This is a genomic window from Streptomyces sp. NPDC055955, from assembly GCF_042270245.1.
Taxonomy (GTDB): domain Bacteria; phylum Actinomycetota; class Actinomycetes; order Streptomycetales; family Streptomycetaceae; genus Streptomyces.
In genome coordinates, this window is the sequence record NZ_JBHJYS010000003.1 from 463445 (window position 1) to 517553 (window position 54109).

At 71.2% G+C, this 54109-nt stretch carries 61 protein-coding genes (2 of these 61 cut by a window edge); 20 read left to right on the top strand and 41 right to left on the bottom strand.

The features are described 5' to 3' along the window. Window positions 1-980: the 5' portion of an aldehyde dehydrogenase gene (locus ACFC96_RS08170; RefSeq protein WP_376260596.1), read on the bottom strand. 484 nt of this gene lie to the left of the window's left edge; 980 of the gene's 1464 nt are visible here — the first part of the coding sequence; the start codon lies at window positions 978-980; the stop codon falls past the left edge of the window. A 115-nt stretch (window positions 981-1095) separates the two neighbouring features. Here ACFC96_RS08170 and ACFC96_RS08175 point away from each other — a divergent pair, with 115 nt between their 5' ends. Next, a complete protein-coding gene (locus ACFC96_RS08175; RefSeq protein ID WP_376260597.1) occupies window positions 1096-1710 on the top strand; it encodes a TetR/AcrR family transcriptional regulator in 615 nt (204 codons plus the stop codon). Here the strand turns inward: ACFC96_RS08175 and ACFC96_RS08180 are convergent. The 6 genes from ACFC96_RS08180 to ACFC96_RS08205 all read right to left on the bottom strand — a co-directional run bounded on the left by ACFC96_RS08180 (window position 1688) and on the right by ACFC96_RS08205 (window position 6986). Beyond that, complete coding sequence (locus tag ACFC96_RS08180) at window positions 1688-2845, bottom strand: M20 family metallopeptidase (RefSeq protein WP_376610875.1); 1158 nt, start codon at window positions 2843-2845, stop codon at window positions 1688-1690. The two genes, ACFC96_RS08175 and ACFC96_RS08180, sit on opposite strands and share 23 nt — an antisense overlap. Continuing rightward, complete coding sequence (locus ACFC96_RS08185; protein ID WP_376610877.1) at window positions 2842-3519, bottom strand: DUF1028 domain-containing protein; 678 nt, start codon at window positions 3517-3519, stop codon at window positions 2842-2844. The genes ACFC96_RS08180 and ACFC96_RS08185 overlap by 4 nt, the downstream gene beginning before the upstream one ends. Then, window positions 3516-3938: a RidA family protein gene (locus tag ACFC96_RS08190; RefSeq protein WP_376260601.1), complete on the bottom strand. Its 423-nt coding sequence runs from the start codon at window positions 3936-3938 to the stop codon at window positions 3516-3518. The genes ACFC96_RS08185 and ACFC96_RS08190 overlap by 4 nt, the downstream gene beginning before the upstream one ends. After that, window positions 3935-5407: a 4-hydroxyphenylacetate 3-hydroxylase family protein gene (locus tag ACFC96_RS08195; RefSeq protein WP_376610879.1), complete on the bottom strand. Its 1473-nt coding sequence runs from the start codon at window positions 5405-5407 to the stop codon at window positions 3935-3937. Before ACFC96_RS08195 ends, ACFC96_RS08190 begins: the two co-directional genes overlap by 4 nt. Next, complete coding sequence (locus tag ACFC96_RS08200; RefSeq protein WP_376260605.1) at window positions 5404-5940, bottom strand: flavin reductase family protein; 537 nt, start codon at window positions 5938-5940, stop codon at window positions 5404-5406. Before ACFC96_RS08200 ends, ACFC96_RS08195 begins: the two co-directional genes overlap by 4 nt. Window positions 5941-6077: 137 nt before the next feature. Further along, the gene (locus ACFC96_RS08205) at window positions 6078-6986 is read right to left on the bottom strand and encodes a LysR family transcriptional regulator (protein ID WP_376260607.1); all 909 of its coding nucleotides are present in this window, start codon (window positions 6984-6986) and stop codon (window positions 6078-6080) included. 168 nt (window positions 6987-7154) lie between these two features. On the opposite strand from ACFC96_RS08205, the gene ACFC96_RS08210 reads away from it, so the two are divergent. The 3 genes from ACFC96_RS08210 (at window position 7155) to ACFC96_RS08220 (ending at window position 10677) form a co-directional block, all read left to right on the top strand. Next, window positions 7155-8588: a purine-cytosine permease family protein gene (locus ACFC96_RS08210; protein ID WP_376610881.1), complete on the top strand. Its 1434-nt coding sequence runs from the start codon at window positions 7155-7157 to the stop codon at window positions 8586-8588. 104 nt (window positions 8589-8692) lie between these two features. Continuing rightward, window positions 8693-9181 (top strand): hypothetical protein, encoded by a 489-nt coding sequence (locus ACFC96_RS08215; RefSeq protein WP_376610883.1) that lies wholly within the window; start codon window positions 8693-8695, stop codon window positions 9179-9181. A 218-nt stretch (window positions 9182-9399) separates the two neighbouring features. After that, window positions 9400-10677, top strand: coding sequence for a serine hydrolase domain-containing protein (locus ACFC96_RS08220; protein ID WP_376610885.1), 1278 nt, complete (start codon window positions 9400-9402; stop codon window positions 10675-10677). A 224-nt stretch (window positions 10678-10901) separates the two neighbouring features. Here the strand turns inward: ACFC96_RS08220 and ACFC96_RS08225 are convergent, their stop codons facing one another. Beyond that, complete coding sequence (locus tag ACFC96_RS08225; protein WP_376610887.1) at window positions 10902-11876, bottom strand: CorA family divalent cation transporter; 975 nt, start codon at window positions 11874-11876, stop codon at window positions 10902-10904. Between the two features lie 303 nt (window positions 11877-12179). Beyond that, on the bottom strand, window positions 12180-12941 hold the full coding sequence (locus tag ACFC96_RS08230; protein ID WP_266562789.1) for a phosphoglyceromutase: 762 nt from the start codon (window positions 12939-12941) through the stop codon (window positions 12180-12182). Window positions 12942-13152: 211 nt separating this feature from the next. On the opposite strand from ACFC96_RS08230, the gene ACFC96_RS08235 reads away from it, so the two are divergent. Continuing rightward, complete coding sequence (locus ACFC96_RS08235; protein WP_376610889.1) at window positions 13153-14427, top strand: MDR family MFS transporter; 1275 nt, start codon at window positions 13153-13155, stop codon at window positions 14425-14427. A gap of 3 nt (window positions 14428-14430) precedes the next feature. Here ACFC96_RS08235 and ACFC96_RS08240 read toward each other — a convergent pair whose 3' ends face one another. From ACFC96_RS08240 to mshA, 3 genes are all read right to left on the bottom strand, one after another. Then, complete coding sequence (locus ACFC96_RS08240; protein ID WP_376260618.1) at window positions 14431-16104, bottom strand: glycoside hydrolase family 55 protein; 1674 nt, start codon at window positions 16102-16104, stop codon at window positions 14431-14433. A 140-nt stretch (window positions 16105-16244) separates the two neighbouring features. Further along, complete coding sequence (locus ACFC96_RS08245; protein ID WP_266569343.1) at window positions 16245-16739, bottom strand: YbjN domain-containing protein; 495 nt, start codon at window positions 16737-16739, stop codon at window positions 16245-16247. Between the two features lie 7 nt (window positions 16740-16746). After that, entirely contained in the window at window positions 16747-18096 is a 1350-nt protein-coding gene (mshA, locus tag ACFC96_RS08250) for a D-inositol-3-phosphate glycosyltransferase (protein WP_376260620.1), read from the bottom strand. A 186-nt stretch (window positions 18097-18282) separates the two neighbouring features. On the opposite strand from mshA, the gene ACFC96_RS08255 reads away from it, so the two are divergent. The 3 genes from ACFC96_RS08255 (at window position 18283) to ACFC96_RS08265 (ending at window position 21976) form a co-directional block, all read left to right on the top strand. Beyond that, window positions 18283-19077, top strand: a complete 795-nt coding sequence (locus tag ACFC96_RS08255) for a class I SAM-dependent methyltransferase (protein ID WP_376610891.1) — start codon at window positions 18283-18285, stop codon at window positions 19075-19077. A gap of 224 nt (window positions 19078-19301) precedes the next feature. Further along, window positions 19302-20363: an NlpC/P60 family protein gene (locus ACFC96_RS08260; RefSeq protein ID WP_376260623.1), complete on the top strand. Its 1062-nt coding sequence runs from the start codon at window positions 19302-19304 to the stop codon at window positions 20361-20363. A 275-nt stretch (window positions 20364-20638) separates the two neighbouring features. Further along, window positions 20639-21976, top strand: a complete 1338-nt coding sequence (locus ACFC96_RS08265) for a SpoIIE family protein phosphatase (protein WP_376610893.1) — start codon at window positions 20639-20641, stop codon at window positions 21974-21976. Window positions 21977-22029: 53 nt separating this feature from the next. On the opposite strand, the gene ACFC96_RS08270 is transcribed toward ACFC96_RS08265, so the two are convergent. The 5 genes from ACFC96_RS08270 to ACFC96_RS08290 form a co-directional block, all read right to left on the bottom strand. After that, window positions 22030-22371 carry a DUF2516 family protein gene (locus ACFC96_RS08270; protein WP_116512297.1) on the bottom strand — a complete coding sequence of 114 codons (342 nt, stop codon included), beginning with the start codon at window positions 22369-22371 and terminating at the stop codon, window positions 22030-22032. A 128-nt stretch (window positions 22372-22499) separates the two neighbouring features. Then, window positions 22500-23096, bottom strand: a complete 597-nt coding sequence (locus tag ACFC96_RS08275; RefSeq protein ID WP_376260626.1) for a hypothetical protein — start codon at window positions 23094-23096, stop codon at window positions 22500-22502. A gap of 28 nt (window positions 23097-23124) precedes the next feature. Further along, complete coding sequence (locus tag ACFC96_RS08280) at window positions 23125-23553, bottom strand: helix-turn-helix domain-containing protein (protein ID WP_376260628.1); 429 nt, start codon at window positions 23551-23553, stop codon at window positions 23125-23127. A gap of 85 nt (window positions 23554-23638) precedes the next feature. Next, window positions 23639-24103, bottom strand: a complete 465-nt coding sequence (locus ACFC96_RS08285; RefSeq protein ID WP_376260630.1) for a helix-turn-helix transcriptional regulator — start codon at window positions 24101-24103, stop codon at window positions 23639-23641. 83 nt (window positions 24104-24186) lie between these two features. Then, window positions 24187-25146 (bottom strand): sigma-70 family RNA polymerase sigma factor, encoded by a 960-nt coding sequence (locus tag ACFC96_RS08290; RefSeq protein WP_376610895.1) that lies wholly within the window; start codon window positions 25144-25146, stop codon window positions 24187-24189. A gap of 104 nt (window positions 25147-25250) precedes the next feature. Between ACFC96_RS08290 and ACFC96_RS08295 the strand changes: the two genes are divergently transcribed. From ACFC96_RS08295 to ACFC96_RS08310, 4 genes are all read left to right on the top strand, one after another. Next, window positions 25251-26021: an SDR family oxidoreductase gene (locus tag ACFC96_RS08295; protein ID WP_376260634.1), complete on the top strand. Its 771-nt coding sequence runs from the start codon at window positions 25251-25253 to the stop codon at window positions 26019-26021. 81 nt (window positions 26022-26102) lie between these two features. After that, entirely contained in the window at window positions 26103-26588 is a 486-nt protein-coding gene (locus ACFC96_RS08300) for a MarR family winged helix-turn-helix transcriptional regulator (protein ID WP_376260636.1), read from the top strand. A gap of 122 nt (window positions 26589-26710) precedes the next feature. Beyond that, window positions 26711-28156, top strand: a complete 1446-nt coding sequence (locus ACFC96_RS08305) for an MFS transporter (protein WP_376610897.1) — start codon at window positions 26711-26713, stop codon at window positions 28154-28156. Window positions 28157-28194: 38 nt separating this feature from the next. Then, complete coding sequence (locus ACFC96_RS08310) at window positions 28195-28659, top strand: pyridoxamine 5'-phosphate oxidase family protein (RefSeq protein WP_376260640.1); 465 nt, start codon at window positions 28195-28197, stop codon at window positions 28657-28659. Between the two features lie 9 nt (window positions 28660-28668). Here the strand turns inward: ACFC96_RS08310 and ACFC96_RS08315 are convergent, their stop codons facing one another. From ACFC96_RS08315 to ACFC96_RS08330, 4 genes are all read right to left on the bottom strand, one after another. Next, window positions 28669-30753: a HelD family protein gene (locus ACFC96_RS08315; protein WP_376610899.1), complete on the bottom strand. Its 2085-nt coding sequence runs from the start codon at window positions 30751-30753 to the stop codon at window positions 28669-28671. Between the two features lie 32 nt (window positions 30754-30785). Continuing rightward, a complete protein-coding gene (locus ACFC96_RS08320; protein ID WP_376260644.1) occupies window positions 30786-31427 on the bottom strand; it encodes a TetR family transcriptional regulator in 642 nt (213 codons plus the stop codon). Between the two features lie 49 nt (window positions 31428-31476). Then, window positions 31477-31677 (bottom strand): hypothetical protein, encoded by a 201-nt coding sequence (locus tag ACFC96_RS08325; RefSeq protein WP_376610900.1) that lies wholly within the window; start codon window positions 31675-31677, stop codon window positions 31477-31479. Window positions 31678-31747: 70 nt separating this feature from the next. Then, window positions 31748-32824 (bottom strand): phosphotransferase, encoded by a 1077-nt coding sequence (locus ACFC96_RS08330; protein ID WP_376260647.1) that lies wholly within the window; start codon window positions 32822-32824, stop codon window positions 31748-31750. A 137-nt stretch (window positions 32825-32961) separates the two neighbouring features. On the opposite strand from ACFC96_RS08330, the gene ACFC96_RS08335 reads away from it, so the two are divergent. Continuing rightward, window positions 32962-33405 (top strand): hypothetical protein, encoded by a 444-nt coding sequence (locus ACFC96_RS08335; protein WP_376610902.1) that lies wholly within the window; start codon window positions 32962-32964, stop codon window positions 33403-33405. 15 nt (window positions 33406-33420) lie between these two features. Here ACFC96_RS08335 and ACFC96_RS08340 read toward each other — a convergent pair whose 3' ends face one another. Together ACFC96_RS08340 and ACFC96_RS08345 are read right to left on the bottom strand one after the other, a co-directional pair. Continuing rightward, the gene (locus ACFC96_RS08340; RefSeq protein WP_376260651.1) at window positions 33421-34161 is read right to left on the bottom strand and encodes an HAD family hydrolase; all 741 of its coding nucleotides are present in this window, start codon (window positions 34159-34161) and stop codon (window positions 33421-33423) included. Further along, on the bottom strand, window positions 34161-35039 hold the full coding sequence (locus tag ACFC96_RS08345; RefSeq protein WP_376610904.1) for a GntR family transcriptional regulator: 879 nt from the start codon (window positions 35037-35039) through the stop codon (window positions 34161-34163). Before ACFC96_RS08345 ends, ACFC96_RS08340 begins: the two co-directional genes overlap by 1 nt. A 126-nt stretch (window positions 35040-35165) precedes the next feature. Between ACFC96_RS08345 and ACFC96_RS08350 the strand changes: the two genes are divergently transcribed. After that, on the top strand, window positions 35166-35354 hold the full coding sequence (locus tag ACFC96_RS08350; protein WP_116512283.1) for a hypothetical protein: 189 nt from the start codon (window positions 35166-35168) through the stop codon (window positions 35352-35354). A 315-nt stretch (window positions 35355-35669) separates the two neighbouring features. Then, window positions 35670-35855: a hypothetical protein gene (locus tag ACFC96_RS08355; protein WP_376260657.1), complete on the top strand. Its 186-nt coding sequence runs from the start codon at window positions 35670-35672 to the stop codon at window positions 35853-35855. 164 nt (window positions 35856-36019) lie between these two features. On the opposite strand, the gene ACFC96_RS08360 is transcribed toward ACFC96_RS08355, so the two are convergent. From ACFC96_RS08360 to ACFC96_RS08370, 3 genes are all read right to left on the bottom strand, one after another. Further along, window positions 36020-37273: a GNAT family N-acetyltransferase gene (locus ACFC96_RS08360; RefSeq protein ID WP_376610906.1), complete on the bottom strand. Its 1254-nt coding sequence runs from the start codon at window positions 37271-37273 to the stop codon at window positions 36020-36022. A 108-nt stretch (window positions 37274-37381) separates the two neighbouring features. After that, entirely contained in the window at window positions 37382-38344 is a 963-nt protein-coding gene (locus ACFC96_RS08365) for an asparaginase (protein ID WP_376610908.1), read from the bottom strand. An 84-nt stretch (window positions 38345-38428) separates the two neighbouring features. After that, window positions 38429-39049 carry an ABC transporter substrate-binding protein gene (locus tag ACFC96_RS08370; RefSeq protein ID WP_376260663.1) on the bottom strand — a complete coding sequence of 207 codons (621 nt, stop codon included), beginning with the start codon at window positions 39047-39049 and terminating at the stop codon, window positions 38429-38431. A 140-nt stretch (window positions 39050-39189) separates the two neighbouring features. Here ACFC96_RS08370 and dtd point away from each other — a divergent pair, with 140 nt between their 5' ends. Then, entirely contained in the window at window positions 39190-39615 is a 426-nt protein-coding gene (gene dtd, locus ACFC96_RS08375; RefSeq protein WP_376260665.1) for a D-aminoacyl-tRNA deacylase, read from the top strand. Window positions 39616-39626: 11 nt separating this feature from the next. On the opposite strand, the gene ACFC96_RS08380 is transcribed toward dtd, so the two are convergent. The 6 genes from ACFC96_RS08380 to ACFC96_RS08405 form a co-directional block, all read right to left on the bottom strand. Continuing rightward, entirely contained in the window at window positions 39627-40592 is a 966-nt protein-coding gene (locus ACFC96_RS08380; protein ID WP_376260666.1) for a YgfZ/GcvT domain-containing protein, read from the bottom strand. 34 nt (window positions 40593-40626) lie between these two features. Then, window positions 40627-41103, bottom strand: coding sequence for a Fur family transcriptional regulator (locus ACFC96_RS08385; RefSeq protein WP_376260668.1), 477 nt, complete (start codon window positions 41101-41103; stop codon window positions 40627-40629). Window positions 41104-41198: 95 nt separating this feature from the next. Beyond that, entirely contained in the window at window positions 41199-41771 is a 573-nt protein-coding gene (locus ACFC96_RS08390) for an FABP family protein (protein ID WP_266671960.1), read from the bottom strand. Between the two features lie 233 nt (window positions 41772-42004). Then, the gene (locus ACFC96_RS08395; protein WP_376610910.1) at window positions 42005-42976 is read right to left on the bottom strand and encodes a hypothetical protein; all 972 of its coding nucleotides are present in this window, start codon (window positions 42974-42976) and stop codon (window positions 42005-42007) included. Further along, the gene (locus tag ACFC96_RS08400; RefSeq protein WP_376610912.1) at window positions 42973-43812 is read right to left on the bottom strand and encodes a hypothetical protein; all 840 of its coding nucleotides are present in this window, start codon (window positions 43810-43812) and stop codon (window positions 42973-42975) included. Before ACFC96_RS08400 ends, ACFC96_RS08395 begins: the two co-directional genes overlap by 4 nt. Next, the gene (locus ACFC96_RS08405) at window positions 43809-44555 is read right to left on the bottom strand and encodes a hypothetical protein (RefSeq protein ID WP_376610914.1); all 747 of its coding nucleotides are present in this window, start codon (window positions 44553-44555) and stop codon (window positions 43809-43811) included. Before ACFC96_RS08405 ends, ACFC96_RS08400 begins: the two co-directional genes overlap by 4 nt. A 101-nt stretch (window positions 44556-44656) precedes the next feature. On the opposite strand from ACFC96_RS08405, the gene ACFC96_RS08410 reads away from it, so the two are divergent. Further along, window positions 44657-45019 carry a DsrE family protein gene (locus ACFC96_RS08410; protein WP_100595624.1) on the top strand — a complete coding sequence of 121 codons (363 nt, stop codon included), beginning with the start codon at window positions 44657-44659 and terminating at the stop codon, window positions 45017-45019. 25 nt (window positions 45020-45044) lie between these two features. Beyond that, on the top strand, window positions 45045-45320 hold the full coding sequence (locus ACFC96_RS08415) for a DUF3099 domain-containing protein (protein ID WP_326712311.1): 276 nt from the start codon (window positions 45045-45047) through the stop codon (window positions 45318-45320). Between the two features lie 317 nt (window positions 45321-45637). Here ACFC96_RS08415 and ACFC96_RS08420 read toward each other — a convergent pair whose 3' ends face one another. The 8 genes from ACFC96_RS08420 to ACFC96_RS08455 form a co-directional block, all read right to left on the bottom strand. Next, window positions 45638-45859, bottom strand: a complete 222-nt coding sequence (locus tag ACFC96_RS08420) for a hypothetical protein (RefSeq protein ID WP_376610916.1) — start codon at window positions 45857-45859, stop codon at window positions 45638-45640. Between the two features lie 107 nt (window positions 45860-45966). Beyond that, window positions 45967-46254 (bottom strand): DUF1416 domain-containing protein, encoded by a 288-nt coding sequence (locus ACFC96_RS08425; protein ID WP_100595620.1) that lies wholly within the window; start codon window positions 46252-46254, stop codon window positions 45967-45969. 49 nt (window positions 46255-46303) lie between these two features. Continuing rightward, window positions 46304-47143, bottom strand: a complete 840-nt coding sequence (locus ACFC96_RS08430; RefSeq protein ID WP_376260676.1) for a sulfurtransferase — start codon at window positions 47141-47143, stop codon at window positions 46304-46306. Window positions 47144-47287: 144 nt separating this feature from the next. Continuing rightward, entirely contained in the window at window positions 47288-47368 is an 81-nt protein-coding gene (locus ACFC96_RS08435) for a putative leader peptide (RefSeq protein WP_351257108.1), read from the bottom strand. Window positions 47369-47559: 191 nt separating this feature from the next. Further along, a complete protein-coding gene (locus ACFC96_RS08440) occupies window positions 47560-48288 on the bottom strand; it encodes a DUF2993 domain-containing protein (protein WP_376260678.1) in 729 nt (242 codons plus the stop codon). A 125-nt stretch (window positions 48289-48413) separates the two neighbouring features. Beyond that, a complete protein-coding gene (locus ACFC96_RS08445; RefSeq protein ID WP_376610917.1) occupies window positions 48414-49631 on the bottom strand; it encodes a hypothetical protein in 1218 nt (405 codons plus the stop codon). A 5-nt stretch (window positions 49632-49636) separates the two neighbouring features. After that, the gene (locus ACFC96_RS08450) at window positions 49637-49891 is read right to left on the bottom strand and encodes a MoaD/ThiS family protein (protein WP_116512270.1); all 255 of its coding nucleotides are present in this window, start codon (window positions 49889-49891) and stop codon (window positions 49637-49639) included. Window positions 49892-49926: 35 nt separating this feature from the next. Then, the gene (locus ACFC96_RS08455; protein WP_376610919.1) at window positions 49927-50760 is read right to left on the bottom strand and encodes an alpha/beta hydrolase; all 834 of its coding nucleotides are present in this window, start codon (window positions 50758-50760) and stop codon (window positions 49927-49929) included. A 244-nt stretch (window positions 50761-51004) separates the two neighbouring features. On the opposite strand from ACFC96_RS08455, the gene ACFC96_RS08460 reads away from it, so the two are divergent. Then, window positions 51005-51877, top strand: a complete 873-nt coding sequence (locus tag ACFC96_RS08460; RefSeq protein WP_376260684.1) for a winged-helix domain-containing protein — start codon at window positions 51005-51007, stop codon at window positions 51875-51877. Window positions 51878-51900: 23 nt separating this feature from the next. After that, window positions 51901-52923, top strand: a complete 1023-nt coding sequence (locus tag ACFC96_RS08465; protein ID WP_376260686.1) for a LacI family DNA-binding transcriptional regulator — start codon at window positions 51901-51903, stop codon at window positions 52921-52923. A 63-nt stretch (window positions 52924-52986) separates the two neighbouring features. Here the strand turns inward: ACFC96_RS08465 and ACFC96_RS08470 are convergent, their stop codons facing one another. After that, window positions 52987-54109, bottom strand: partial view of a trypsin-like serine protease gene (locus ACFC96_RS08470; protein WP_376260688.1) — the 3' portion only. The gene runs 632 nt beyond the window's last position; only the last 1123 of its 1755 coding nucleotides appear in the window; the start codon falls outside the window, past its right edge; the stop codon is at window positions 52987-52989.

Consider the following 54109-nt stretch of genomic DNA (forward strand, 5'->3'; position numbering starts at 1 on the left):
ACGAAGCGTGCCGCGTGGTCCGCGACGCGGGCCGTGAACTCCTCGGCGATCGAACCCTCCACCAGGAGGCGGGTGTTGGCCGAGCAGACCTGGCCGGCGTTGTACGCGAATCCCCAGGCCGCGCGCTCTGCCGCCGCGTCCAGGTCCGCGTCGGCGAAGACCACGTTCGGGCTCTTGCCGCCCGCCTCCGGCCAGACCTGCTTCATGTTCGACTCGGCGGCGTAGGACAGGAAGAGGCGGGCGACCTTCGTCGAGCCCGTGAAGACCAGGGTGTCGACGTCCTTGTGCAGGCCGAGGGCCCGGCCCGCCGTGTCCCCCATGCCGGGGACGACGTTCAGGACGCCGTCGGGCAGGCCCGCCTGCGCCGCCAGTTCGGCCAGGCGCAGGGCCGACAGCGGGGACTGTTCCGCCGGTTTGAGTACGACGCTGTTGCCCGCCGCGAGGGCCGGCGCCAGCTTCCAGCTCGCCAGGTCGAGGGGGAAGTTCCACGGGACCACGGCGCCCACCACACCCAGCGGCGTGCGGCGGACCGTCGCCAGATGGCCCGGGGGCGTCGGCGCGATCTCGTCGTACAGCTTGTCAGCGGCCTCCGCGTACCAGGCGAAGACGCCGGCCGCGCCGGGCACGTCCGTGCCGTACGACTCGGCGATCGGCTTGCCCATGTCGAGGGTGTCGAGGAGGGCCAGCTCCTGCGCGTCGGCGGCGATCAGCTCGGCGAGCCTGAGCAGGACGCGCTTGCGGGCCGCGGGGTCGGCGCGGGACCAGCGGCCGTCGTCGAAGGACGTGCGGGCCGCGCGGACGGCCGCGTCGATCTCGGGCGCTTCGCCCCGGGCGACGTGTGCCGTGACCTCGCCGGTGGCCGGGTTGACGGTGGGGAAGGTGGCCCGGGACCGGGCCTCGGTCCATGCGCCGTCGATGAACGCCCCGGTGCGTGGCGTCAGTTCGGCTGCTCGGCGCTGCCAGTCTGCGTAGGTGTTCATGCGGCGGCTCCCTCTACTTCTTTGAGATCGGATTCAAACAATGGGGTGCCGGGTCGTCAATGCCCTGGACGCAAGGAACTTGATTTATTTGAACCGAGTAACAGAGAATTAACCCATGGGGAACAAGCCTGGGAGACCGAAGAACCAGACGGCGCGCCGCGAGGCCCTCGTCGACGCGGCGGGACGCGCCATCGCCGAACGGGGCCTGGAGGGGCTGCGCATCAAGGACATCGCCGCCGAGGCGGGCATGTCCGCGGGGTCGGTTCTGTACTACTACCCGGAGATGGACGAGCTGGTCCTCGAAGTGCACCGGGGCGCCGTGGAGCGCTATCTGGCCGCGCGGCAGGGGGCCGCGGACGGCGCGACCGGGGCCGCCGCACGACTGCGGGCCCTCGTCGGAAGCGGACTGCCGGGCGGCTCGGGGGACGCCGTCCACGGACTGCTCTTCGAGCTGCACCGGCGCGCCGACCGCAGCTCCGGGCACGCGACGCTGATGGCGTCACTCTTCGCGCGCGAGGTCGCCCTGTACGCGACGGTGCTCGAAGTCGGCGCGGCCGTAGGGGATTTCACCCTCACCGAGCCCGTCGCCGACCTCGCGCGCAACCTCGTCGCGCTGGAGGACGGCTACGGACTGCACATCGTCAGCCGCAACGCCGAGCTGACGCCGGACGTCGCCCGTCGCCTGCTCCTCGGCTACGCGCGGACGGTCACCGGCTGCCCGGAGCTGTGAGCCGGGCCCGCTCCCGGTCGTCGCCCGCGAGGGCCACCGCGGTGAGCGCCATGCCCAGCGCGCCGTCGAGGACCGCCCGGTCCGCGTCCGGGGTGACGCACGCCGCCGCGAACTCCTTCTGGTGGTTGACCGCGGGCAGCGAGCCGATGCCCAGGTAGGGGTGGATGGCGGGCAGGACGCGGGAGACGTTGCCCATGTCCGTGGAGGCGCGGTTCATCCGGGCCGCCGGGGATCCGGGGCTGTCGAAGGTGCGGCCGAGGGATGCGGCCGCCCGCCGGTAGGCGGCCAGCATCGCGGCGTCGTTGCGGAACTCCGAGTACGGGCGGGACTCCGGCTTGATCTCGAGGTCGCAGGCCGAGGCCAGGGCGCCGGCCTCGAAGCACTTCTCGACGCGGGGCTGGAGCGCGGACAGCTCCTCGAGACTGCCCGCGCGCACGTACCAGCGGCCCTCGGTCAGCTCCGGGATCGCGTTCGGCGCCTCCCCGCCGCGCGTCACCATGCCGTGCACGCGCGTGGTGGACGGGAGCTGCTGGCGCAGGAGTCCGATGGCGACCTGGGCGACCGTGAAGGCGTCCGCCGCGTTGCGGCCCTGCTCCGGGTAGGCCGCCGCGTGCGCCGCCTTGCCGTGGTAGCGGACCTTGAGGTGCGCGACCGCGTACGGGTCGGCCTCGGCGACGTCCGCGGGGCCGGGGTGCACCATCATCGCCGCGTGCACCCCGTCGAAGGCACCGCGCTCCAGCATGAGGATCTTGCCGCCACCGCCCTCCTCGGCCGGGGTGCCGAACACGGTGACCTTGAGGCCCAGTGCGTCCGCCACCGGAGCCAGTCCGGCCGCGGCGCCCACCGCGGCCGCCGCGATGACGTTGTGCCCGCAGGCGTGGCCGAGGCCGGGCAGCGCGTCGTACTCGGCGCAGATCGCGAGATGGAGCGGGCCGCCGCCGATGGTGGCCGTGAAGGCGGTGGGCAGGCCCGCGGTGCCGGTCACGACGTCGTAGCCGAGGTCGTTGAGGGCGTACGCGGTCCAGCGCGCCGCCTTCTCCTCCTCCCACGCCACCTCGGGGTTCGCGTGGATGCGACGGCTCAGGGCGAGGAGTTCGGGCGCCGCCTTCGCGACCGCCTCGCGCACGGGCCTCACTCGTCCCCCGGCACGCCGTAGTTCGGCGCCGCGTCCGGGGCGAGGGCCCGCTGCACGTACGCCTCCTCCTGGGGCTCCCACCGTTTCCACAGGTCCGCGAGCTCCGTGATCGGATCGCCCTCGGTCCAGTCCACGCGCAGGTCCGTCACCGGCCACTGCTGTGCGTCGACGACGAGGAGCCCGGCCGAGTGGACGGGGCCCGCCTCGCCGCCCGCCGCCGCGCCCGCGGTCAGCGCGTCGACGAGGCGGCGGGCGAGCGGGGCCCGAGGGTCCGCGCCCGTGAACGCGTCGAGTACCGCCCGGGGGACCCCGGGGCCCGACAGGAGGTTCCCCGCGGCCACGGCGTCGGGGCCGACCGCCTCCGCGTACGTGCCGAGGGTCCGGGCTCCCGAGAAGACCGCGCCGGGACCGGAGGCGCCGATGGCCGTCAACTGCCGCCATTCGGCGTGGGGCCGGGTGGACACTTCGCTTACGGCCGCTTCCGCGGGCACTCCGGATTCCAGGAGGTCGAGCAGGCGGGCGCCCAGGCGCGGGTCGGTGACGTTCTGGGAGCAGACCGCGCCCACTCCGGGCCGTACGTGCGCGCAGCGCGCGGCGACGGCCGGCGAGGACGAGGTGACGGCCACCCCGAACCGGCCCGTGCGCGGACACCGCGCGGCGATCGAGAACGTCATCGGCGCTCCTTCGGGATGACGGCCGTCGCGTCGATCTCGACGAGCCACTCCGGGCGGGCCAGCGCCGAGACGACCAGGCCCGTGGAGACGTAGTGGACACCCTTGAGCCAGCGGCCCATGACGCGGTAGACGGGCTCGCGGAAGCGGATGTCCGTCAGATAGACGGTGATCTTGACGATGTCGTCGAGGCGGCTGCCGGACTCCTCCAGCAGCATCGCGATGTTCGCCATGGCCTTCTCGGCCTGGGCGCCGACGTCCCCGACGCCGACGTTCTCGCGGGTGTCGAGATCCTGGCCGATCTGGCCGCGCAGATAGACCGTGCCGTCGGCGACGACCGCCTGCGCGAGGTCGTTGGACAGGTCCTGCTCGGGATAGGTGTCCGCCGTGTTGAAGGGGCGGATGCGCCGGTGGGTCGTCACTTGGCCTTCCTCCCGAGGGTGCCGAGGACGTTGTCGCTGAGGCCGGCCGCGTCCTTGACCAGGTCGAGCGGGCCCTCCCAGTCGAAGTTGCGGTACACCGCGCCGAGGTGCGCGAACGGCGGGGACTGCGCGAAGAGCTGGAAGGTCAGCCGGTGGCCCGCGTAGTCCGAGTTGAGCAGGTCACGGGCGTACGCGAGGAGCTTGCGGCGGTCCTCGGCGACCCAGTGCTCGTTGATCGAGTAGAACTTGTCGAGCCACGGCTTGGTGTCCGGGTGGTCGAAGGAGGCCTTGTCGGGGGTGATGCAGATCTGCCCGCCGCACAGCTCGCGCGCGATGTGCATCATCTCGTGCAGCTGCGAACAGGCCAGGACGCGGCCGGTGTACAGCAGCGACTGGTTCGGCATGAGGAGCCCGCCGGGGCTGGGCTCGGCCATCGCGATCGACGCGGTCAGGTGCGCGTTGATGCCCTCGCGGTAGCAGGCCAGCGTCGCGAGCTTCTCCTGTACGGCCTGCTGCTTCTCCAGGCCCGTCTGCTTCACGTTCCACAGCGCGGCGCCGATCATCAGGTCCGCGAGCCGCAGGTTGCGCTGCGTGAACGCGAAGGCGCTGTAGCGGTGGAGCGTGGCGCGGATGAAGGTCGCGGCCTTGGTGTCCCGGTAGAAGAGGACGTTCTCCCAGGGGATCTCGACGTCGTCGAAGACCACCAGGGTGTCGACCTCGTCGAAGCGGCTGGAGACCGGGTAGTCGGCGGGCGGCTTGGTGCCGGCGAAGCCCGTACGGCAGATGTACTTCAGGCCCGGCGAGCCCATGTCGGCGATGAAACCGAGGGCGTAGTCGGAGAGTTCGGAGTCGCCCCAGTTCGCGATCGTCGGCTTCGTGAACGCCTGGTTCGAGTAGGCGGCGGCCGTCTCGTACTTGGCGCCGCGCACGACGATGCCGCTGTCCGTCTCCCGCACGACGTGCAGGAGCATGTCCGGGTCCTGGTCCTGGGGGCGCTTGGAGCGGTCACCCTTCGGGTCGGTGTTCGCCGAGACGTGGAAGGGGTCGGCGTACAGCGCGTGGTCGATGTGCCGCTTGACGTTCTCCGCGTACGCCGGGTTGATCGCGTTGAGGACGTCCTGGCCGTCGATGAGCGACCAGACCTCACCGATCGTCTCGTCCCCGACGCGCGTGACGACACCGCCGACGTCGCTCAGCACGGCGTCCGTCGCCGCCCGCTTCGCGTCCCAGTCCTCACGGGTGCGCGGCGGCTTCTGCTGGATCGCGTTGACCTCGCCGGTCGACGCGTCCTTGTACGTCATCGAGTCCCGCGTCGCCGGGTCGTGCGCCATGTCGTAGATCCGGGCGCGTATGTCGACCAGCGGCTTGAACGCGGGGTGCGTGGTCACGTCGGTGACCTTCTCGCCGTTCATCCATACGTCGCGGCCGTCGCGGATCGACTCGCGGTACTGGTCTCCGGTGCGGATCATGCGCCGTGCTCCTTAAGGGAGTTGAGGGGGCTCGGGGTGGCGTACGTACGGGCGTGGTGGACGAGAGGGTGGGCGCCGGACACCGCGGAGGCGACGACGGCGCCGAACAGGACCTGGTGGGTGCCCCGCGTGACGGAGTCGGCGAGCCGGCAGTCGAAGGCGGCGGCCGCGCCGCGCAGGACGGGCGCGCCGGTGGCGAGTACGTCCCACTCGGCGCAGTCGAAGTCGTACGGGCCGCTGCCGTGGGCGGGGCGGCCCGCGAACACGTCCGAGACGTGGGCCTGGCCGGCGGCGAGGACGCTCACGGCGATGACGCCGTTGCGCACGGCGGCCGCGGCGAGAGGGCTCCGCTCGTTCACACAGACCAGCAGCGAGGGCGGGTCGGCGGAGACGGAGCACATGGCGGAGACGGTCTGGGCGAAGCGACCGGCCGGTCCTTCGGTGGAGACAACGGTCACGCCCGTCGCGGCGTTCCCCATCGCGGCCACGAAGTCCTGGCGGGATGTGAGGAGTTGATCCGGAGCAATGGTCATGAGCGGCCTCCCTCTCAGCGAGTGGGCTGTGGTGCGACCACTATGCGAGAGGGAGCCTGCATCCGTACAACAGATCTTTTCGTGCCATTGGATCTGTTTTGCAGATGCCTTCGCATCTGCCGCCCTGAGCTGGGCCCTCAGGACCTGAGCGCCTCCCGGCACGCCGTCGCGAACGCCTGCGCGCGGCCCGTCAGCCGGACCCCGCGCAGCTTCGCCAGGACGACGGGGAGCGCGGGCAACGGGTCGGCGAGCGGCAGGGCGACGACGCTCGAACCGTCGTACGTGCGGTCGTGCGCGGGACGCTGGTTGAGCAGAGACCAGCCGTATCCGGCGGCGACCAGGGCGCGCACGGTCTCGTAGCTGCGCGTGCGGTGGCTGACGCGCGGCTCGACGCCGGCCTTGGCGGCGACGGAGCGGAAGTAGTCGCGGCTGGCGGGCAGGTCGAGCAGGATCATCGGTTCGTCCGCGAGGTCCGCGAGGCGGGCCCGGCCGCCGCCCGCGAGCCGGTGCCCTTCGGGGACCAGCGCGTAGGGCGGGGCCATCGCGAGGACCTCGCACTCGATGTCGGCGTCGAGATCCATGTCGTAGAGCAGCGCCAGTTCGCAGGCGCCCGTGCGCAGGCTCTCCTGCACGGCCGGGATGTCGCCCTCGACGACCTCCACGCGCACGGCGGGCTGGCGCGCGCCGAACTCCCGCAGCAGGCGCGGCAGATAGAACGGGGCGAGCGTCTGGAAACAGCCCACGGCCAGCTCGCCCACGAGGTCGGCGCCCAGGCTCCTGGCCGATTCGGCGAGTTCGTCGGCGTGGGTGAGGAAGCCGCGCAGCTCGTGCAGGAACCGCTCCCCCGCGGCCGTCAGCTCCAGGCCCTTCGCGTGCCGGCGGATCAGGAGCTGTACGCCGAGCTCGCGCTCCAGGTGGTGCACGGCGGTGGAGACCGCGGACTGCGAGACGTTGATGCGGTGCGCGGCGGCGGTCATGCTGCCGAGCTCGGCGGCGGCGAGGAAGTACCTCAGCTGCACGAGGGTGAAGTTCGCGTCCTTGGCCATGGCGGGATTGTGCCCCGGTCGCCCGTGAGCTGTCTGCATCTCGAAAACAGATGTAACTCCCGGGAAATCGATGTTTGACCCGGGATTGCGAGGGTGGCGAGACTCCCCAACCGACCCGCACGCCCGAACACCCCGCCCGCCCCCTCGTTTTCCGGACAGGGAGTCCGTATGCCCGCCACACCCGAGGCGGCCCCGGCCGTCGAGCAGCACACCATCGACCACGTCCCCGAGAACGAGCGCCACGGCCGCGTCCGTGACCTGTTCACCATGTGGTTCGGCACGAACATCGCGCCGCTGCCACTGGTCACCGGCGCCATGGGCGTCCAGGTCTTCCACCAGTCGTTCTGGTCGAGCGTCGCGGCGATCCTGGTGGGTCAGCTCGTCGGCGCCGTCTTCATGGCGCTGCACTCGGCGCAGGGCCCGCAGCTCGGCGTCCCGCAGATGATCCAGAGCCGGGCGCAGTTCGGCAGCGTGGGCGCGCTGCTCATCGTGGTCGTGGCGGCCGCGATGTACATAGGCTTCTTCGCCTCGAACATCATCCTGGCGGGCAAGTCGCTGCACGGCCTCGCGCCCGCCGTACCGGTCGACGCGGGCATCGTGCTGGGTGCGCTCGGCTCGGCGCTGATCTGCTGGGTCGGCTACCGCCTCATCCACACCCTCAACAAGATCGCGACCTGGGTGCTCGGGGCGGGCATCCTGGTCGGCCTCGCCGTGGTGGTCGCGCGCGGCCTGCCCGAGGGCTTCTTCTCCGCGGGCTCCTTCACGTTCGCGGGCTGGCTCGCGACGGTGTCACTGAGCGCCCTGTGGCAACTGGCCTTCGCCCCGTACGTCTCCGACTACTCGCGCTACCTGCCGCGCACCGTCCGTACGGCGTCGACCTTCTGGGCCACGTACTGGGGTTCGTGTCTCGGCTCGACGCTGCCGTTCCTCGCGGGCACGGTGATCGGCCTCGCGTCTCCCGGCACGGACGACACGGTGGCGGGCTTCGACAGCGCGGCGGGCGGCTTCGGCCCGGTCGTGCTGCTCCTCTTCCTCTTCTCGGTCATCAACCACAACGCGCTCAACCTCTACGGCGCGGTGCTGTCCCTGATCACCATCTGCCAGACGTTCCGCCCCGCGTGGACCCCGCGCCAGAGGGCCCGCGGCGTCGTCTCCGCGGCGGTCCTCGTGGGCGCGCTGCTCATCGCCACGGCGCTGTCCAGCGACTTCGTCTCCAGTTTCGTGAACCTCGTACTGGTCCTGCTCGTCGTCCTCGTCCCCTGGACGGCGATCAACCTCATCGACTTCTACCTCGTCCACCGCGGGCGCTACGCGCTCGGCGACCTCTTCGCGCCCGACGGCGGGCGCTACGGCCGCTTCAACCCGGTGGCCCTGACCTCGTACGCGATCGGCATCGCGGTCCAACTCCCCTTCGTCGCCACGTCTCTGTACACGGGCCCACTGGTCGCTCCGCTCGGCGGCGCGGACCTGTCATGGCTCGTGGGCCTGATGGTGACGGCCCCCGTGTACTACGTGTGGGCGCGCCGGGCGGCGACGCGGGGCGGGACCGCGGTGACGGAGCCCGACACGACAGCGACGGAGGCCGCTTCCGCGACCGCGTGACAGCTGCGCGCCGAGCCGCGCGCCGGAGTCTGAGAGGCTGAGCCACACATCTGGCCGACGCGGCACGGGGAAAGGCGGGTTCATCGATGTTCCCCATGCGCGGCGTGTCCGCCGGTGCACTGGGCCTCGCGGTCTTCGCCGCGCTCACCGCCTGTTCGGGCGGCACCGCACGTGATGCGGATGCCCGTACGCGAGTCCCCTCCTGGAAGTCGGGCGTGACCCCCTCCGAGGTCGGTGAGTTGATGCATGTATCGATTCCTGACGAGGCCACCGATCGGCGGGCTGCCCACCAGAACGGCTTCCAGGACGACGGGCTTCTGCTGGCCTTCACGGTGCCGACCGCGCGGGTGGGCGCGTTCTTGACGCGGCTCGCCCCCGAGCAGCCGCTCACCCACCGCGCCGAGGCCCTGACCCGGTCGGTGAAGCCCATGACGCCGTTCGCGCGCCTCGGGCTGAAGGAGCCGGAGACCCTTGCGGACGTGCGTGGGGGACCGGTGTGCGCGCCCTGTGCCGGCGAGTTGAACTCCCTTGAGGTGGCCGTGCATCCGGTCGACGCGCGGCGCAGCCGGGTCTATCTGCGTGGGGTCGACTGACCCGACCGGGTCGACCGGCCGGTGGACTCCGGGGGGTGGGCCTCAGGTGACGGAAGCCGGGTGGTGGCGGTGAACGGGGCTGCCGGAGAGGCGGCGAGCGCACCGGCCCCAGTGACTGCAGGGGCTGTGGTGGCTGGAGAGGCGGGGTGTGGGGCCCCGCCCTACGATAGGTCTGGGTTCTTCCTGTGGGTTCTTCCTCACATGGTTGGAGTCAGCACATGACGCATTCGACCCGGGGATTGCGCAGGGGGGCTGTGACCGCCGTAGCGGTGGCAACGCTCGCGGTGCCGATGGCGGGTGGGTCCGCGTTCGCCACGCCGGCCTCCGTCTCCGCCGGCCCCGCCTCCGCCTTCCGCACCACCGACCCGCCCTCGCCGTCCGCTTCCGGGTCGGCGACCCCCGGCCAGGTCCAGAAGCTCACCCCCGCCGTGGAGAAGGAGCTCGACGCCACCGTGCAGAAGGTCATGGCCGAGGCGAACGTTCCGGGTGTGACCGTCGGTGTGTGGACGCCGGACAAGGGCGAGTACGTGAAGTCCTTCGGCGTCGCCGACAAGAGCACCGGCCAGAAGATGTCGCCCGACCTGCACATGCGTATCGGCAGCGAGACCAAGACCTTCACCGTGACGTCGATACTGCAACTGGTCGACGACAAGAAGGTCGGGCTCGACGATCCGATCGGCAAGTACATCGACGGCGTCCCCAACGGGGACAAGATCACGATCCGTCAGCTCGCCGAGATGCGCAGCGGACTCTTCAACTACTCGGCGGACGACGACTTCTACAAGGCGCTGACGTCGGACCCGGAGCGGCCGTTCACCCCGCAGCAGCTCCTCGACTACTCGTTCAAGCACCCCGTGCTGTTCGAGCCGGGCAAGCAGTTCTACTACTCCAACACCAACCTCATCCTGCTCGGCCTCGTGGTCGAGAAGGAGAGCGGTCAGGCGCTGCACGACTACATCCAGGACAACATCCTCACCCCGGCCGGCATGAAGCAGACGCTGTTCCCGACCGGCAACGAGTTCCCGCGGCCGCACTCGCAGGGCTACACGAACCAGACCGCGAACGGGAAGGTCGAGGACACGGTCGACTGGAACCCGTCCTGGGGCTGGGCGGCGGGCGCGATGATCTCCACGCTGAACGACCTGCGCATCTGGGCGCCCACGGTCGCCACGGGCACGTTCCCCAACGGTGACGCGATGATCAGCCCCGCCGCACAGAAGCAGCGTCTCATCACCCCGAAGACCACGATCCCGGGCGCGGGCTACGGCCTCGGCATCTTCAACGTCCAGGGCTGGATAGGCCACAACGGCTCCCTGCCGGGCTACGAGTCCCTGACGATCTACCTGCCGTCGGCCAAGGCGACGCTCGTGGTGCTCCTGAACACGGACATCAACCACGACAACTCGGAGCCGAGCACCCTCTTCGGCCAGGCGATCACCAAGATCATCTCCCCGGACAACGTCTTCGACCTGCCGGCCCAGCCGGCGGCGAGGTGACGCGAACCGGCGACCTCCGGCCCCCGGCCCCCTGACCTCTGGCCCTCGGCCCAGCTCACGATCCCGCCTCCCGTCCGCGCCGTCCGCGCAGGCGGGAAGTGGGAAGTGGGAGGCGTGATCGTGAAGGCTGCTCCGTCACGCCCCGGGTTTCGACCGCCCGCGTTCCGGGCCCGATCAGACGGACGGTCCCCGTCCCCGTGTCCCACCCTCGCCCCGTCCCCGTCCTAATCCTCGTCCCGCAGCCGCCGCCAGATGCGGGTGCGGTGCAGTACGTAGAACGCCACGAACAGGACGGCCACCTGAAGTCCCACGGCGAGCAGCCAGAAGACCACCTTGCTCTCCAGCTCGTCGGTCAGGTAGGTGAAGTTCATGCCGAAGAATCCGCTGAGGAACGTCAGCGGCAGGAAGATCGTCGACACGATGGCCAGCCGGTTGATCACTCCGTTCTGCTCGCCCGCGGCGAGGGAGGAGTAGCTGGCGAAAGCACGACGGGAGGCGTCCTGGAGGGACTCGATGTCCGTCAGGACCAGCCTCGCCGCGTGCTGGAACTCCTGGGCGAGCCGTTGCCGCTCCGCCGGGAAGTTGGGGTTCAGCATCCGGCGGGTGAAGACCTCGTCCACCACCTGAAGGTAGGGAAGCAGCGAGTGGTGCAGCAGGGCGGAGCGCCGTCGCAGCTTCGACAGGCGGTAGACCTGCTCGGGGCGCCGTTGCTGGAACATGTCGTCCTCGAGTTCCTCCGTCAGCAGCAGGTCCTGCACGGCGGCCCTGCGGAAGGTCGCCAGTGCCTCCTGGAGCAGCAGGAAGAGCACGGCCACGACGTCGGGGGGCCTCTCGTGCCGGAGCTGCGCGGAGATGTTCGACGCCATGCCCGCCCAGCCACGGTGAACGGTGACCAGGAACTGCTCGGTCACGAGCGCGTGGATGTAGGCGATCTGGTCGTCGTGGACCACGGGCACGACGAAGCCGGCCTTCTCCCCCAGGAAGTCGGCCCGCGCGGGCTCGTCCTTCCTGCCGAACCAGGCCAGGTCCTGAGCCTCCAGGCCGAGCTGACGGGCCACGCCCCCGCCATCCGCCGGCGCATCCTCCGGCAGCTCGACGTCGACGATCAGAAAGCGGGCCGCGGCGAGTCGCTCACGTGCCTCGGACAGGTTCGTACGGGTCACGGTCGCGTCCGGCATCGACACCATCGTTACGATCATGGCCCTCACCGTTGGTTACGACTCCGACGGTCCCAGCGTGCGTGCGGTCCGGTGTCTGCGCACTCGGGCACCGTCATGTGCGGCACCGTGCGGACCGGACGGGTGACGAGACCACGCGCAGGAGGGCCGGCAGGGCACCTCGGCCCGAAGGCCCCAGGGTCCCAAGGCCCCAAGACCCCAAGACCCCCAAGACCCCCAAGACCCCCAAGACCCCCCAAGGGATCAGGTTCCCGGGAGGTCCCAGGGCATGAAAATGCCTCCCATCCGCGCGGTCCGCGCAGGTGGGAGGCATGATCACGAAAGCTACTTCTTCTTGCCCTGGTTCTTGACCGCCTCGATCGCCGCCGCGGCCGCGTCCGGGTCCAGGTACGTGCCGCCCGGGTTCAGGGGCTTGAAGTCCGCGTCGAGCTCGTACGACAGCGGGATGCCCGTCGGGATGTTCAGGCCCGCGATGTCGGCGTCGGAGATGCCGTCGAGGTGCTTGACCAGAGCGCGCAGGCTGTTGCCGTGGGCCGCGACCAGGACCGTCTTGCCGTCCAGGAGGTCCGGGACGATGCCGTCGAACCAGTACGGGAGCATGCGGACGACGACGTCCTTGAGGCACTCCGTCTGCGGGCGCAGCTCGGGCGGGAGGGTCGCGTAGCGCGCGTCGTCGAACTGCGAGTACTCCGCGTCGCGGGCCAGCGGCGGCGGCGGGGTGTCGTACGAGCGGCGCCAGAGCATGAACTGCTCCTCGCCGAACTCGGCCAGTGTCTGCGCCTTGTCCTTGCCCTGGAGCGCGCCGTAGTGCCGCTCGTTCAGGCGCCAGGAGCGGTGGACGGGGATCCAGTGGCGGTCCGCGGCCTCCAGCGACAGCTGGGCCGTGCGGATAGCGCGCTTCTGGAGCGAGGTGTGGACGACGTCGGGGAGCAGGCCTGCGTCCTTGAGCAGCTCACCGCCGCGGACTGCCTCCTTCTCGCCCTTCTCGTTGAGATTGACGTCCACCCAACCGGTGAACAGGTTCTTCGCGTTCCATTCGCTCTCGCCGTGGCGGAGGAGGATCAGCTTGTACGGTGCGTCGGCCATGGCTCCGAGCCTAATCCAAGCCTCCGGCGCCCCGCGCCCCCGGCCACGGGCCGGACGGTACGGAGGCGGCTCCCGCCGACGATTGACGACGACCGTCAATTGAGTGGCTGCGGCCACCCTCCCCCACGTAAGTTACGGACATGGCCGGCGCCGCTTACAGGCCCATCAGGCCGCACCCACGCCGCACGCGCCCCAGGGGGGATCCGTCCCGATGTCCGTCACCGCACTCAGACGGGCCGCACACGAGAGTGTGTCCGGTCTGCCACGCCAGTTCTGGTGGCTGTGGACCAGCACCCTGATCAACCGCCTGGGCGGCTTCGTCCTCACGTTCATGGCGCTGTACCTGACCACCGAGCGCCACTTCTCCGCGTCGTACGCGGGTCTGGTCGCCGCGCTCATCGGGCTCGGCGGCATGATCGCGTCGCTGCTCGGCGGGGTGCTCGCCGACCGGATCGGGCGGCGCCCCACCCTCCTCGCCGCGCAGCTCTCGACCGCGGCGACCGTCGCCGTCCTCGCCTTCGTGCGCGACCCCGCCGGGATCGCGCTGACCGGCTTCCTGCTCGGCGTCGCCTCGAACGCGTCGCGTCCCGCCGTACAGGCGATGATGGCCGACCTCGTCGCGCCGAAGGACCGCGTGCGGGCCTTCTCCCTCAACTACTGGGCCATCAACCTCGGCTTCGCCGTCTCCTCCGTCTACGCCGGTTTCCTCGTGGCCGCCAGCTACACCGCCGGCTTCCTCGTGGAGGCCGCGATGACGCTGGCCTGCGCGGTCCTGGTGTTCATGAAGGTGCCCGAGTCGCGGCCCGAGCGGGCCGAGCCGAAGCCCGACGCGGCACCCGTCGCCGACGTGACCATGCTGACCGTCCTGCGCGACGGCCGGTACATGCTGATGGTGGGGCTGTCGTTCCTCATCTCCGTCGTCTTCACACAGTCCTCGTCCGGGCTGCCCATCGTCATGGGGCAGGCGGGGCTGAGCAGTTCGGACGTCGGACTCGTCGCCGCCGTGAACGGCATCGTCATCGTGGCGCTGCAGATCCCGCTGACCCGTTTCATCGAGAAGCGCGACGCGGGCCGGCTCCTGACGGTCTCCTCCCTCCTCATCGGCTACGGCTTCGCGCTCACCGCGTTCGCCGGGTCCATGGCCGCGTACGCCCTGATCGTCGTCGTGTGGACGCTCGGCGAGATGGTCAACGCGCCCACACAGTCCGGCCTGGTGGCGCGGCTCGCCCCGACCCACGGGCGGGGCCGCTACCAGGGCATGTACTCCATGTCGTGGTCGGTGGCGGCCCTGGTCGCGCCGCTCGCGTCGGGCGTGACGATCGACCGGTTCGGCGCGGGGTGGCTGTGGGCCGGCTGCGCGGTGATCGGGACGGTCGCGGCGGCCGGGTACTGGATCCTGATGCGGGGACTGCCCGCGGACGACCAGACCCTCACTCCCGTTCCCACCCCCGAGAAGACCGGGGCCGAGCCCGAGCTCATCGCCTGACGTTCACCGCCCGACCGACGACCGCTGCGCGTCGTACAGGTTCCGCGGGCGGACCGTGTCCGACACTCCGTCGCCGTAGAGCTCCAGCCGCGCGTGCAGATCCCCGGCGAAGTCCGGGACGTCGGTCTGGTCGAACTCGCGGACCGTGTTGACGGCGACGGTCGCGCTGTACGGCGCGAGTCCGTCGAGGCGCATCAGACCGGCGCGCTGGTTCGTGACGCGGATGTTCCAGTGCGTGAAGCGCGCCCCGAAGAGCGGTCCCGCCGAGGCGTCCCCGCCGTGACGGCCGTTGTTGTTCACCGTGATGTCCGTGCGCACGTTCGCGAACGGCATGCCGCGGTGCGAGTCGAACGTGCCCATCTCCATCGCGCCGCGCGACCACACGTTGTACGACGACAGTCCCTCGACGTTGATGCCGTGCAGCTGCGTGCCCGCGGGGGCGGGGACGGTGCGCTGCTCGATGGTGAACGACTCGACGAGGTTGTCGTGGGAGCCCTCGCGGCAGAAGTAGGGGTGGTGCGAGCCGCGGCCCGCGACGCGCGTGCGGCGCAGCGTGCACGCGGACGCCGCGACCAGGCCGAAGCCGTTGTCGACGTGGCGCACGGTGACGTCGTCGGCCCAGCAGTCGTACGCGCACTGGAACGCGACACCGTTGTAGCCCTTGTCGAGGAGGTGCTGCGCCTGCGGGGTCTCGACGGCTTCGAGGGTCAGGGCCTCGACGCCCGAGCCGGTCAGTGCCTCGACGTGCGTGGTCAGCCGGGGGTCCCACTCGGGGCGTACGTCGAGGGGGAGCGGGCGTTCGAAGGTGACGCGGCGTCCGTGCACGGAGGCGATCCGTACGGGCCATTCATAGGGCACGTACGAGGTCAGCTTGGTCTTGTCGTCCCAGACGTACGCCTCGGGGCCCGGGCCGCCGCCCGCCATGTGTTCGAGGAGGGTGTGGTCGAGGTCGTCGGCGAGGCGCAGGAGGACCAGGTCGCCGCGGGAGAGGCGGGACGCGTCCGCGACGGTCACCGACCAGGAGCCGCGGGTGGCGGGCCCGACCGCCGTCAGCGTGTCCCACTCGTCGCGCTTGTTGCCCGTCCAGCCCTCGAAGGGCCAGGCCTTGGCCCTGATCGCGTCGGTGAGGGTGCGGAAGCGGTCCTCGGGGCAGAGCCAGATCAGGCCGCCCGCCCAGGACCAGCTGGACTTGTCGCCGCCGTAGCGGGAGCCGTAGACGCCGACGAGTTCGGTGAGGCTGCGGGTCGCGTACAGCTTGGTGCGGGTGCTGCCCGCGCCGCGCAGGACGACGCCACTGTGGCCGATGCGGATGAGGTCGTCGATGCGGTACGTGCCCGGGGGCAGGTGGACCGTGCCCCCGCCGGCCCGTCCGGCGTCGGCGAGGGCACGGTTGATCGCGGGGGCGGCGTCGGCCGAGCCGTCGGGGCGCGCGCCGTAGTCGCGTACGACGTCGGCGACGACGCGGGGGCGGACGAAGTCCCGCCGGCCGCCGCGGTATCCGGCACGTCCGACATACGGGATCTGCGGGTGCGTGTAGGGGGTACGGGTGAACTCGCGCCAGACGGCCGGGACTTCACCTGGGTGTGCCGTGGCGGCCCGCGCGCCGGTCCCCGTCACCGCCACGATCGCCACCGCTGTCGCGCTGCCCAACAACCCGCGTCTGCTGAGGTTCTCCACCGCCGCCACCCTCCGCACGATTCAGTTCGAGGACGTTCACAGATACGAACGTCGTTCATGTCCGCGTCGGCCGCGAGCATGCCACGGCGACCCCTGCGACGGAAGGGGTCGCGCAACAGTCAATCGGCGGGAGAGCGGCGCTACTTGGCGGGGCGCTGGGTCAGATTCGTGAACGCGTCGAGGTTGCGCGTGGACTCGCCACGCGACACCCGCCAGGCGTACTCGCGCCGGATCGCGCTCGCGAAACCGAGCTCCAGGAGCGTGTTGAACGCGCCGTCCGCGGCCTCCAGGACCGAGCCGAGGAGGCGGTCGACCTCGTCGGGGGTGACGGCCGCGAGGGGCAGCTTGCCGGTGAGATAGACGTCGCCGAGCTGGTCGACCGCGTAACTCACGCCGTACAGACGGAGGTTGCGCTCCAGGAGCCAGCGGTGGACGCCCTGCTCGTTCTCGTCCGGGTGCCGGATCACGAACGCGTTCAGCGAGAGCGAGTGCTTGCCGACGAGCAGCGAGAGCGTCGTCGACAGCTTGCGCGTCCCGGGCAGCTTCACGACGTACGACGAGCCGGGCTCGGGGCTCTCCCACTCGAGCTCGGCCTCGGTGAGGACCTGCTCGATGACCGCCGCCGCGCCGGCCATGGTGCTGTCAGCCATGCAGCGAGGGTACGTGACGGGGGTGGCGGTGCTCGTAGGTGGCCGCCGTGTACACGTCGGCCGTCGCGGAGGCCGCGGTGTCCCAGCCGAAGCCCTGCGCGTGCGCCGCGGCGGCGGCGCCCATACTGTCCACAAGCTGTGGACGGTCGGCGAACTCGCCCAGCCTGCGCGCGTACGACGCCGGGTCGTGGCCCGGGACCAGGAAGCCGGTCGTCTCGTCGCGCACGGCGACGGGCAGACCGCCGACCGCGGCCGCGATCACCGGCGTACCGGCCGCCTGCGCCTCTATGGCGACGAGCCCGAAGGACTCGCTGTACGACGGCATGACGAGCACGGAGGCCGCACGGAACCAGTCCGCCAGCTGGTCCTGCCCGACCGGCGGGCGGAAGCGGACGACCTCCGCGATACCGAGCTTGGCGGCGAGCTTCTGCAGCCCCTCCGGCTTGGCCAGACCACTGCCGCTGGGGCCGCCCACCACGGGCACGACCATCCGCGAGCGCAGCTCGGGCCGTTCGTCCAGGAGCACGGCGACGGCCCTGAGCAGGATGTCCGGCGCCTTCAGGGGCTGGATGCGGCCCGCGAAGAGCGGAATGAGGGCGTCCTGGGGCAGGCCGAGTCGGCGCCGCGCGGCGGCACGGCCGTCGGCGGGACGGAAGCGGTCCAGGTTCACGCCGGGGTGGACGACGGCGACCTTGGCGGCGTCCGCCTCGTAGTGGCGGACGAGCTCGTCGGCCTCCTCGGCGGTGTTCGCGATGAGGCGGTCGGCGGCGCGGACGATCTGGGTCTCGCCGATGACGCGCGCGGCGGGCTCTGGGGTGTCCCCCTCGGCGAGCGCAGCGTTCTTGACCTTGGCCATGGTGTGCATGGCATGCACGAGGGGGACGCCCCAGCGCTCGGCGGCCAGCCAGCCGACGTGGCCGGAGAGCCAGTAGTGCGAGTGGACGAGGTCGTAGTAGCCAGGCCGGTGACCCGCCCACGCCTGCATCACGCCGTGCGTGAAGGCGCACAGCTGCGCCGGCAGCTCCTCCTTGGCGAGACCCTCGTACGGGCCCGCGTCCACGTGCCGGACCAGGACACCAGGCGCCAGCTCGACGGAGGGGGGCAGCGCGCCGGTCGTGGCACGCGTGAAGATCTCGACCTCGACGTTGATCGCGGCGAGGCGCTTGGCGAGCTCGACGATGTAGACGTTCATGCCGCCCGCGTCGCCCGTGCCGGGCTGGTGGAGCGGTGACGTGTGCACGCTCAGCATGGCCACGCGACGCGGTCTGCGGTGCGCGCCGGGGAACCTGAGCCGCGGGGACGAGGCCCCGGAACGGCGGAGCCTGGACACGTACTGGCTCACGTGGCGGTCCTCCTTGCTGCGGGCACGACTCGTCGGGGCGCGGAACACCGGGCACGGAGCCCGGGCACGAACCCTCCTTCAGCCCCTCCAACACCGGAGGTCTCCGCTCCATTTCCGTTTTGCCGAATCATTACCGTCGGGGACTCAACCCTGGGGCGCCCGAGGCGGGCGCATACCCTCGTACCCATGAGCCCGCGCCCCCCGTCCCGCCCCGTGGGAACGGTCACACGCGGGACCACCAACCCCAATCGCCTGCGCCGCATGGACCGCTGGATCGCGGCCACGCACGGCGCCGCCCTGCGCCGCGCCGAGCACACCGTCGCCGTCGACCTCGGCTACGGGGCCGCCCCCTGGACCGCGGTCGAGCTGCTGCACCGACTGCGCACCGTGGCGCCACGCGCGTGCGTGGTGGGCATCGAGATCGAGCCCGCGCGGGTCGCCGCCGCCCTCCCCTACGAACGGGACGGCCTCACCTTCCGCCACGGCGGCTTCGAGGTGCCCCTCCCCCACGACCCGCTCCTGATCAGGGCCGCGAACGTGCTGCGCCAGTACGACGAGGACCAGGTCGCCGACGTCTGGCGGCGGCTGACCGCACGGCTCGCGCCCGGCGGCCTCCTCGTCGAGGGGACCTGCGACGAGATCGGCCGCCGCCACGTGTGGGTGGCGCTCGGACCCGAGGGCCCCCGCACGGTCACCTTCGCGACCCGCCTCGGCTCGCTCGACCGCCCCTCCGACCTCGCCGAGCGCCTCCCCAAGGCACTGATCCACCGCAACGTGCCGGGCGAGCCGGTCCACGCGTTCCTGCGCGACTTCGACCGCGCCTGGGCGGCCGCCGCGCCCTACGCCTCGTACGGGGCGCGGCAGCGGTGGATCCGGACGGCGCGGGCGCTGAGCGCGGACTGGCCGGTGCTCGACCGGCCCGCGCGCTGGCGGCAGGGGGAAGTGACGGTCGCCTGGGGGGCGTTGGCTCCGCGGGGCTGACGACGGCGCGCCCGAGCCCGAGGGAACGATCTCCGGGGGTCGTACGTCAGACGGTGCGAGGCAGGGGGTGGACGGGACCGACGGGGCGGGCCGGGAGCGGATGGGGAGTTGTTGCCCGGCTCTGTCACATTCGGCGCCGGCGTGGCACCATCCCCAGGGCATCCGTAAGTTACTGACGGTAAATCAGTTTTTGGTGGATCTTCACGGCTTGGGGGCGGAGCGCGATGAGCAGGCGGAGCACGACAGTCATGGCGGCCGTGGCGCTGGTCAGCGCGTTGACCGTACTGACGGCGCCAGGCGCCGCACACGCGAGTCCCGCGCGGCCCGCGCCGCCGTCAACGTCCGACAGAAGCAGGGACCTTGAGCAGGTCCGCGCCGAGCTCGACGGGCTCTACCACGACGCGGCCGTCGCCACGGAGGCGTACAACGCGGCCGAGGAGAAGGCCGAGAAGCAGTCGGGACAGATCGTCCAGCTGGCCAAGGACATCGTCGCCGGCCAGAAGAAGCTGGACCGGCTGAAGTCCCGCGCGGGCGCCGCGGCCCGCCAGCAGTACCGCGACGGCGGGATGCCGCCGGAGGCGCAGCTGATGCTCTCGGACGACCCCTCGCGGTTCCTGGACGGCGCGGACCGGATGCGGCAGGGGCAGCACGCCACCAAGGGGCTCCTGGGCGAGATGGCCCGGACGCAGGAGGACCTGCAGGCATACGCCCAGGACGCCACGCGGAACTGGAAGAAGCTCGAGGCCGGCCGCAAGGAGAAGGCCCGGGCGCAGAAGAAGATCAAGAGCAAGATCGCGGCCGCCGAGAAGCTCGAGTCACAGCTCGAGAAGAAGGAGCGGGAGCGCCTGAAGGAGCTGGAGCAGCAGGCCGAGTACAAGCAGCAGACGGCCTGGCTCAGCTCGGGGGTCCTCAAGGACATCAAGGGCAGCGCGTCGGCGCAGGGCAAGAAGGCGGTCGCGTTCGCCACCGGCCAGCTCGGCAAGCCGTACGTGTGGGGCGCCGAGGGACCCGGCTCCTACGACTGCTCGGGCCTGACCTCGCAGGCGTGGTCGGCGGCCGGGCGGCCGATCCCGCGGACGTCGCAGGAGCAGTGGAAGCAGCTCAAGCACATCGACATCAAGGACATGCGCCCCGGCGACCTGATCATCTACCACGACGACGCCAGTCACGTCGGGATGTACGTAGGGGACGGCGCCATCGTGCACGCGCCGCGCCCCGGGCGGAACGTCACGATCGCGGGCGCGGGCTCGATGTCGATCCTCGGAGTCGTCCGCCCCGACGCGTGAAGGGGCGGCGGGCGAGGCGCCGCGGTGAGCTGGGCCACGTGACCCACCGCACTCCGGCGCCTCCGGTTGCGGTGAACCGACGTGACCTTCGTCATCCCCGAATCGGCCGACGGGCCCTCTGGCGTGCCCAATTCCGCTAGTTGATGGGGCATATGACAGTGGCGGTTCGCCCTTCACCATTCCGTTGCCGGGCCGCCTACCGCTAAGGTCCACCGTCGGTGGTGCGACGATCCTTCGCTCCACCACGCCCTCGGGGGGAGGGAAGGAACCGATCGATGCCCGTACCCGTACCGCGGCAGAGAGCTATCCCGGCCGTGGAAGGTGGTCAGGCTCCGACTGTGCCGACACCGCCCGTCACGCTGCCCCGGCAGCCCACGGCCTCCGGCGTCCAGAGCGGCGGAGGTGGCCCTCTGACGCTCCTCGTCATCGAGGACGACCCCAGCGCCTCCCTCGGCGTGCCCGAACTGACCGACTCGGCGGGCAAGCCGATCCGCGTCCGCACCGCCCGCAACCTCACCGAGGCCGAGCGGCTCCTCACCGATGACGTCCACTGCATCCTGCTCGACCTCGCCCTGCCCGCGCCCGGCGCGGCCACGGACGCCGACGAGCTGGAGACGCTCCGGCACGTCCTGCGCCTCGCGCCGCGGCACGCCGTCCTCGCCCTGACCGCGTCCGGCGACACGGAGCGCGGCGCCGAGGCCGTGCGCGTCGGCGCCCAGGACTATCTGTTCCGCGACGAGCTGGACGGCCGTCTGCTGGGCCGTGCCGTGCGTTACGCCGTCGAGCGCAGGCGCGCCGACGTCGCCCAGCGCAAGCTCGCCGAGTCCCGGCTGCGCGCCCAGGAGAACGCCCGCCTGGAGCGCGGCCTCCTCCCGACGCCGCTCCTGGACGGCTCCCCGCTGCGTTTCGCGGCCCGCTACCGCCCCGGCCGCTCCCGCGCGCTGCTCGGCGGCGACTTCTACGACGCCGTCCGCACGCCCGACGGCACGGTGCACGCCATGATCGGCGACGTCTGCGGGCACGGCCCCGACGAGGCGGCGCTCGGTGTCGAACTGCGCATCGCCTGGCGGGCGTTGACGTTCGCCGGCCTGTGCGGCGACGAACTGCTCTCCACGCTCCAGCAGGTCCTCGAACACGAGCGGGCGGACGACGAGATCTTCGCGACGCTGTGCACGGTCGACATCTCCCCCGACGGCCGCCGCGCCGGCCTGTGCCTGGCGGGCCACCCCTCGCCGCTGATAGCGCGCCCGGGGCTCCCCCGAGCTCTCGGCTCCGCTCGCGCAGGGGGGACCCCCATCGCCGAGCTGCTCCCGTACGAGGACAACGGCCCGGCGCTCGGTCTGCTGCCGCGCGCCCGCTGGCCGCGCCGTCAGGTCGAGCTCGGCCCGACGTGGAGCCTGATGCTCTACACGGACGGCCTGATCGAGGGACGCGTCGGCGACGGCAAGCAGCGCCTGGGCCAGGACGGCATGGTCGACATGGTGCGCCGCAGGCTCACGGAGGGGCTGCGCGGCGAGGAACTCATCGACGCGACGGTGAACGAGGCCCGCGACCTCAACGGCGGCGACCTCACGGACGACGTGGCAGTCGTCCTCCTGGACCGGGGGAACTAGGGTCCCCGATCCGGGGGAACCAGGACCTCCCGGCCCCTCGCGGTCCGGCGGGCTCAGCGCCCGCCGTTGTACGGCCCGTAGGGACCGTCACTGCTGGAGCCGCCGCCACGGCGGCCCCGGCCGCCGCCCGACACCTGCTGGAGCGCGGGCCGCACGTCCACGAAGAAGACGATCGTCGCGACGAGGCCCGCGAGCTGGAGGAACAGCATCGGGACGAGCAGATTCACCGCGACCGCGATACCGAGGATGATCAGCCAGAACATCTTGTTCTGCTTGTCCGCCGCGCGGAACGCGTCCTCGCGCGAGAACGCGGCCATCACCAGGGCAACCACCGCGAGCACGAGCATGGCGGTGTAGAGCAGCCACATCAAGCCGCCGAAAGCCGACATCAGCACAACGCCCACCACCCGAGTCAGATCAGTCCTACGCGGTCACCGTACCCGGTGAACGGGCCGGACACTCGGTAAGTGCCCGGCCCGCCCCTCGGTACGCTCCGTACCGCTTTGTTCACCCCGCCGTGCCGCTACTTGGCGGAGGGCGCGGTCTTCTTCACGGCCGTGGGCTTCTTGGCCGGGGCCTTCTTCACGGCCACCGGCTTCTTGGCGGACGCCTCGGTCGGCCCGGGCTTCGCGGCGGCCCGCTCGTCGGCCACGGCGACGGGCTCCGTGTCGGGCTCGACGGCCTCGGCGACCTCGAGGATCTCGTCGGCCGCCTCACCGCGCCAGGCCCGCACGGTCTCCTCGCCGTGCTCGGCGACCTTCTCGTACGTCTCACGGGCCTTGACGGCGTACTCGGCGGCGACGCCCACACCGCGCAGTGCGAGGTCCTGAGCGGACTCGCCGATCTTCTTCAGGTCGGTGTCGAGCGTGCCGAGCACCTCGGTGACCTTGGCCTGGATGGCCGCCTGGGCCTCCTTGGCGCGGCCGGCCGCCTTCTCCTGGACGTCCTTCGGGTCGGTCTTGCGCACGGCCTCGAACCGGGCCGGGGCCTCGGCGCGCAGCTGCTCCACGAGGCCGGGCACCTTCTTCGCCTGCTGATAGGCGAGCTCGGCCGTGCCGGCGGCGAAGTAGAGGGGGGTCGGGTTGCTGAGGGTCTTGCGCAGGTCGTCGGTGATGGCCATGGCGTGGTCCTCCCGGATCACATCGGCTTCAGCTTGAGGGTTCGGCACCGCTGCTCCCGGCCGTGCGGGGGCCGTCGGCGGGGTGTTCCTGACGGTCGTGCTGCACCTCGGTCCCGTTCTCTTTCCTGAAGGACTCGTAGATCTGCAACAGCACTTGTTTCTGGCGCTCGTTGAGCGACGGGTCGGCGAGGATGACGGCGCGCGTCTCCACCTCTTCCCGGTCGCGCTCCGCATCGAGGATCCCGGCCCGCACGTACAGCGTCTCCGCGGAGATCCGCAGGGCCTTGGCCACCTGCTGGAGGACCTCCGCGCTCGGCTTGCGCAGGCCGCGCTCGATCTGGCTCAGATACGGATTGGACACCCCGGCGGCATCGGCGAGCTGCCTGAGCGAGAGCTGCGCACTGCGGCGCTGCTCGCGCAGGTACTCACCGAGATTGCCGACGTTGAGCGATGCCATGTTCCGATAGTGCCTCGCCATTGCTAACTATTGCAAGCGACTGCTTGCAATAGTGCGCCACGCCACCCGGAAGGCGGCGAGAGGCCTACGCGCGAGGGCCCGTTTCCGGTTCTCCGTCGAGGACTTGGGCGTCGATGACGTGCCCGCCCCCGGCCGGTCCGTTGCGGACGGGGCGGGTGAGGATCTTGGCCACGCACGCGGGTATGACCGCGCCCGGCTCGTGACCGCGGGCCCGGTACGCGCTCGGGGTCTCGCCGACCAGCTCGGTGAAACGCGAGCTGAACGACCCCAGCGACGTACAGCCGACCTCGAAGCAGACCTCCGTCACGCTCAGATCGCCCCGCCGCAGCAGCGCCTTGGCCCGCTCGACGCGGCGGGTCATCAGATAGCTGTACGGGGTTTCGCCGAAGGCCGCCCGGAAGCTGCGGGAGAAGTGCCCCGGCGACATGTGCGCGGCACGCGCCAGGGCCGGGACGTCGAGGGGCTGCGCGTAGTCGCGGTCCATCATGTCCCGGGCCCGGCGCAGCCTGACGAGGTCATCGAGCGTCACGCTGCCAGCGTAAGGCCGCGCCCGCGCCCGCGTCCGGCCACTCGCCGCGAGCCCTCGTTCCTCGTACAGCCCTATGTACGGCCCTACTCCCCGTACGGATCACTCGGATCACCGTCGAGAACGGTGATGTTCAGCCGGCGCAGGCGCTCCGGCTCCGCGATCACGTCGATGCCCGTGATCAGGCCGCCGGCGACCGTGAGGACGAGCACCAGGAACAGGCGGCCGCCGGGTGCCATCACGAGGCCCGCCGAGCCGTCGATCAGCGCGGGACCGGTGAACAGGGCGCGGCCCGTGGCGGCCATCGCGCCGCGGGCCACCGTGGCGGCGCCGCGGACCACGACGGGCTCGGGGGTCGGGATGACCGTACGGTCCGCGTGGAGCACCACGTCCGGGTGGAGCAGGGCGACCAGCGCGTCGAAGTTCCCGCCGCGCGTGGCGGCCAGGAACGCCTCGACGACCTGGCGCCTGCGCGGCAGATCGGCGCCGGGCGCCGGGGCGACGCCTCTGACCCGGCGGCGGGCGCGGCTGGCGAGCTGCCGGGTCGCGGCGGGGGTCCGCTCGATCAGCGGCCCGATCTCGTCGAACGGCACGGCGAACATGTCGTGCAGCACGAAGGAGAGCCGCTCGGCGGGGGTCAGGGTGTCGAGCACGACGAGGAGGGCGACGCCGACCGAATCGGCGAGCAGCGCCTCCTCCTCCGGGTCACGCCCGTCCTCCGGGGCGGCGTCCGGGTCGGGGACGTACGCGTCGAGGGGGTCCTCGCGGCGGTTCTCGCGGGCGCGCAGCATGTTCAGGCACACACGTGACACGACCGTGGTCAGCCAGCCGGTGAGGTTCTCGATGCCGGCCGGCGCGTCCTCTTCCCCCCGCTCCGCCCCGTCCTCGTGACGCGCGTGCGCGTCGGCCGTGCGGCTGAGGCGCAGCCAGGTCTCCTGCACGGCGTCGTCCGCCTCGGTCACCGAGCCGAGCATCCGGTAGGCCACCGCGCGCAGCCGGGTCCTGTCCTTCTCGAAACGCTCGGTCAGCGATGCGTTCTCGTCCATCGGTCACATTCCTCGCTCGGCGCGGGTCAAAGAAGCAGACGTCGAGAACCTACCGACCCGGACGGGGCGCGAAGCCCCCGTCCGCGCAACCAACGGGAGTAGCCATGACTGCACCGATCCTGGTCACCGGCGGCACGGGCACGCTGGGGAGCCACGTCGTGCCCCTGCTGCGCGAGGCCGGCCGCCCGGTCCGCGTGCTCAGCCGGCACGGCCGCGCGTCCGCCGACGGCGTCGAGTACGTGCGTGCCGACCTGCTCGACGGGGAGGACCCGGGACTGCGGACGGCGTTGGCGGGGACCGAGATCGTCCTCCACCTCGCGGGCGGCCCCAAGGGCGACGACGTGGCGACCCGGAACCTGGTGCGGGCGGCGCGGCAGGCCGGGGTGAAGCACCTGGTCCACATCTCGGTGACCGGCGCGGACACCGTCCCGGTGGCCTGGCTCAGGAGCAAGCTGGCCGCCGAGCGGGCCGTCGCCGGGTCCGGCATACCGTTCACGACGCTGCGGGCCGCCCAGTTCAACGACCTCGTCCTCGGCGTGATCGAGAAGATGACGAAGCTGCCGGTGCTCCCGGTCCCGGGCGGGCTCCGCTTCGAACCGGTCGACTCGCGCGACGTCGCCGCCCGCCTGGTGGAGCTGGCACTCGGCGAGCCGGCCGGCCTGGTACCGGACCTGGCCGGCCCCAAGGTGTACGGGATGGCCGAACTGAGCGCCGGCTACCTCCGGGCCAAGGGCAGGCGCAGGCCGAAGCTGCCGGTCCGCATCCCCGGGAAGGCGGGGCGCGCGTACCGGGCCGGGGAGAATCTGGCGCGCGAGGGCGCGGCCCGGGGCGAGCGGACATGGGAGGCGTTCGTCGGCGAGCGGGTCGGCGGGTGACAGGGTGCACGGGACGGGCGCCCAGGGGTGCGCCAAGTTGCAGATAATCCGTAACGGATCGAATTGGCTACCCTGGCACTCATGACCTCCATGGCGCCCACCCGCACCGAACCGGACCTCTCCTTCCTGCTCGACCGCACCAGCCATGTGCTGCGTACGCAGATGGCGGCGGCCCTCTCCGAGATCGGCCTCACGGCCCGGATGCACTGCGTACTGGTGCACGCGCTGGAGGGGGAACGCACCCAGGCGCAGCTCGCGGAGATCGGCGACATGGACAAGACCACGATGGTGGTGACGGTCGACGCCCTGGAGAAGGCGGGCCTCGCCGAGCGGCGCCCGTCGGCGCGGGACCGACGGGCGCGGATCATCGCGGTCACGGAGCAGGGCGCGCGGGTCGCCGAGGAGAGCCAGGCGATCGTCGACCGCGTCCACGAGGAGGCACTCGGCTCGCTCCCCGAGACGGAGCGCGAGGTTCTGGTGCGCGCGCTGAACCGCCTGGTCGACGGACACCTGGCCACCCCGGCCGAGAGCCCGAACCCGGCACCTCGGAGGGCTCGCCAGCACTAGCACCCCGCCCCGCCCACGCATGCACCCGTAAAAGATAGTCTGCAACAAAACTATCTGCTACGGTCATTCCTGTTGGCCCGCAGCGGCTCCCGCAGCGGCCTTTTGACAGGAGATGACCGCACATGCCTGCCGTTTCCGCACCGCTCCGCGCCCTTCCGGCACTCCTCACCCCCCAGCGCTCCAGGTGGACGGCCCTCGGCGTCCTGGCCACGGGGATGCTGATGACGGTCCTCGACGGCAGCATCGTGACCGTGGCGATGCCGGCCATCCAGAGCGATCTGGGGTTCACCCCGGCCGGCCTCAGCTGGGTCGTCAACGCCTACCTGATCGCGTTCGGCAGCCTGCTGCTGCTCGCCGGGCGGCTCGGCGACCTCGTCGGACGCAAGCGGCTGTTCCTCGTGGGCACGGCGGTCTTCACCGCGGCCTCACTCCTGGCGGGCGTGGCCACGAGCCCCGCGGTCCTGATCGCCGCGCGGTTCCTCCAGGGCGTCGGCAGCGCGCTGGCGTCCGCCGTCAGCCTCGGCATCCTCGTCACGCTGTTCACCGAACCCCGCGAACGCGCCAGGGCCATAGCCGTGTTCAGCTTCACCGGTGCCGCCGGGGCCTCGATGGGGCAGGTCCTCGGCGGTCTGCTCACGGACGGCCTCAGCTGGCACTGGATCTTCTTCATCAACCTGCCCATCGGGCTCGCGGCCCTGGCGGTCTCCGTGCCCGCCCTGCCCCGCGACCGAGGTCTCGGGCTCGGGGCTGGTGCCGACACGGCCGGCGCGCTGCTCGTCACCGGCGGCCTGATGCTCGGGATCTACTCCGTCGTCAAGGTCGAGGAGCACGGCTGGACTTCGGCGCCCACGCTCGGGACCGGGGCCGTCGCCGCGCTCCTGCTCGCCGGGTTCTTCGTCCGGCAGGCAAGGGCCCGTACGCCGCTCATGCCGCTGCGGATCCTGCGCTCGCGCAGCGTCGCCGGGGCGAACCTGGTCCAGATGCTGATGGTGGCCGCGCTGTTCTCCTTCCAGATCCTGGTCGCCCTCTACCTCCAGCAGGTCCTCGGCTACGGCGCCGCAAAGACCGGCCTCGCCATGCTCCCCGCCGCCGCCGTCATCGGCGCGGTCTCCCTCGGCGTCTCGGCCCGTCTGGGCGCGCGCTTCGGCGAACGGAACGTGCTGCTCGCCGGGATCGCGCTCCTCATCGGCGTACTCGGACTCCTCACCCGTGTCCCCGTGCACGCCCACTACGCCACCGACATCCTCCCGGTGATGCTCCTCGCGGCCGGTTTCGGCCTCGCCCTGCCCGCGCTGACCTCACTGGGCATGTCCGGGGCGAGCGAGGCCGACGCCGGGCTCGCCTCCGGTCTCTTCAACACCACCCAGCAGATCGGCATGGCCGTCGGCGTCGCCGTGCTCTCCACGCTCGCCGCGTCCCGCACCCGCTCGCTCACCGCACAGGGCGGCACCCGCGCCGAGGCCCTCACCAGCGGCTACCACCTGGCCTTCACGGTCGGTACGGGTCTGCTCGTCGCCGCGTTCGTGATCGCGTACGGGGTGCTGCGCGGGCCCCGTACGACGGCCTGATCACCCCCACCACCGCCACGACAACGCCCGGAGGCGTCATGACAGCGAAGAGTGGCCCCACACCCCGGACCCTCACCGAGGAAGAGCTCCATCTGCTGCCGGCCCGCGGCCGGTTCGGAACGCCGGCCGGCGTCCGTCGCACCGGGCACCCTCACCTGTCCACCGTGCTCTACCACTGGAGTCCCGGCGAACGCGTCCTGCGCGTCTCCACCACGACCGACCGCCTCAAGGCCCGTCGGCTGCGGAGCGATCCGCGTGCCGCGCTGCACGTCACCGGCCCCGACCCCTGGTCGTTCGCCGTCGCCGAGGGAGAGGCCGAGGTGTCGGACGTGACGGCCGTACCCGGCGACGCCGTCGGGCGCGAACTGCTCGCCATGACGCCGGGGTTCGACGACCCCGCGCAGGAGGCGGAGTTCCTCGGCCGGCAGGTCGAGGAGAGCCGCGTGGTGATCAGGCTCAAGGTGACCCGGCTCTACGGGACGGCGCTCGACATCCCGAGGTGAGCGGGCGGCTCAGGGCGCCACGGCGAACGGCAGCGGCCGGCTGTGCACGATGTCGAGGCGGGACACGGCTCGGGTCAGGACGACGTACAGCCGGTGCAGTCCGCGGCGCTCGGCCTCGGCCACGGCGGCCGGCTCGACGGCGACGACATGGTCGTACTCGAGGCCCTTGGCGACGGACGCCCCGAGGACGGTCACACGGACCCGCGGATCATCCGGTCCGCCCACCTCGATCCCCTTGTCCGTCAGGGCGGTTCGCAGCAGCCGCACCGTCGGGTCGTCGGCCGCGACGACACCCACGGAACCCTCGTGCGCCAGCGCCTCGCGCACGGCGTCGACGGTCTCCGCGACGACGTCCCGCGTCCGGCGGATCCTCAGCTCGCCGTCGTGACGCAGGGACCGGGCGGGCGGCACGTCCACGTCGAGGAGACCGAGGAGGCGGTTGGTGAGGGCGACGACCGCGCCCGGGACGCGGAACCCCGTCGTCAGGGGCGCGATCAGGGCGTCGGGCTTGCCCAGGTGGCCGAGCAGCTCGCCCCAGGTGCGGGCCGCCCACGGAGTGGTGCCCTGCGCGAGGTCGCCGAGGACGGTGAGCGAACCGTACGCGGCGCGGCGCGCGATCGACCGGGCCTGCATCGGGGAGAGGTCCTGGGCCTCGTCGATGACGATGTGCCCGTAGCCGGCGGGGTGTTCGAGGAGCCCGGCCACCTCGTCGAGGAGGACGAGATCGGCCGCCGACCAGGAGGCCGAGCGGACGGAGCGCGGGGGCTTCGCCCACAGGATCGCCCGCTGCTCGTCGGGGTCGAGGATCCCGTCCGCCGCCGCGGCGAGCGCGTCCGCGTCGCCGAGAAGCCCGGCCACGACCTCCTCCGGCCGCACCCTGGGCCACACCGCCTCGACGTACGCGCCCATCGGCCGGGACCTGCCGACCTTCTGCAGCCAGAGGTTGTTCACCGGCCCCGACCTGCGTTCGGCCTGCTCCTGGAGGTGCCGCACGGCCCGGCTGCGCACGCGCTCCCGCCCGACCGCGTACGGCGGCTCCTCCTCCCGTACGCCCGCCACGATCCGCCCGAGCACACCGGCCGGCACGCGCCAGCGGTACGAACCGTCGGGAACGGCGAGGGAGTCGATGGCGGCCTCGGGGCGCACGCGGGAGTAGAGGGCGCGGTGCAGGACCTCGGCCATGCGGGCGTCGTGCTTCACGACGGCCGCGGCCCCGGCGTCCTCGTACGTCCGCGCCCTGGCCACCGCCGTGCTGCTCTCCTCCACGAGGATCTCCTCGATGGTGGACTGCCGCACTCCGCTCTCGCCGAGCGCGGGCAGCACCTCGGAGATGTAGGTGAGGAAGGTGCGGTTGGGTCCGAGGATGAGCAGTCCGCCGCGCTGGACGCGCTGGGGGTGGGTGTAGAGCAGATACGCGGCCCGGTGCAGGCCGACCGCGGTCTTGCCGGTGCCGGGGGCGCCCTGCACACAGACGGAGGTGGCGAGATCGGCGCGGACGAGGTCGTCCTGGTCGGGCTGGATGGTGGCGGCGATGTCGCGCATGGGGCCGACACGGGGGCGCTCGATCTCGCGGGCGACGATACGGCTGCCCTCACCGGAGGCGGCGGGGGCGGCCTCGCCCTCCACGGTGAGCCGTTCGTCCTCCAGGCCGGTCAGATCGGCGGAGTCGCCCTTGCTCGCGGGGGCCCACCCGAAGCGGCGCCGGACCGCGACGCCTTGCGGCTCCTGGGGTCCGGCCTGGTAGAAGGCGCGCGAGACGGGGGCGCGCCAGTCGACGACGAGGGGCGGGGCGGCCGGGTGTTCGACCACGCGCCGCCGTCCCACGTGGTAGCTCTGCCCGGCGTGGTCGCCGTCACCGTCCGCGAAGTCGAGCCGCCCGAAGAAGAGCGGGACCTCGGGCAGTTCGTGCAGCTCCTTGGCCTTGCTGCGCAGCTGGTACCCGAGCACTTCGGCGTCGGCCCCGGAGGCGGAGGCGTTCTCGCCGATGACGACCTGTTCGTCGGCACCCTCGATCATCGCGGCGAGGGCGGCGCGGCAGAGGTCGTGGTGGTGGCGTTCCTGGACGAGGGCACGGAGATCGGCGGAATCGGTCACCGAATCAGAATAACGTAACCGAGTAACAATTTTTACTGACCCTCAAAATACCCGCGCGCCCCGAGCCCGGCCTCCAGCTGCCGAAACCCCAGCTCAGCAGCCTCCACGGCATCCGGCCACACCGCGTCGGCACTCTCCCCCGCCGCGATCCGCCGCCAGTTCTCCATGGCGAGAACCCGCTGCACGGCCACGATCTGCCCGGCCGCCAGCCGCGCCGCGGCCCCCTCGCCGAGCGCGCCGGCCAGGATCCGCTCCGACCGCTCCTGATACCCGTAGGCCCGCGCGACCAGGGAAGGGGTGCCGTAGAGCAGTCGGTGAAAGGCGAGCACCGCGGGGTGGTCGTTCAGCCCGGTCACCGGGTCGCGCCGCTCGAGCCCGTCGAGAAAGTGCGCCCGCAGCGCGGCGAGCGGCGTGACGCCCTCGCCCCGCCCGGCGACGACCCGTGCGGGCTCGTCCTCGTGATCGGCGAACCGGTGCAGAACCAGGTCCTCCTTGGTGGGGAAGTAGCGGAACAGGGTCGGCTTGGAGATCTCGGCGGCGGCCGCGACCTCGGCGACGGACACCTTGTCGAACCCCTTCTCCAGAAACAGCCCGATGGCCGCCTCGGAGATCGCCTGATACATCCGCCGCTTCTTCCGCTCGCGGAGGCCCATCTCGCCGGTGTCGCCACTCATGCGGGGAAGGTTACGCAGTGCGGGCACACCCGCCTCACCGAGCGGGCGGTCACTGCCGGCGCCACTGCGGCGTCGAGCCCAGTTTCCACAGGTCGTCGAAGTGCTTGATCCACATCGCAACGCCTTCCGCACCATCCGGACCCTCCCGCCGCGACCACACGGACAGTTCCGTCTGGTAACCCTTCGGGTCGTAGTACCGCTCCCCTCTCCACCACAAGGTGGCCGACAGGTCATAGCGGCCATGCATCACGAAAGACTCATTGAAGATGCAGATCTTGTCCCTGGGAGCCCCGCCACGAGATCCGTTCGTGCGGCCGGCTTCAGCGGCCGGTGAGCCAGCGAGCCAGCCCTTCGGCGATCCGGGCGACCGAGGGGACAGACTCCAGTCCCAAAGGGACAGCCGCCGCAGACACGATGCCTCGCAGCTTGACGGCAGTCAGCCAGAGCAGCGAACCGTCCCGGGGCGGAGAGGCGCTGAGCTTCGTCGCGGACCTGATCACATCCGTGTACACCGACTGCGCCTTCTTGAAGTCGATCACGAGCGGAAGGTCCTTCTCCCAGCCCTGAGAACTTCCCGCCCTGACATCCTCGACACTTCTACGCCAAGCGGTGATGACGCCGGACGCCTGCGCTTGCGGGTACCGCATGAGATACAGATGCGTCGCCAGGTCATACAGGGGGTCACCGAACATCGCCAGTTCCCAGTCGATCGCCCAGAGCCGGGACGACGGGTCCACGATCAGGTTTTCGCGGTGGAGATCCGCGTGCAGAAGGCAGAAGGGCCGCTCCACCAGCCCCAGAACGTGCTTCCGCAGGCGCGTGAACGCTTCACCGTGCAGACCCAAGTGACCGAAGAGTCCGCCGAACTGCTCCAGGTTCTTTTCGTACACCTGCTTTTCGGTGAACCTGATCAACCGCTCTAGAAATTCTGCGGAGTCCCCCTCAGGCGCCTGGTCCTCTCTTGTGCATTTTCTGGCAATGGAGAGCGAATCGGGCCGCACCTCGGCCATCTCACGAAACAGGGAGCCCAATTGACCGGTCAGGTCGGAGGGTAGAGGTCTGCCCCTCTTCTCGAGGGATCCGAGCGTGCTGCCCTCGATGAACTGCTGCAGCTTGGCACCTTCGACCTCGACCACCTCAGGAATACGCGAGATGCGTCCCGACAGGGCACTGAGCAGCGCCTCTTCCGATTCGAAGCACCGGCGGTCGAACCAGAAGAGGCCACTGCGAGGATCCCGGCACTTCCACCGACCGGTCCGGGACAGGTCGCCCGTACGCAGAAAAGGGAGGACATACGTTTCATGGTGGTAACCCTTCAGCGGCCCTTCGATTGCCTGTTCGCCACCACTCAACGCGACAGCGCGTCGCCAGGCCGCCGTGGTCGGGTCCGTTGCCATTTCCCGTTCTTTCGCCAGGTGCAGACCAGCGTCATGGAAGAGGAGGAGTACGGTACTCCGCCAGACGGCAGCATCCCAGAACCCACTCAGATATCGCTCGCACCGCCCGGGTGAGCCGTACGCAGCAGACTGACCGGATGAGGACCCGGCAGAACTCCGAGGGCCGGACCGACCCACGCCGGAAGAGCCTGCACGGACTGCTCACGGCAGCGCAAGCAGTGCTCTTCGACTTCGACGGCCCGGTCTGCGGTCTCTTCGCCAGGAGCCCGACGGCACCGGCCGCCGAGGAGATCCAGGAAGTCGTCCGTGCGGGATGGGGCGACCTGCCGCTCTCCGTCGAGCAGTCGCAGGACTCGCACGGCATCCTGCGTCACTTCGTACGGACCGTGCAGCGCCTCGCCCCCGTGGAGCAGGCAGAGCTTGAAGACCGGCGTCACAGGGACGTGACGGACCTTCAACTCCGCCACGGGGACAAGGCCCTCCGCCCGCGGCTGACGAAGCGCAGCGAGAGGTGGCTCGCCGTCGGTGCCGTCCTGCTCGTGCTGCTCGTGCTGCTCGTGCTGCTCACAATGCAGGCCTGAGCGGCGTCCGGGCGGTCACACCCGTTCCCGCAGCACCCCCAGCAGCGGCTCCAGCGACGGCACCACCACCTCCGCCCCCGCCTCCCTCAGCACCTTCGCCTTGCGTTCATTACGCGCGTAGCCGAGGAACGCGATGCCGGCCGCGGTGGCCGCCTCGAAGTCCGAGGGGGTGTCGCCGATCATCAGGGCCGCTTCGGGGGTCGCGCCCAGGGCGCCGAGGGCGCGTTGTACGCAGTGCGGGTGGGGCTTGAGGAGGTGGAGGTCCTGGGTCCGGCCGTAGATGTGCGGGGCGAAGCAGGCCGCGAGGCCGCGCGTGGCCAGGTAACGGGAGGCCACCACCGGGGAGTTGTTGGTCGTGACGGCCAGGTGGGCGCCCACCGCGTACCACGTCCTGATCAGCGGGTCGGCGTACTGCGTGGGCCACGCCGAGGCCACCGCGGTGAGCTCCTGCTGGGTGAGGCGCTCCTCCAGTTCGACGACCAGGTCGCTGCCCGGGCGCCGACGGTCGACGGCGCGCAGGACGGCGTGCGGGTCCGGTTCCGCGCGCTCCTCCTCGGTGAGCAGACCGTGCAGGCCGCGTTCCTCGAGCCACCGCACCTGTTCGACGGCCACCCGCTCCGCCGAGTGCCCCGCGAAGAGCCGGCAGATCGGCCCGTCGAAGTCGAAGAGCACGAACCGCGCCCTTTTGATCAGTTCCCGAAGTGATTCCGTCGCTTCAGCCACCGGAACAGTCTGCTTCGTTGCATCAGAAGTCACTAGGAGAGTGTCAGGTCCGTGGTGATGGTTTCCCAGAGGGCGTCGAACCACTTCTGCGATTCCTCCACGAACGCCGTGTCCCGCTGCCCCGCCCGCTTCTCGAACGAGAACAGCAGCGACTCCGTGCCGAGCGTGTCGTACATGTCGAGCGTGCCGCTCTCGATCTCCTCCTCGCGCCGCGTGACCAGGTAGTACGAGAGGAGCGCCTCGTTCCCGTTGAGCAGGTAGAGCTTGATCGGCGGGGTGAAGGGCAGCGCCCGGAAGGTGACCCGTACGTCGATGCCGTGCGAGGACCGCAGCGAGCGCAGATTGTGGCGCAGAACCTGGCCCTGCGCGTTGCGCTGGTCGAGCCAGCGCTTGTGGACGAGTGCGGCGTCGCCCTCCTGCGTGGCCGATACCGGGAAGGCGAGATTGATGTCCCTGCCCGGCAGCAGGATGCGCACGTCGACCGAGTCGGGGCGTACGCGGCCCTCGTGGATGAAGCGCAGCGGCTCGCCGAGCGCCAGCATCAGGGTCTCCGCGGTGAGGCAGACGGCGTCGATCCGCACCTGCGGTGACGCGAACGCCTCGGACAGGCGCGGGGCCAGGCCGACCATCGTGCGCTGCGGCTCGTCGCGCGCCGGGGCCTGCTCGGCGATCCTCGGCGGACTGCCCTTGCTCACGTTGCTGAGCAGGCCGTCCTCCTGGAGGGAGCGCAGGGCCTGCCGTACGGCGCCGCGCTCCACGCCGAACTCCTCGGCCAGCTCGGCCTGTGTCGGCAGCCGCTCGCCCGCGCGGAGCTCGCCCGCCTTGATGCGCTCCCTCAGGACGTCGGCGATCTCCTGGGGTGAGGACCTTCTGCTGCCGTTCACTGCAACGCTCTCCTGAGTCACAACCAAACGCTACAACTAACCACCACTTGGCGGGAGTTGTTGAAGAGTTGTTTATTCATCATGACCAAGTGGGGACAACTTCATAGTAGTTGGTTGCCAACTTTGAGCAAGATGGCCGAAGGAGGAACCATCATGCCCGTCCTCACCTTCTTCTCCGCGGTGTTCGTGATCACTTTCGAGCAGCTGGTCCAGTGGCGCTACGGCCCCGTCGGGATCACCGGCCTGCTGCTCCTCACGATCGGCGTCAAGGCGAAGAGCCCCACCTGCAGCTCCATCGGGGCCGTGCTCCTGGCCCTGATGCTCGCCGGACCGGCACTCTGACCCGGCGGGCGGCTGCACGCCCCGGCGGGATGTGAACATCGGCCTTGGCCGGTTTCAGGCGGTCGGCGTGGGTCCGAAGAAGCGACTCACCCGTCGCGAGCACCAGCGGAACCGGGGACCGCGCCACGTTCCGGCCACGTCGAGAAAATCTACAACTTCCCGCCATCTTATGCGAGTTGAGTAAAAGGTGGTTAAGAGTCGGCGCTAGACGGAGATAACTCCAGTGGAGTTGGTTGCCAACTTGAGCCACATGGTCAGACATCCACCAGGGTTGGCCCGGTTGGTCATCGCTCCCGGACTGAAGGGGGACCAGACATGCCGTTCATCGCCATCGCCGTTGCAGCCCTCGCCATCGGGTTCGAGCAGCTGATCCAGTGGAAGTACGGGCCGATGGGCATCATCGCGTTCGTCGCTCTCTCCATCGGCCTCAAGGCCAAGAACAACCTCATCAGCGGCGTCGGGGCCGTCATCCTCGTGATGCTGCTGACCCAGAGCGGCTGACCGGGCTCCCTTCCGGAGGGGAGCCGGGAGCCCGGTCACGCCACGGCGTCACAGCGCGCCGGAGCACCACGGCACGTCAGCACCACAGCACGTCAGCACGTCAGCACGTCAGCACCACGGCACGGTTCGGAAGGCACACGCCGGCACACCCCCGCGTGTGCGCCTCAGAAGATGTCCGGGCACCACGGGCGCCGGGACGTACGCAGCAGGGCGTCGGCAAGGGCGGCGGCGCCCGCCCTCTCCTCCCTGACGCGGCCGAGCGCGGCGAGCCGTACCGCGGACTCGTCGCCCAGCCACAGCGTCCCCAACTCGCTCACGTCCAGTGTGAGTTCAGGTTCCTCCGAGGTCGGCGCGCACACCGCACCCCCGGGCTCCGCGTCCAGCCGGTAGCGGCCCCCGGAGAGGCCGGCCGCGTCGCCGACCTCGAGGACCAGCGATCCCGTCCCCGCATACGTACGCGTCTCCAGGGCCCGCACGACATCCAGGATCCGCACCCACAGCCAGTCCGCGTGCGTGACGACGCGGGCCGCGCGCGGGTCGGGCAGCAGATGGGGCAGCAGGTCGTCCGGGGCCCGGTGGCCCGTGCGGACGGTCGCGATCCAGTCGACGGAACAGACGTAGTGCCACAGCGCGCGCTCGGCGGCCGGGGTGACGGCGATCAGGTCGCGCACCGTCGCCGTGTTGTGCGGCTGCTTGGTGTCGCTCCAGTTGTCGTCGACGGAGTAGACGATCAGGCCCTCGGCCTCGCCGTTCGGAGCGCGGTAGACCGCGTAGAAGGGCTCTTTCCAGGGCTCTTCCGGGGTTTCGAGGAGTCCGGTGTTGCGGCGCCACCAGAACCCGTCGCGGTCGATGACGCCGGGCCGGCTCGCGCGCAGCCGCTCGTGCAGCTCCGGGCCCGTCTTGCGCAGGCCCTCGCCGTCGACGAGATCGATACGGCCCCCGTCGTCCGGGACCGGCCGGCGCGGGTCGAGTCCGGCGCGCGGCACGTCCACCGCCCACTCGGTGAGCGACGTGGCGGGCCCGAAGCCGAACCGGCCGTAGATCGGGTACTCGGCGGCGATGAGCGTCGCGACGACGTCACCGCGGGCCTTCGCGTCGGCGAGGTCGCCCGCCATCATCCTGCTCAGGAGACCGCGCCGGCGATGCGTGGCGCTCACCGTGACGTTCGAGATCGCGTCGGCGGTGACGGCCGCGCCGCCCGGCACGGTCAGCTCCTGCGGGAACGAGCGGAACGTGGCCACGCAGCGCCCGCCGTCGAACGCGCCGAGGATCCGTGAGCCGCGCGCCTGTTCCCTGCGTTTGTCGAGGGTCTCCCGCGAGTCCGGGGTGCTCCGCAGGAAGCCGGTGTTCAGCGCGCGGGACCAGTCGGCAAACTCGTCATCCGTGATGGGCCGTACGTCGATGTCGTCGCGGGTCATCCCGTCACGCTAAGCGGGCGGCGTGCGGCGGGGCCACTCATTTGGCCCTCGCCCGGCCCGGTGCTCCTGGGACCTTTCGTTCGGATCAGCCCTTATTCGGACCAGCCCCTAGAAGACCGCGCGGATCTCCCCCACGACGCCCCCGCCGCCGTGCAGCGGTGCCTCTCCGATGCGGGCCACGACCTCGCCGTCCACGCCCAGCCTCCGCAGCGCGCGGGCCAGGACCGGGCCGAGCGCGCGCGTCGCGCCGTCGTCGATCTTGAAGGCGAGCGCCCGTCCGTCGGGGAGCGCCACGGCCTGGACCGCCTCCGCGCCCATCTTCGACAGGACGCCGGGCACCTCACGCATCAGCCAGGTGTCGGGGCGGCGCGTACCGGCGACGTACTCGGGATGCGCGCGCATCGCGTCGGCGACCCGGCGCTCGGCCGAGCCCTCGGGGGCGAGTACGAAGTGGCGGAAGGCGCGGGCGAGGCCGGTGAGGCTGATCGCCATCAGGGGCGCCCCGCAGCCGTCCGTACCGACCGCGGCGACGGGCTCGCCCGCGGCCTCCTCCACGACCTCGTGGATGAGCTTCTGGAGCGGGTGCTGCGGGTCCAGGTAGGAGTCCTTGGGCCAGCCGTTCACGTCGCAGGCGGCCAGCATCGCCGCGTGCTTGCCGGAGCAGTTCATCGTGACCCGGTCCCGTACGGCGCCCGCCGCCAGGTACGTCTCGGTCTCGGCGGCGTCGAGCGGCAGGTCGGGCGGGCACTGGAGCTCGGCCGGGGTCAGCTCGTGCTCGGACAGCATCTTCTGGACGAGATCGCGGTGGAAGGTCTCACCGGAGTGGCTCGCGGCCGCGAGCGCGAGCCGCTCGCCCGACAGGTCGAGGCCCGCGCGCAGCACGCCCGCCGCCTGCATCGGCTTGTTCGACGAGCGGGGGAAGACGGGAGCGGTCACGTCCCCCAGGGCGAGCTCCACGGTCCCGTCCGCGGCGAGCACGACCAGACTGCCTCGGTGACGGCCCTCGACGAAGCCGGAACGGACGACCTCGGCGAGGACCGGGGGTATGGCGGCGGCGGAGGAGGGGGACATCGGTGGCCTTCCGGGGCGGGTCCATGGGGGGCCATGGACAGACCCGCCCCGCAGCGGGCCACCGGGGTCACCGGTGCGGCCGCGTCACGCGAGCAGGTCGTCTACTTGTGCTTCGCCTTCACGGTACCTGCGGGCGATCTCGGCGCTGCAATCGTCGGCCGTCGACTGGAGCAGGTGGCGGCGACGCGAGACCTGCTGCTCGTAGCGCACGAGGCGGCCCATCGCCGTGTGCAGCTCATCGTCCGTTCGGGCGTCCAGGTCCGACAGCTCGACCTCGGCGAGCATCTCGGCGGCGAGGTCCCGGTACTCCTCGCTGCGGGGCGTGCCGAGGGTGACGTGGCGGGCGGAGGAACGGTGCCGGGTGGCCTTGTCGGTGAGGATCTCGGAGAGCCGGTCCACGACCGGCGCCTCGGGGTCCCTGCGGCGGGCGACCTCGGCCCGCAGGATGTCGATCCGGCCCTGGAGCAGCCGTCGTACGTAGCTCAGGTCGGCCTCGTCCTGCTGGGCCTCGCGGCGCAGCGTGCGCAGCTCGGGAAGACGCAGCGCGGACAGGTCGTGCGCGGGCGCCTGTGGCAGCTCGGGGCTGCCGACCCGCTGCGTGGGCGGGCGCGCCGTGCTGAGGCGGTTCGTACCGGTGATGCGACTGGCGTGCGTCAACGAAACGGGGGCCCCTGGAGGCTGCCCGATGCTCGATGTGTGGCTCATTGCGTCCCTACCGTCCCCTCGACCGGACCGACGCGGTGCACCGCGTGGGAGCATCGTGCCACTCCGAGTGGCCGCTCTGTGCACGAGTGCCCCTAATCCGCCCCGGATGGGCGGTTCGGGAGCACGGCATGATGGTCCGTATGCGTGCAGTGGTGCAGAGGGTGGACGGCGCGAGCGTCGTCGTGGACGAAGAAGTGGTCGGCGAGATCAAGGGCGAGGGGCTGTGCGTCCTCGTGGGGGTCACCCACGAGGACACCAAGGAGAAGGCCGCCCAACTGGCCCGCAAACTGTGGTCCGTACGGATGCTCGCCGACGAGAGGTCGTGCAGCGACATCGACGCCCCGCTCCTGGTGATCAGCCAGTTCACGCTCTACGGGGACGCCCGTAAGGGCCGCCGCCCCACCTGGAACGCGGCGGCGCCGGGGCCGGTGGCCGAGCCGCTGGTCGACGAGGTCGTGGCGCAGCTGCGGGCCCTGGGGGCGACCGTGGCGACGGGCCGGTTCGGGGCCAAGATGCGGGTGTCCCTGACGAACGACGGCCCGTTCACGGTGCTTCTGGAGATGTAGCCGCGGTCTGGCTAGGGCTCGACGACGACTTCCTGCGCGGCCGCGGTCGTGTCCACGATGAGGTCCGCGTCCACCGGCACGTTCCGCTTCACCAGGGCGAGCGCGATCGGACCGAGTTCGTGGTGGCGTACGGACGTCGTCACGAAGCCCAGCTTGCGGCTCTCGGGGCCGTCGGACGCGAGACGGACCGGGGCGCCGTGCGGGGGCAGGTGCACCTCGCTGCCGTCCAGGTGCAGGAAGACGAGGCGGCGCGGGGGCTTGCCCAGGTTCTGCACGCGGGCGACGGTCTCCTGGCCGCGGTAGCAGCCCTTCTGGAGGTGGACGGCGGTGCCGATCCAGCCGAGCTCGTGCGGGATGGTGCGGTGGTCGGTCTCGAAGCCGAGGCGCGGCCGGTGGTTCTCCACGCGCAGCGCCTCGTGGGCGAGAAGCCCGATCGCGGGCCCGTTCTGCTCCGCGTACGCCTCCAGGTCGGCGCGCGGCAGGAACACGTCGCGGCCGTACGCCGTCTCGCGCACCGCGACGCCGTCCGGGACCGGCGCGATCGAACCGGCCGGCAGCTGGACGAGGGCGAACTCCTCGGTGCGGTCGGCGACTTCGACCCGGTAGAAGAACTTCATCGACTCCAGGTAGGCGATCAGCGCCTCCTGCGTGCCGGGTTCGACGTGCGCCCACGTGGTGGTGCCGTCGTCGACGATGTACAGGGCGTGCTCGATGTGGCCGTGCGCGGAGAGGACGAGCGCTTCGGTGGCCTGGCCGGCCGGGAGGTCGCTGACGTGCTGCGTGAGGAGCAGATGCAGCCACGCGAGCCGGTCGTCGCCGGTGACGGTGATGACGCCGCGGTGGGAGAGGTCGACGAGGCCGTTGCCGTCGGCGAGGGTGCGCTGCTCGCGGAACAGGTCGCCGTAGTGCGCGGCGACGCCTTCGTCCACGCCCTCGGCGGGAACGGCGCCGGGCAGGGACAGGAGGGGGCTCTTCATGTTCACAGACACTACGACGAGCACACGGACGCGCTTATTCCTGCGGTGCCGCGGATTCCTGCGGGCCCTGACGTCCCTCGGCGCTCCGGCCGTCCCGCCGGGAGCAGTCGGTGCAGCGGCCGAAGATCGCGAAGTGCTTGAGGTCGGTGTCGAAGCCGAAGGTGTCGCGGAGCTTCGCCGTGAACTCGGCGGCGACCTCGACGTCGGCCTCGATCACGTTCGTGCAGTCCCGGCACACCAGGTGGATGTGGTGGTGCCGGTCGGCGAGGTGGTACGTCGGCGCCCCGTGCCCGAGGTGGGCATGGCTGACGAGCCCCAGCTCCTCGAGCAGCTCCAGGGTGCGGTAGACCGTCGAGATGTTGATCCCCGACGCCGTCTTGCGCACTTCGCAGAGGATGTCGTCGGGGGTCGCGTGCTCGAGGGTGTCGACGGCCTCGAGGACCAGCTGACGCTGGGGCGTCAGCCGGTAGCCGCGCTGCCGCAGGTCGCTCTTCCAGTCGGTGCTCACCACACCGCCGAGTGTAGGTCCACTTTCCGGGGACGACTTCGGGACTGCGCGAAGAACGGGACCGGGAAGGGGAACGGGAAGGGGACGGCCTGACGGGACTACTTGAAGAAGGCGATGCCGTCGTCGGGCAGGTCCGGGAGGTTACGGGCCATCTCGGCCACGTCGTCCGGGGAGACGACCTTCTTCAGCTGGGCCGACATGTAGGGACGCAGCTCGACCTCGGGGGTCTGCTTCTCGCCGACCCACATCAGGTCGCTCTTCACATAGCCGTAGAGCCGCTTGCCACCGGTGTACGGGCCCGCGGCGGCGGTGCGCGCGACGGCGTCCGTGACCAGGTCGATCTGCGGCTTCTTGTCGGCGAGCTCGCCGTACCAGACCTCGACGACGCCGTCGTCGCGGACCATGACGACCTCGACCTTGCGGTCCTTGTCGATCCGCCAGTACCCGGACTCGGACTCCAGGGGCTTCACCTTGTTGCCCTCGGAGTCGAGGATCCAGGTGTGCGAGTGGTACTCGAGGAAGTCCCGCCCGTCGTGGGTGAAGGACGCCTCCTGCCCGAAGTTCGCCTTCTCGGCGCCGGGGAAGTCGGTGACACCCGCGCCCGCCCAGTTACCGAGGAGGAACACCAGGGGGACGAGGTCGGGGTGCAGGTCGGACGGGATCTCGATCATGGTCTGCGAAGCGTCTCTCTGGTGGGGGTCAGCGCTGGCCCTGGTACAGCTTCTTCACGGTCAGTCCGGCGAACGCGAGAACGCCGACGCAGACCAGGACGAGCAGAGTGGAGAAGAAGGCCTCAAGCACGGGGTGCTCCTCGGTGAGCGGTGGTCGGTACAGAGCCGGGCCCCACTTTAGTCGGGTGGGGCCCGGCTCTCACGATGAGGTCACCCGAGCGGGGCGCGGGCGGTCAGCCGAGGAGCTGGCTCTGCAGGACGACGGTCTGCTGGAAGGTGATCCGGGGCGGCAGGGCCGCCTTCCCCGACTGGATCACCAGGGCGATGACGTCACCGGCCTCGATGTAGGCGTAGCGCTCGGCCGTCCTCCCGTACGGCTTCGCCTCCGTGAAGACGTTCCGCTTCGTGTACGGGACGTCGACCTTCTCCGCCCAGCCGCCGTACTGCTCGTCGGCGTACGGCGCGTCCGCCGGGGAGGCGACGTTGTCCGTCAGGTCGGCGTGGACGATCCGTGAGAAGGCCGCAGAGGTGAAGCGCAGCGCGTAGATCCGCGTATGCGTTCCGTCGGGCGTGGTCCAGCCGCGGGCCGCGATCTCCCGCAGCCCGTCGTCCTCGAGCTGCTGCCCCAGGTCCCGGCGCGCCTCCTTCTCGTACGCGTCGAGGTACACGGACGTCGGCAGCCACCCGTCCTTCCCGGCCAGCGCCGTGTCCGGCGTGGCGTCCGCGGGCCGGGGCAGGACCAGCTTGCGCAGATCGGCGTAGTGGGTCTCGCTGTCGTTGCCGTCGGCGAAGGGGGCCGGCGAACCCGCGGGCAGCGGGGGCTTCTCGATCGCCGGAAAGGTCCACCGGCCGTCACTCTCGGTGGCCAGGCCGGGCAGGTCGGTGCGCTTCTGCTCGGTGACGCCGTACGCGGTGGCCGCGCCGATCACGCCGAAGACGGCGACGGCGGCGGTCCAGCGCAGGACGGCGCGCAGGACACGCCGGTCCCTGCGTGCAGGCGGGGCCTCCTCGGCAACGACGGGCCCCGGCTGCTGCTGCGGGGACCCGGCGGCAACGGGGTCCTGCCGCGGCGGAGCGCCCGCGGCCACGGCGCCCCGCCGCGGCTCCTCAGCCGGTTGCGGGATCTCGGCCCGCTGCGGCTCTTCGGCCGACTGCAGTGTCTCGGCCTGCTGCGGCCTCTCGGCCGGCTGCAGTGTCTCGCTCATACGAGCTGCCCTCCCTGCGACGTCAGCCGGTCGAGCTGCCGGGCGAGCAGGTCGGCGACCTCGGTGGTGTTGAGCGGCCTGGGGCCGTAACCGGTGGCGGTGACCAGGACGTCGTCCTCGTACGCGCTGCAGAGGACCATTTCGAGCTTGCCCTTGCTGTCCTTGGGTGCGAGGAAGCAGTCGGCGTTGCGATGCCCCTTGACCTTCGGCCCCTTGGGGAACACGCCGACCGAGCGCAGGAACTCGCTGCGGAACTCCTTGAGCTGACGCCCGGCCCTGCGGTTCTGTATCTGGGCGAGCTGCATTTCGACGACGAGGGACTTGTGGTTGTCGTCGGACCCGAATCCGATGGAGCCGCTCAGCTGGTAGCTGCGCATGGCCAGACCCCTGAACTTCAGCTTGTCGATGGCCTTGTCCTGCGCCTCGCGCTGGCGGGACGGCAGGTTGCGCGTGCCCTTCTTGAGGCGGGCGGTGGCTTCGCCGCGGGTGAGGGTCTTGTCGTTGCCGTACTCGTCGATGTCCGGGCCCAGCCGGTAGGCCTCGGGGACCGGCAGCAGCCGGGCGCTGAGTCCCTGTGCCTCGGCCCGGCCGGGCTTCGCCTGCTTCTGCTTCTTCGGCTTCGCCCACACCGTGGTGGGCGCCGAGCGGTCGGCGGCCTCGACCTTCATGGCGGTGAGGCCGGCACCGGCCCCGACGGCGAGCACGACGGCGCAGGCCACGGCCACGGCGGGCCAGCGGCGGGCCGCACTCCCCGCGACGGGAGCGGGAACCGTGGCGGCGGGGGTGGGATCCGAGGTGGGCCCGGGTTCCGGAAGCTGAGGGTCCAGGTCGCTCACAGTCGCTCCAACTGGCGCTTCGCGAGAGACATCACGGTCTTCTCGGGGATCGGCCTGGTGTCGTACACCCGGATGTCCATGACGATGTCGCCACGGGCGGCGAGCGCCCTGGCCTGGTACATCGGGAGGTACCCGGCCTTGGTGCTCGGCTTGTCGAAGACGTAGACGCGCCCGTTGCCGCTGCCGGTGAGCGGCACCCCCTCGTTGCCCGCCCAGTCGCTGTCGTCCATGTAGCTCTGCTGGCCGTCCAGGAACTTGCGCGAGCCGGAGTCGGTGTCGTCCCGGAACTGGATGAGCTGGACCTCGGTCGTGGACCGACCGCGCCGCCAGGCCTCGATCGTGGCCCGGCGGAAGCCGCCCTCGGCGAGTTGCCCGAACATCCAGCGCGGATCCTTGAAGCCGTTCGCGAAGTCGTACTCGTTCAGCCAGCCCTGCCGCGTGTCCGACTTCTGCGTCCCGGCGGGCCTGGGCGCGAGGAGCTTGCGCAGATCGCCGTCCTGAGCACGGGGTGCCGGCTTGGGCCCCTCGCCCTTCGCCTGCCCGACCACCGCCAGGGACAGCGGCGGCAGCGCGGTCGGCTTCCGGTCCGCCTGTACGACGTAGCCGGTGCACACGCCCGCGACGGCGCCGAGCAGGGCGGCGCAGGCGATCAGCAGGGTGGTGCGGCCGCGGCGTCGCGGCCGCACCGGCACCACGGGCACGGACGGCTCCGGCGCCACCTGCGGTATTCGTTCGTCATCCAACGGGTCCCCCACGGAACTCGAAGCGCGGATTCCGTATCCGCGCGCACAGGAGACCCACCGGCAACATCCCTGGTTGTACGGGAGTTGATTACGATTCAGCCATGGCGAACAAGCTCGTGATCAAGGTGACCGCGGGGGCCGACGCCCCCGAACGCTGCTCGCAGGCCTTCACGGTCGCGGCGGTGGCCGTGGCCAGCGGCGTGGAGGTCTCGCTCTGGCTGACCGGGGAGTCGTCGTGGTTCGCGCTGCCGGGCCGCGCCGCCGAGTTCGAGCTGCCGCACGCCGCGCCGCTGCCCGACCTGATCGAGTCGATCCTGGCGGCCGGGCGGATCACGCTGTGCACACAGTGCGCGGCCCGCCGCGAGATCACGGAGAAGGACGTCATCGAGGGCGTCCGGATCGCCGGTGCGCAGGTCTTCGTGCAGGAGGCGATGACGGACGGAACGCAGGCACTCGTCTACTGACGCGGCCCGGACCTACGCTTGAAGCATGTACTCGCGGCGTCGTCACCTGTACTTCGCCATGATGGGCCTGTGCATCGGCCTGTTCGTCCTGGCCTGGGCCGTCGTGCGCCTGTGGTCCGTGCCCGCCGCGGTGGCGATGTGCATCGTGGCGATGGTCATCCCGCCCGTCGCCGCGATCGTCGCCAACCGCCGCGGCCCCGACGACCGCTGGTGGGACGACCCCTCCGGCGACGCGAAGTCCGACGAGTGGTGGGACGAGCTGGACGGCAAGAAGCGCCCCCAGGACCCGTACGACCGCTAGGGCCTGTCGTCACATTCCCGTCGTCCGCCCGAGGGCGGGCCCGGCGGCGTCTGGTGCGTGCGATCGCAAGGCGCCGGAGAGCCCTTGTAGCGGAGCTACCAGGGCTTTTCGGCAACGCCGCATGGGGGTCCCCCCTGCTCGACCAAAGCCGAGAGCTAGGGGGAGTGCGTGCCAGACGCCGCCGGGCAGACGGGAATTTGACGACAGGCCCTAGGCCACCCACGGAACCCAGGGCATGGAAGACCCCCAAGGAACCCTGGGACCCCTGGCAACCCTGAAAACGTGAACCTCCGAGCGCCCTGAGCCCCCAGGACGGCTTACGTCGCCCTCGCAGCCTCGAAGCAACGGTCGTCGGCGGCTGTCTCGACATCGTCGTTGCCGAGATCGTCCTCACCGTTGCCGAGATCGTCCTCGCTGATACAGGAGGTGGTGCCCCACGGGCGTAGACCTGGAGCTTTCCGCCCTCCTTGCCCGATGATCAACAGGCTGTGGCCGTGGCGGTCGCCGAACTCGTCGACGCGCGTGATGTCGATGGGCACGGACCCCGCGCAAAGCCGAGGGACCGCACCTCGATTCCGTAGGCGTCCAACCCCCGGAGGTGCGGCCCCTCGGCCGTATCTGCGCCGCCGTCACACGGCGAGCCGTGTCAGACGGCGATGGCGACCTCGGAGAGACCACCGGTCTGGGCGACGACCGTGCGGTCCGCCGAGCCGCCGGGGACCAGGGCGCGCAGCGTCCACGTGCCCTCGGCCGCGTAGAAACGGAACTGGCCCGTCGCCGAGGTGGGGACCTCGGCCGTGAACTCGCCGGTCGAGTCCAGCAGGCGCACGTAACCGGTGACGGGCTCGCCGTCGCGGGTCACCTGGCCCTGGATGGTGGTCTCACCGGGCTTGATCGTCGAGGCGTCGGGGCCGCCGGCCTTCGCTCCACACATGTGTTTCTCCAAAAAGGTCGGTCAGGTCTGTCTGAGGGGTCCGGGAGGGTTACTTGTTGGCGCCGAGCTCGATCGGCACGCCGACGAGGGAGCCGTACTCGGTCCACGAGCCGTCGTAGTTCTTGACGTTGGCCTGGCCGAGCAGCTCGTGCAGGACGAACCACGTCAGGGCCGAGCGCTCACCGATGCGGCAGTACGCGATGGTGTCCTTGGCCAGGTCGACCTGCTCGTCCTCGTAGAGGGCCTTGAGCTCGTCGTCCGACTTGAACGTGCCGTCGTCGTTGGCGTTCTTCGACCACGGGATGTTGCGCGCGGACGGGACGTGGCCCGGACGCTGCGACTGCTCCTGCGGAAGGTGGGCCGGGGCGAGGAGCTTGCCGGAGAACTCGTCGGGCGAGCGCACGTCGACGAGGTTCAGGCTGCCGATCGCGGCGACGACGTCGTCACGGAAGGCGCGGATCGAGGTGTCCTGGGCCTTGGCCTTGTACTCGGTGGCGGGGCGCTGGACGATCTCGGCGACGAGGTCGCGCGAGTCGAGCTCCCACTTCTTGCGGCCGCCGTCGAGGAGCTTGACGCTGTCGTGGCCGTAGAGCTTGAAGTACCAGTAGGCGTAGGACGCGAACCAGTTGTTGTTGCCGCCGTAGAGGACGACCGTGTCGTCGTTGGCGATGCCGCGCGCGGACAGGAGCTTCTCGAAGCCGGCCTGGTCGATGAAGTCGCGGCGGACCGGGTCCTGCAGGTCCTTCTGCCAGTCGACCTTGACGGCGTTCTTGATGTGGTTCTTGTCGTACGCCGAAGCGTCCTCGTCGACCTCGACGATGACGACCTTCGGGTTGTCGAGGTTCGCCTCGACCCAGTCGGCGTCTACCAGGACGTCGCTGCGGCTCATGTTTTCTCCTCCGGGGCAGTTGCGGCGGGGTGCGGGAGTGCGGGTGCGGTGCGGGCACGGTCCCTGCATGCGAACAGGGACGGCATTCGGCGCGCGCGGGGGAGGCCTCAAAGGGGCCTGGGAAAGCGGGAGTTGCCGTCCCGCTCAGGCGGTGCGACAGAGCATGGCGGCGACGCGGCACAGGTCTACTGCCCGCCGCTTCGTGAGATCCGCCTGTCGCTTCATGCCACCGATCGTAGGTACGCACGGGCGGCCGTGTCACCGGCGTGTCGCATCCTGAGACACGATCGTCCGCGATGCGAGACGAGTGCGGCCCCGGAGCCCCTTCCCCCGGACTCCGGGGCCGCCGCGGCTCCGTCGGTTACTGCTGTGCGGACAGCGCCGTCTCGCAGTGCGGACGGGCCGTTTCCGGGTGCCTACCCGACGAGGTCGAGTTTCGAACCCTTCACCGAGATCTCGACGCCGTCCTTGACCGCCTCGACCCGGTCCAGCTCGATCCCGGCCGGCAGGTCGTCGATCGCCTGCTGGAAGTCGGTGACGGCGCGGATCCGGCCCTCGGCCAGGTCGAGCGCGCCGACCTTGGGCAGGCTGTCGGCACGCGCCGAGACCTTGCCGTCGGTGACCTTGACCGAGCTGAGGACGGTGGGGTGCAGGGTGCCCAGCGGCGTGTGCACGGTGACCGCGATCCTGACCTTGTCGCCGCCGCCGTAGGAGAGGCCTTCGATCTGCGCCGTCACGCCCGGGGCGACCTGGGCGGCGTCCTGCTTCCTGACGGCCTTGAGCAGCTCGGCGTAGGAGATACGGGCGGTGCCGGTGGCCGAGTCGGCGGTGGCGGAGCTGAAGTCGCCGGCGAACTTCACGCCATGCATCTCGGCGTTCAGATCGGCGATCCGGATCGACTCGCCGCCGCTCTTCGCGTCGTAGTCCTTGATGCCGATCTCCACGTCGTCCAGCGTGCCGCCCGCGAGCTGGGTCAGGAACGGGAAGCCCTTGATGGACACGTCGGGCGTGCTGGTCAGGCCCTCACTGGTGCGGACGCGGTCGGCCGCCTCACCCTCGGCGAAGTTCACCGCGACCCGGTCGGCGATGACGAACAGGCCGCCCAGGATCACGACGACGATCAGAAGTATCCGCAGAGCTCGCATGGTCCGGTGCTTCCCCCCACCTGGACGACAGTTCCTGATCGCGAGCGTACGGGCCGGGCCCCCTGGAAGGGAGCCCGGCCCGGTTCTTGTCGATCAGCTGTGACAGGCCTGCGCCCGCCGGACGCTCAGCCCACGACCCGCCCGAGCAGGTAGACGGCCGGGGCCGCGGCGGCGAGCGGCAGGGCCACGCCCGCCGTCATGTGCACGAAGCGGGACGGATAGTCGTAACTCGCGACGCGGTGGCCGATCAGCGCGCAGACACCGGCGCCGAGGCCGAGGAGCGCGCCCTTGGGCCCCATGTCCGTCATACCGCCGACCGCGATTCCGGCGCCCGCGGCGGCGAGCAGCGCGACGACCACGGAGGCGGGCGTCGGCAGCGGGAGCGCCCGTGCGAGGACGGCCACCGCCACGGCCGCGGCGCCGACGGTCACGGCGTCCGGGTCGGCCGCCAGGTGTCCGGTCGCGACGATGGCGAGCGCCGCCGAGGCGACCGTCGCCATCAGGCCGTACATGCGCTCGTCCGGTGCCGCGTGGCTGCGGAGCTGGAGGACGAGGGTGAGCAGGATCCAGACACCGAGGGTGCCGAGGATCGCGGCGGGCGCGTTCTCCCGGCCGGTGACGAGCAGCGCGGCGTCGGCGGCGAGGCCGCCCGCGAAGGCGAGCGCGATGCCCTGCCGGGCCGGCCACATGCCGTTGAGCCGGAACCAGCCGGCGGCTGTGACGGCCTGGAGCAGCACGAGCGGGACGAGGAGCGCGTACTGGCCCACCGCGGCGCCGCCCGCGAGCAGCAGCCCGAGCAGCGCGGTCAGCGCGGCGGGCTGCATCCCCGGCTCTATGATCGGCGACCGCCCCTCGGCGCGGGCGCGCTGCGCGTCGGTGACGCGGGGGTTGCCGGTGACGGTGGCCGGCCCGTAAGCGGCGGCCTCCGGCTCGGCGACGGGCAGCGGCTGGGCCGCCGCCACCGTCCCGAAGACCTGCGTCTGCCGGTCGGCCCCGGGGGTGTGGGGGGCCTGTCCGTAGGCGCCGGTGTCGCCGTACGCGGCATGCGCGGGCGGCGGCGTGGTCTGCCCGCCCGGCGTCTGCACCGCCGGTCCCTGCCCGTACGGCACCTGCCCGTGGCCGTAAGCCTGCTGGTCAGCGCCGTACGTCGGCCGGCCATAGGACTGCTGGTCGCCACCCGTCCGGTTCACCGGGCCCTGCCCGTACGGGGCCTGGCCGGGCTCGAACCCCTGCGGCGGGTACGTCGACTGGACCTGCGTGTCCCAGGTCTGGCCCTGCCACTGCTGGGTCTGCTGGGGCGGCTGGTGCTGCCCGTACTCGTCTTCGTACGGCTCGTTACTCATCGCGGTCACCCTCCTGCGAACGGCGGGAGCACCTCGACCGTGCCGCCCTCGGCAAGCCGTACCGTCTCATGCCCGCGCCTGCCGACGGGATCACCGTCGATCAGGAACGAGGAACGCTGCAGGACGCGCACCAGGTCTCCGGGGTGTCGCGCACGCGCGCCCTCCAGCGCGTCGGCCAGCGTCTCGGCCTCGTACGGCTCCTCGGCGACACCGGCGGCCGCCTTGGCCGCGGCCCAGTAGCGGATGGTCCCGTTGGCCATGTGCGGCGTTCCTCCCTGCGGTCTGTCCATGCGGTCTATTCGGCGGTTGCCGTCGTCCATGATGCCGTGGCCCAGTCGGCGATCCGCGCGAGGAGCCCGTCGTCCGCCGCGTGCTCGGCGTGCCCCATGCCCGGTTCCAGCCACAGCTCGGCCCCACCGGACGCGGCCGCGGCGAGCGTCCGCGGGTGGTCGAGGGGAAAGTACGGATCCCGGTCGCCGTGCACGATCAGGAGCGGCGTCGGCGCGATCAGCGGCACGGACTCGACCGGCGAGAGCGGCACCGGGTCCCACTCGTGCGGGTGAATGCGGGTGCGGAGGCCCACGCGGCCCACGATCCGGCCGGCGGGCCGCGTCACCAGCCAGTGCAACCGCCGCATCGGCGCGGTGCCGCGGTAGTACCAGCGGGCCGGGGCACTCACCGCGACCACGGCGTCGGAGCGCGCTTCCGTGCGCCCCCTGTGCAACGCGGCGTGCCGCAGGACGACGGAACCGCCCATCGAGAAGCCGACGGTCACCACGTGGTCATGCCCGAGTGACCTCGCCCACTCCACGACGGCCACCAGGTCGAGTACCTCCCGGTCGCCGACGGTGGACCGCCCGCCCGACCGCCCGTGCCCGCGGAAGGAGAACGTGACCACGGCGGCACGCTGCGCGAACATCCCCGCCGCCCGCCGGACGTGCGGCCGTTCCAGATCGCCCGTGAACCCGTGCGCGACCACGATCACCGGGCCGCCGGCGGAGCCCGGCCCGGGGTCGTGCGCGGCCTCGATCGGTACCCCGTCCCGCGTGCGCAGCATCACACGCCGTGAGCGGGCAGTGATCGGCTGCACAGAAGATCGTGCGTCTTGACCTGCCGGACCGGAACTCATGTGGGCTATTCTCCTAGGCAGAGGATCCGGGCAGCGACGCCCCCGGGTCCTTTTGTGCTTTCGGACCGCGTTGTATACGAACGCCGGCCGCGAGGCGCACAGGGCCCCGGGGCGCGGGACCCGAAGCACCACGAAGCAGTTCGAAGCAGTGCCGTAAACGTCCTCGCAGGGACCGAGGAGGAACCGACGTTATGGGCGAGCGAAACGTGCACGACCGTAGGACGACCCAGGCAGGTGGGCCGCGATGAGTTCATTGCTGCTCCTCACGAATGCCCTTCAGCCGTCGACGGAGGTGCTCCCCGCTCTCGGCCTGCTGCTGCACAACGTGCGGGTCGCCCCCGCCGAGGGCCCGGCTCTCGTCGACACCCCCGGTGCCGACGTCATCCTCATCGACGGACGCCGCGACCTCCCGCAGGTACGCAGCCTGTGCCAGCTCCTGCGCTCCACCGGGCCCGGCTGTCCGCTGGTCCTCGTCGTGACGGAGGGCGGCCTCGCGGCCGTCACCGCCGACTGGGGCATCGACGACGTACTTCTCGACACGGCGGGACCGGCCGAGGTGGAGGCGCGGCTGCGCCTCGCGATGGGCCGCCAGCAGATCGTCTCCGACGACTCCCCGATGGAGATCCGCAACGGTGACCTGTCGGTCGACGAGGCCACCTACAGCGCCAAGCTGAAGGGGCGGGTCCTCGACCTGACCTTCAAGGAGTTCGAGCTCCTCAAGTACCTCGCGCAGCACCCGGGCCGCGTCTTCACGCGCGCCCAGCTGCTGCAGGAGGTGTGGGGCTACGACTACTTCGGCGGCACCCGCACCGTGGACGTCCACGTGCGGCGCCTGCGCGCGAAGCTCGGGCCCGAGCACGAGTCGCTGATCGGCACCGTGCGCAACGTCGGCTACCGCTTCGTGACGCCGGAGAAGGTCGAGCGGGCGGCGGACGCCGCGAAGGCCAAGGCGGCGACTCCGAGGCCGGACGACACGGAGCACGCGACAGCGGCGGAGCGGGCTGCGCACGCCGACAGCACGGACTCCGCGGCGGATTCGCGTGCCGTGCGGGAGCCGGCCGAGCAGTCCCGGGCGGGCGCCCGTCAGGCCGCCGCCGGACGCCCTGCCCAGCGGTAGGTCCATCCGCGTAGACTCCGCGCGTGGCCAAGGTGACTCGGGATGACGTGGCGCGACTGGCGGGTACTTCGACCGCGGTCGTGAGCTACGTCATCAACAACGGACCTAGGCCGGTTGCCCCGGCCACGCGCGAGCGTGTACTCGCCGCGATCAAGGAACTGGGGTACCGGCCCGACCGGGTCGCCCAGGCCATGGCGTCGCGGCGGACCGACCTCATAGGCATGATCGTGCCGGACGCGCGCCAGCCGTTCTTCGCGGAGATGGCGCACGCCGTCGAACAGGCGGCGTCCGAGCGCGGGAAGATGGTCCTCGTCGGCAACTCCGACTACGTCGAGGAGCGCGAGGTCCACTATCTGCGCGCCTTCCTCGGCATGCGGGTGTCCGGCCTCATCCTCGTCAGCCACGGCCTGAACGATCTGGCCGCGGCCGAGATCGAGGCGTGGGACGCGCGCGTGGTCCTGCTGCACGAGCGCCCCGAGGCGATCGACGACGTCGCCGTCGTCATCGACGACATCGGCGGCGCCCAGCTCGCCACCCGCCATCTGCTCGAGCACGGCCACCCGTACGTCGCCTGTGTCGGCGGCACCGCCGAGACGCCGTCCGTCGGCGACCCGGTCTCCGACCACGTCGAGGGCTGGCGCCGGGCCATGCACGAGGCGGGACTCTCCACCGAGGGGCGGCTGTTCGAGGCGCCGTACAACCGCTACGACGCCTACAAGGTCGGCCTGGAGCTGCTCGCCGGGCCCCAGCGGCCGCCGGCGATCTTCTGCTCCACGGACGACCAGGCCTTCGGCATCCTGCGGGCCGCGCGCGAGCTGCGGATCGAGGTGCCGGGCGAGCTGGCCGTCGCCGGGTTCGACGACGTGAAGGAGGCGGGTCTGACGGATCCGCCGCTGACGACGGTCGCGTCCGACCGCTCGGCGATGGCGCGCTCCGCCGTCGACCTCGTCCTCGACGACTCGCTGCGCGTAGCCGGGTCCCGGCGTGAGCGCCTGAAGGTGTTCCCCTCGCGGCTGGTCGTCCGCCAGTCCTGCGGCTGCCCCTGACCTCGCGCCACCGCGCGCCGGCCCGGAACACCGGACCGGCGCGCGTGCTGTGTTCCGGGTCTCTCAGAACATCAGGTTGTACTGGTTGAACCCGGTGCCCAGGCTCTTGCGGGCGCCGAAGACGTCGGAGGACGCCTTGTTGGTGCCCGGGTAGAGCCAGAGCGTGCCGCCCGAGTCGCGGGCCATGACGTCGGCGATGCCGTCGCCGGTCACGTCGCCGTTCGTCACGTACGAGGTGAAGTTCCAGCCCGTGCGCGCCTGGATGCGCGCCGCGAACGGGGTGTGCTCGATCTGCGTGCCCCGGTAGAGGTACAGGACGCCGGAGCTGTTGCGGACCAGGAGGTCGGCCTTGCCGTCGCCGGTCAGGTCGCCGTGGCCGAAGATCTTGACGCCCTTCCAGGCCCTGTCGACGATCTTGACCTTGCCGTAGAACTCGCCGTTGCCCTTGCCCGGGTAGAGGTACGTCGAGCCGTCGGCGTCCACCGCGACCAGGTCGGGGCGGGAGTCACCGGTCATGTCGCCGGGGATGGCGTACGACTTGTAGCCGCCCCACACCGAGGTGATCTGCATCCACTCGAAGGCGTCCGACGCGTGGTTGTAGTAGCTGCGGTACAGCTTGCCGTCGGTGCTGTCGCGGATGACGAGGTCCTGGAAGAAGTCCCGGTCCAGGTCGGCCTGGAGGGCCCAGCTCGAGGTCTGCCAGCCGGCGCTCTGGTAGGCGCGCGTGGCGAGCGACGTGCCCTTGCTGTCCTGCTCGAACAGGCCACCGGAGGGGGTGCGCGCCAGCAGGTCGGCCCGGCCGTCGAAGCTCAGGTCCGTGTCGTCGATGCGCGGCTGGGCCGCCCAGACGTACGAGGACACCTTGGTGAAGACGGGGTAGGCGCCCTTAGCGGTGCAGCCGGAGACGCCCCACGAGACGATGCCGACGACGCGGCCGCCGACGACCACCGGACCGCCGGAGTCACCGCTGCAGGTGCTCTTGGTGCCCTCGTCGGTGCCCGTCGCCGGGGTGCCCGCGCAGAACATCGAGCCCTCGACGAAGTCGTCCTCGCCGAGGACGGACTGCATCGCGGTGTTGCAGGTGGAGTCGGAGACCAGCGGCAGGGTCACCTTGCGCAGGGTCGCCGACAGGTCGGCGTCCTGCGCGCCCGAGGTCAGGCCCCAGCCGTAGACGGTGGCCGAGGTG

What these genes read in the sequence shown, in the direction of transcription:
- ACFC96_RS08255 (WP_376610891.1), top strand. Translation starts at nt 18,283, where the DNA reads ATGAGCCCGCGCCCCCCGTCCCGCCCCGTGGGAACGGTCACACGCGGG.
- ACFC96_RS08335 (WP_376610902.1), top strand. Translation starts at nt 32,962, where the DNA reads ATGAGGACCCGGCAGAACTCCGAGGGCCGGACCGACCCACGCCGGAAG.
- ACFC96_RS08310 (WP_376260640.1), top strand. Translation starts at nt 28,195, where the DNA reads ATGACAGCGAAGAGTGGCCCCACACCCCGGACCCTCACCGAGGAAGAG.
- ACFC96_RS08305 (WP_376610897.1), top strand. Translation starts at nt 26,711, where the DNA reads ATGCCTGCCGTTTCCGCACCGCTCCGCGCCCTTCCGGCACTCCTCACC.
- ACFC96_RS08320 (WP_376260644.1), bottom strand. Translation starts at nt 31,427, where the DNA reads ATGAGTGGCGACACCGGCGAGATGGGCCTCCGCGAGCGGAAGAAGCGG.
- ACFC96_RS08260 (WP_376260623.1), top strand. Translation starts at nt 19,302, where the DNA reads ATGAGCAGGCGGAGCACGACAGTCATGGCGGCCGTGGCGCTGGTCAGC.
- ACFC96_RS08360 (WP_376610906.1), bottom strand. Translation starts at nt 37,273, where the DNA reads ATGACCCGCGACGACATCGACGTACGGCCCATCACGGATGACGAGTTT.
- ACFC96_RS08295 (WP_376260634.1), top strand. Translation starts at nt 25,251, where the DNA reads ATGACTGCACCGATCCTGGTCACCGGCGGCACGGGCACGCTGGGGAGC.
- ACFC96_RS08425 (WP_100595620.1), bottom strand. Translation starts at nt 46,254, where the DNA reads ATGTGTGGAGCGAAGGCCGGCGGCCCCGACGCCTCGACGATCAAGCCC.
- ACFC96_RS08185 (WP_376610877.1), bottom strand. Translation starts at nt 3,519, where the DNA reads ATGACGTTCTCGATCGCCGCGCGGTGTCCGCGCACGGGCCGGTTCGGG.
- ACFC96_RS08220 (WP_376610885.1), top strand. Translation starts at nt 9,400, where the DNA reads ATGACGCATTCGACCCGGGGATTGCGCAGGGGGGCTGTGACCGCCGTA.
- ACFC96_RS08230 (WP_266562789.1), bottom strand. Translation starts at nt 12,941, where the DNA reads ATGGCCGACGCACCGTACAAGCTGATCCTCCTCCGCCACGGCGAGAGC.
- ACFC96_RS08365 (WP_376610908.1), bottom strand. Translation starts at nt 38,344, where the DNA reads ATGTCCCCCTCCTCCGCCGCCGCCATACCCCCGGTCCTCGCCGAGGTC.
- ACFC96_RS08290 (WP_376610895.1), bottom strand. Translation starts at nt 25,146, where the DNA reads ATGGACGAGAACGCATCGCTGACCGAGCGTTTCGAGAAGGACAGGACC.
- ACFC96_RS08355 (WP_376260657.1), top strand. Translation starts at nt 35,670, where the DNA reads ATGCCGTTCATCGCCATCGCCGTTGCAGCCCTCGCCATCGGGTTCGAG.
- ACFC96_RS08350 (WP_116512283.1), top strand. Translation starts at nt 35,166, where the DNA reads ATGCCCGTCCTCACCTTCTTCTCCGCGGTGTTCGTGATCACTTTCGAG.
- dtd (WP_376260665.1), top strand. Translation starts at nt 39,190, where the DNA reads ATGCGTGCAGTGGTGCAGAGGGTGGACGGCGCGAGCGTCGTCGTGGAC.
- ACFC96_RS08445 (WP_376610917.1), bottom strand. Translation starts at nt 49,631, where the DNA reads ATGAGTAACGAGCCGTACGAAGACGAGTACGGGCAGCACCAGCCGCCC.
- ACFC96_RS08370 (WP_376260663.1), bottom strand. Translation starts at nt 39,049, where the DNA reads ATGAGCCACACATCGAGCATCGGGCAGCCTCCAGGGGCCCCCGTTTCG.
- ACFC96_RS08175 (WP_376260597.1), top strand. Translation starts at nt 1,096, where the DNA reads ATGGGGAACAAGCCTGGGAGACCGAAGAACCAGACGGCGCGCCGCGAG.
- ACFC96_RS08410 (WP_100595624.1), top strand. Translation starts at nt 44,657, where the DNA reads ATGGCGAACAAGCTCGTGATCAAGGTGACCGCGGGGGCCGACGCCCCC.
- ACFC96_RS08265 (WP_376610893.1), top strand. Translation starts at nt 20,639, where the DNA reads ATGCCCGTACCCGTACCGCGGCAGAGAGCTATCCCGGCCGTGGAAGGT.
- ACFC96_RS08450 (WP_116512270.1), bottom strand. Translation starts at nt 49,891, where the DNA reads ATGGCCAACGGGACCATCCGCTACTGGGCCGCGGCCAAGGCGGCCGCC.
- ACFC96_RS08225 (WP_376610887.1), bottom strand. Translation starts at nt 11,876, where the DNA reads ATGATCGTAACGATGGTGTCGATGCCGGACGCGACCGTGACCCGTACG.
- ACFC96_RS08200 (WP_376260605.1), bottom strand. Translation starts at nt 5,940, where the DNA reads ATGACCATTGCTCCGGATCAACTCCTCACATCCCGCCAGGACTTCGTG.
- ACFC96_RS08275 (WP_376260626.1), bottom strand. Translation starts at nt 23,096, where the DNA reads ATGGCCATCACCGACGACCTGCGCAAGACCCTCAGCAACCCGACCCCC.
- ACFC96_RS08280 (WP_376260628.1), bottom strand. Translation starts at nt 23,553, where the DNA reads ATGGCATCGCTCAACGTCGGCAATCTCGGTGAGTACCTGCGCGAGCAG.
- ACFC96_RS08195 (WP_376610879.1), bottom strand. Translation starts at nt 5,407, where the DNA reads ATGATCCGCACCGGAGACCAGTACCGCGAGTCGATCCGCGACGGCCGC.
- ACFC96_RS08205 (WP_376260607.1), bottom strand. Translation starts at nt 6,986, where the DNA reads ATGGCCAAGGACGCGAACTTCACCCTCGTGCAGCTGAGGTACTTCCTC.
- ACFC96_RS08435 (WP_351257108.1), bottom strand. Translation starts at nt 47,368, where the DNA reads ATGAAGCGACAGGCGGATCTCACGAAGCGGCGGGCAGTAGACCTGTGC.
- ACFC96_RS08430 (WP_376260676.1), bottom strand. Translation starts at nt 47,143, where the DNA reads ATGAGCCGCAGCGACGTCCTGGTAGACGCCGACTGGGTCGAGGCGAAC.
- ACFC96_RS08380 (WP_376260666.1), bottom strand. Translation starts at nt 40,592, where the DNA reads ATGAAGAGCCCCCTCCTGTCCCTGCCCGGCGCCGTTCCCGCCGAGGGC.
- ACFC96_RS08330 (WP_376260647.1), bottom strand. Translation starts at nt 32,824, where the DNA reads ATGGCAACGGACCCGACCACGGCGGCCTGGCGACGCGCTGTCGCGTTG.
- ACFC96_RS08415 (WP_326712311.1), top strand. Translation starts at nt 45,045, where the DNA reads ATGTACTCGCGGCGTCGTCACCTGTACTTCGCCATGATGGGCCTGTGC.
- ACFC96_RS08440 (WP_376260678.1), bottom strand. Translation starts at nt 48,288, where the DNA reads ATGCGAGCTCTGCGGATACTTCTGATCGTCGTCGTGATCCTGGGCGGC.
- ACFC96_RS08455 (WP_376610919.1), bottom strand. Translation starts at nt 50,760, where the DNA reads ATGAGTTCCGGTCCGGCAGGTCAAGACGCACGATCTTCTGTGCAGCCG.
- ACFC96_RS08390 (WP_266671960.1), bottom strand. Translation starts at nt 41,771, where the DNA reads ATGATCGAGATCCCGTCCGACCTGCACCCCGACCTCGTCCCCCTGGTG.
- ACFC96_RS08235 (WP_376610889.1), top strand. Translation starts at nt 13,153, where the DNA reads ATGTCCGTCACCGCACTCAGACGGGCCGCACACGAGAGTGTGTCCGGT.
- ACFC96_RS08395 (WP_376610910.1), bottom strand. Translation starts at nt 42,976, where the DNA reads ATGAGCGAGACACTGCAGCCGGCCGAGAGGCCGCAGCAGGCCGAGACA.
- ACFC96_RS08460 (WP_376260684.1), top strand. Translation starts at nt 51,005, where the DNA reads ATGAGTTCATTGCTGCTCCTCACGAATGCCCTTCAGCCGTCGACGGAG.
- ACFC96_RS08210 (WP_376610881.1), top strand. Translation starts at nt 7,155, where the DNA reads ATGCCCGCCACACCCGAGGCGGCCCCGGCCGTCGAGCAGCACACCATC.
- ACFC96_RS08245 (WP_266569343.1), bottom strand. Translation starts at nt 16,739, where the DNA reads ATGGCCGGCGCGGCGGCGGTCATCGAGCAGGTCCTCACCGAGGCCGAG.
- ACFC96_RS08300 (WP_376260636.1), top strand. Translation starts at nt 26,103, where the DNA reads ATGACCTCCATGGCGCCCACCCGCACCGAACCGGACCTCTCCTTCCTG.